48 protein-coding genes are annotated in these 44,965 nt (G+C 37.7%); 29 read left to right on the top strand and 19 right to left on the bottom strand.

What is annotated here, in order from left to right:
* Positions 1 to 23: 23 nt before the first annotated feature.
* The 4 genes from hxlB to BFL01S_RS04445 form a co-directional block, all read right to left on the bottom strand.
* Positions 24 to 575: a 6-phospho-3-hexuloisomerase gene (gene hxlB, locus BFL01S_RS04460; protein ID WP_373688707.1), complete on the bottom strand. Its 552-nt coding sequence runs from the start codon at positions 573 to 575 to the stop codon at positions 24 to 26.
* A 16-nt stretch (positions 576 to 591) separates the two neighbouring features.
* Positions 592 to 1,221 (bottom strand): 3-hexulose-6-phosphate synthase, encoded by a 630-nt coding sequence (gene hxlA / locus BFL01S_RS04455; RefSeq protein WP_025909191.1) that lies wholly within the window; start codon positions 1,219 to 1,221, stop codon positions 592 to 594.
* 243 nt (positions 1,222 to 1,464) lie between these two features.
* Positions 1,465 to 1,827, bottom strand: coding sequence for a transcriptional activator HxlR (hxlR, locus tag BFL01S_RS04450; protein ID WP_061784986.1), 363 nt, complete (start codon positions 1,825 to 1,827; stop codon positions 1,465 to 1,467).
* A gap of 94 nt (positions 1,828 to 1,921) precedes the next feature.
* Entirely contained in the window at positions 1,922 to 2,797 is an 876-nt protein-coding gene (locus BFL01S_RS04445; RefSeq protein ID WP_025909193.1) for a LysR substrate-binding domain-containing protein, read from the bottom strand.
* A gap of 206 nt (positions 2,798 to 3,003) precedes the next feature.
* Here BFL01S_RS04445 and BFL01S_RS04440 point away from each other — a divergent pair, with 206 nt between their 5' ends.
* Together BFL01S_RS04440 and BFL01S_RS04435 are read left to right on the top strand one after the other, a co-directional pair.
* Complete coding sequence (locus BFL01S_RS04440; RefSeq protein WP_025909194.1) at positions 3,004 to 3,777, top strand: hypothetical protein; 774 nt, start codon at positions 3,004 to 3,006, stop codon at positions 3,775 to 3,777.
* Between the two features lie 105 nt (positions 3,778 to 3,882).
* Complete coding sequence (locus BFL01S_RS04435) at positions 3,883 to 4,668, top strand: SDR family oxidoreductase (protein ID WP_035320403.1); 786 nt, start codon at positions 3,883 to 3,885, stop codon at positions 4,666 to 4,668.
* 40 nt (positions 4,669 to 4,708) lie between these two features.
* On the opposite strand, the gene BFL01S_RS04430 is transcribed toward BFL01S_RS04435, so the two are convergent.
* A complete protein-coding gene (locus tag BFL01S_RS04430) occupies positions 4,709 to 5,320 on the bottom strand; it encodes a nitroreductase family protein (protein ID WP_025909196.1) in 612 nt (203 codons plus the stop codon).
* Between the two features lie 150 nt (positions 5,321 to 5,470).
* Here BFL01S_RS04430 and BFL01S_RS04425 point away from each other — a divergent pair, with 150 nt between their 5' ends.
* Positions 5,471 to 6,334: an NAD(P)-dependent oxidoreductase gene (locus BFL01S_RS04425; RefSeq protein WP_061784985.1), complete on the top strand. Its 864-nt coding sequence runs from the start codon at positions 5,471 to 5,473 to the stop codon at positions 6,332 to 6,334.
* A 150-nt stretch (positions 6,335 to 6,484) separates the two neighbouring features.
* Here the strand turns inward: BFL01S_RS04425 and BFL01S_RS04420 are convergent, their stop codons facing one another.
* The 3 genes from BFL01S_RS04420 to BFL01S_RS04410 form a co-directional block, all read right to left on the bottom strand.
* A complete protein-coding gene (locus tag BFL01S_RS04420) occupies positions 6,485 to 7,645 on the bottom strand; it encodes an aminotransferase A (RefSeq protein ID WP_061784984.1) in 1,161 nt (386 codons plus the stop codon).
* A 114-nt stretch (positions 7,646 to 7,759) separates the two neighbouring features.
* Positions 7,760 to 7,972, bottom strand: a complete 213-nt coding sequence (locus BFL01S_RS04415; RefSeq protein ID WP_025909199.1) for an IDEAL domain-containing protein — start codon at positions 7,970 to 7,972, stop codon at positions 7,760 to 7,762.
* Between the two features lie 342 nt (positions 7,973 to 8,314).
* Positions 8,315 to 8,509, bottom strand: a complete 195-nt coding sequence (locus BFL01S_RS04410) for a protein YkzT (RefSeq protein ID WP_061784983.1) — start codon at positions 8,507 to 8,509, stop codon at positions 8,315 to 8,317.
* Positions 8,510 to 8,817: 308 nt separating this feature from the next.
* On the opposite strand from BFL01S_RS04410, the gene BFL01S_RS04405 reads away from it, so the two are divergent.
* Positions 8,818 to 9,723, top strand: a complete 906-nt coding sequence (locus tag BFL01S_RS04405; RefSeq protein WP_025909201.1) for a chemotaxis protein — start codon at positions 8,818 to 8,820, stop codon at positions 9,721 to 9,723.
* 71 nt (positions 9,724 to 9,794) lie between these two features.
* Here the strand turns inward: BFL01S_RS04405 and BFL01S_RS04400 are convergent, their stop codons facing one another.
* A complete protein-coding gene (locus tag BFL01S_RS04400; RefSeq protein WP_025909202.1) occupies positions 9,795 to 10,265 on the bottom strand; it encodes a YkyB family protein in 471 nt (156 codons plus the stop codon).
* Positions 10,266 to 10,481: 216 nt separating this feature from the next.
* Here BFL01S_RS04400 and BFL01S_RS04395 point away from each other — a divergent pair, with 216 nt between their 5' ends.
* Both BFL01S_RS04395 and BFL01S_RS04390 read left to right on the top strand, forming a co-directional pair.
* Positions 10,482 to 11,339 (top strand): GRP family sugar transporter, encoded by an 858-nt coding sequence (locus tag BFL01S_RS04395; protein ID WP_061784982.1) that lies wholly within the window; start codon positions 10,482 to 10,484, stop codon positions 11,337 to 11,339.
* Between the two features lie 47 nt (positions 11,340 to 11,386).
* Positions 11,387 to 12,172 carry a glucose-1-dehydrogenase gene (locus tag BFL01S_RS04390; RefSeq protein ID WP_025909204.1) on the top strand — a complete coding sequence of 262 codons (786 nt, stop codon included), beginning with the start codon at positions 11,387 to 11,389 and terminating at the stop codon, positions 12,170 to 12,172.
* Here the strand turns inward: BFL01S_RS04390 and BFL01S_RS04385 are convergent.
* Entirely contained in the window at positions 12,169 to 12,678 is a 510-nt protein-coding gene (locus tag BFL01S_RS04385) for a L,D-transpeptidase family protein (RefSeq protein WP_025909205.1), read from the bottom strand. The two genes, BFL01S_RS04390 and BFL01S_RS04385, sit on opposite strands and share 4 nt — an antisense overlap.
* Positions 12,679 to 12,838: 160 nt before the next feature.
* On the opposite strand from BFL01S_RS04385, the gene BFL01S_RS04380 reads away from it, so the two are divergent.
* Together BFL01S_RS04380 and BFL01S_RS04375 are read left to right on the top strand one after the other, a co-directional pair.
* Positions 12,839 to 14,371 carry a Ppx/GppA family phosphatase gene (locus BFL01S_RS04380; protein WP_061784981.1) on the top strand — a complete coding sequence of 511 codons (1,533 nt, stop codon included), beginning with the start codon at positions 12,839 to 12,841 and terminating at the stop codon, positions 14,369 to 14,371.
* Between the two features lie 123 nt (positions 14,372 to 14,494).
* A complete protein-coding gene (locus BFL01S_RS04375; protein ID WP_061784980.1) occupies positions 14,495 to 16,627 on the top strand; it encodes an RNA degradosome polyphosphate kinase in 2,133 nt (710 codons plus the stop codon).
* Positions 16,628 to 16,662: 35 nt separating this feature from the next.
* Here BFL01S_RS04375 and BFL01S_RS04370 read toward each other — a convergent pair whose 3' ends face one another.
* Complete coding sequence (locus BFL01S_RS04370) at positions 16,663 to 16,920, bottom strand: hypothetical protein (protein ID WP_061784979.1); 258 nt, start codon at positions 16,918 to 16,920, stop codon at positions 16,663 to 16,665.
* A 99-nt stretch (positions 16,921 to 17,019) separates the two neighbouring features.
* Positions 17,020 to 17,892 (bottom strand): metallophosphoesterase, encoded by an 873-nt coding sequence (locus BFL01S_RS04365; RefSeq protein WP_061784978.1) that lies wholly within the window; start codon positions 17,890 to 17,892, stop codon positions 17,020 to 17,022.
* Between the two features lie 222 nt (positions 17,893 to 18,114).
* On the opposite strand from BFL01S_RS04365, the gene fadH reads away from it, so the two are divergent.
* The 3 genes from fadH (at position 18,115) to BFL01S_RS04350 (ending at position 20,943) form a co-directional block, all read left to right on the top strand.
* Complete coding sequence (fadH, locus tag BFL01S_RS04360; protein ID WP_061784977.1) at positions 18,115 to 18,879, top strand: 2,4-dienoyl-CoA reductase; 765 nt, start codon at positions 18,115 to 18,117, stop codon at positions 18,877 to 18,879.
* A gap of 247 nt (positions 18,880 to 19,126) precedes the next feature.
* Positions 19,127 to 20,338, top strand: coding sequence for an EAL domain-containing protein (locus BFL01S_RS04355; RefSeq protein ID WP_025909149.1), 1,212 nt, complete (start codon positions 19,127 to 19,129; stop codon positions 20,336 to 20,338).
* A gap of 116 nt (positions 20,339 to 20,454) precedes the next feature.
* The gene (locus BFL01S_RS04350) at positions 20,455 to 20,943 is read left to right on the top strand and encodes a DUF3993 domain-containing protein (RefSeq protein ID WP_025909148.1); all 489 of its coding nucleotides are present in this window, start codon (positions 20,455 to 20,457) and stop codon (positions 20,941 to 20,943) included.
* A gap of 23 nt (positions 20,944 to 20,966) precedes the next feature.
* Here BFL01S_RS04350 and BFL01S_RS04345 read toward each other — a convergent pair whose 3' ends face one another.
* Entirely contained in the window at positions 20,967 to 21,203 is a 237-nt protein-coding gene (locus tag BFL01S_RS04345) for a glutaredoxin domain-containing protein (protein WP_025909147.1), read from the bottom strand.
* A gap of 230 nt (positions 21,204 to 21,433) precedes the next feature.
* On the opposite strand from BFL01S_RS04345, the gene BFL01S_RS04340 reads away from it, so the two are divergent.
* The 4 genes from BFL01S_RS04340 (at position 21,434) to BFL01S_RS04325 (ending at position 24,836) form a co-directional block, all read left to right on the top strand.
* A complete protein-coding gene (locus BFL01S_RS04340; protein WP_025909146.1) occupies positions 21,434 to 21,670 on the top strand; it encodes a YkuJ family protein in 237 nt (78 codons plus the stop codon).
* 246 nt (positions 21,671 to 21,916) lie between these two features.
* Positions 21,917 to 22,807, top strand: coding sequence for a transcriptional regulator CcpC (ccpC, locus tag BFL01S_RS04335; RefSeq protein ID WP_025909145.1), 891 nt, complete (start codon positions 21,917 to 21,919; stop codon positions 22,805 to 22,807).
* A gap of 119 nt (positions 22,808 to 22,926) precedes the next feature.
* Positions 22,927 to 23,643 (top strand): 2,3,4,5-tetrahydropyridine-2,6-dicarboxylate N-acetyltransferase, encoded by a 717-nt coding sequence (gene dapD / locus BFL01S_RS04330; RefSeq protein WP_025909144.1) that lies wholly within the window; start codon positions 22,927 to 22,929, stop codon positions 23,641 to 23,643.
* Between the two features lie 65 nt (positions 23,644 to 23,708).
* Positions 23,709 to 24,836 carry an N-acetyldiaminopimelate deacetylase gene (locus BFL01S_RS04325; RefSeq protein WP_061784976.1) on the top strand — a complete coding sequence of 376 codons (1,128 nt, stop codon included), beginning with the start codon at positions 23,709 to 23,711 and terminating at the stop codon, positions 24,834 to 24,836.
* Between the two features lie 36 nt (positions 24,837 to 24,872).
* Here the strand turns inward: BFL01S_RS04325 and BFL01S_RS04320 are convergent, their stop codons facing one another.
* The gene (locus BFL01S_RS04320) at positions 24,873 to 25,739 is read right to left on the bottom strand and encodes a mechanosensitive ion channel family protein (protein ID WP_025909142.1); all 867 of its coding nucleotides are present in this window, start codon (positions 25,737 to 25,739) and stop codon (positions 24,873 to 24,875) included.
* A gap of 341 nt (positions 25,740 to 26,080) precedes the next feature.
* Between BFL01S_RS04320 and BFL01S_RS04315 the strand changes: the two genes are divergently transcribed.
* The 6 genes from BFL01S_RS04315 to BFL01S_RS04290 all read left to right on the top strand — a co-directional run bounded on the left by BFL01S_RS04315 (position 26,081) and on the right by BFL01S_RS04290 (position 31,229).
* A complete protein-coding gene (locus tag BFL01S_RS04315) occupies positions 26,081 to 26,623 on the top strand; it encodes a peroxiredoxin (RefSeq protein WP_061784975.1) in 543 nt (180 codons plus the stop codon).
* A gap of 208 nt (positions 26,624 to 26,831) precedes the next feature.
* Entirely contained in the window at positions 26,832 to 27,728 is an 897-nt protein-coding gene (gene gnd, locus BFL01S_RS04310; RefSeq protein ID WP_025909140.1) for a phosphogluconate dehydrogenase (NAD(+)-dependent, decarboxylating), read from the top strand.
* A 133-nt stretch (positions 27,729 to 27,861) separates the two neighbouring features.
* A complete protein-coding gene (locus BFL01S_RS04305; RefSeq protein ID WP_025909139.1) occupies positions 27,862 to 28,524 on the top strand; it encodes a potassium channel family protein in 663 nt (220 codons plus the stop codon).
* A 270-nt stretch (positions 28,525 to 28,794) separates the two neighbouring features.
* The gene (locus BFL01S_RS04300; protein ID WP_169799839.1) at positions 28,795 to 29,724 is read left to right on the top strand and encodes a sensor histidine kinase; all 930 of its coding nucleotides are present in this window, start codon (positions 28,795 to 28,797) and stop codon (positions 29,722 to 29,724) included.
* 24 nt (positions 29,725 to 29,748) lie between these two features.
* Positions 29,749 to 30,381 carry a response regulator gene (locus BFL01S_RS04295; RefSeq protein ID WP_025909137.1) on the top strand — a complete coding sequence of 211 codons (633 nt, stop codon included), beginning with the start codon at positions 29,749 to 29,751 and terminating at the stop codon, positions 30,379 to 30,381.
* A 146-nt stretch (positions 30,382 to 30,527) separates the two neighbouring features.
* Entirely contained in the window at positions 30,528 to 31,229 is a 702-nt protein-coding gene (locus BFL01S_RS04290) for an ABC transporter ATP-binding protein/permease (protein ID WP_061784973.1), read from the top strand.
* A gap of 29 nt (positions 31,230 to 31,258) precedes the next feature.
* Here the strand turns inward: BFL01S_RS04290 and rnjA are convergent, their stop codons facing one another.
* The gene (rnjA, locus tag BFL01S_RS04285; protein ID WP_025909133.1) at positions 31,259 to 32,926 is read right to left on the bottom strand and encodes a ribonuclease J1; all 1,668 of its coding nucleotides are present in this window, start codon (positions 32,924 to 32,926) and stop codon (positions 31,259 to 31,261) included.
* A 5-nt stretch (positions 32,927 to 32,931) separates the two neighbouring features.
* A complete protein-coding gene (locus tag BFL01S_RS04280) occupies positions 32,932 to 33,141 on the bottom strand; it encodes a DNA-dependent RNA polymerase subunit epsilon (protein ID WP_025909132.1) in 210 nt (69 codons plus the stop codon).
* A 579-nt stretch (positions 33,142 to 33,720) separates the two neighbouring features.
* On the opposite strand from BFL01S_RS04280, the gene BFL01S_RS04275 reads away from it, so the two are divergent.
* Entirely contained in the window at positions 33,721 to 34,503 is a 783-nt protein-coding gene (locus BFL01S_RS04275; protein WP_025909131.1) for a Cof-type HAD-IIB family hydrolase, read from the top strand.
* A 36-nt stretch (positions 34,504 to 34,539) separates the two neighbouring features.
* Here the strand turns inward: BFL01S_RS04275 and def are convergent, their stop codons facing one another.
* Positions 34,540 to 35,094, bottom strand: coding sequence for a peptide deformylase (def, locus tag BFL01S_RS04270; RefSeq protein WP_025909130.1), 555 nt, complete (start codon positions 35,092 to 35,094; stop codon positions 34,540 to 34,542).
* 152 nt (positions 35,095 to 35,246) lie between these two features.
* Complete coding sequence (locus BFL01S_RS19860; RefSeq protein ID WP_076513034.1) at positions 35,247 to 35,360, bottom strand: YjcZ family sporulation protein; 114 nt, start codon at positions 35,358 to 35,360, stop codon at positions 35,247 to 35,249.
* Between the two features lie 171 nt (positions 35,361 to 35,531).
* On the opposite strand from BFL01S_RS19860, the gene BFL01S_RS04265 reads away from it, so the two are divergent.
* The 6 genes from BFL01S_RS04265 (at position 35,532) to BFL01S_RS04240 (ending at position 42,038) form a co-directional block, all read left to right on the top strand.
* Entirely contained in the window at positions 35,532 to 36,182 is a 651-nt protein-coding gene (locus tag BFL01S_RS04265; protein WP_061784972.1) for a YkyA family protein, read from the top strand.
* A 570-nt stretch (positions 36,183 to 36,752) separates the two neighbouring features.
* Positions 36,753 to 37,868, top strand: a complete 1,116-nt coding sequence (gene pdhA, locus BFL01S_RS04260) for a pyruvate dehydrogenase (acetyl-transferring) E1 component subunit alpha (RefSeq protein ID WP_025909128.1) — start codon at positions 36,753 to 36,755, stop codon at positions 37,866 to 37,868.
* Between the two features lie 3 nt (positions 37,869 to 37,871).
* Positions 37,872 to 38,849: an alpha-ketoacid dehydrogenase subunit beta gene (locus tag BFL01S_RS04255; RefSeq protein WP_025909127.1), complete on the top strand. Its 978-nt coding sequence runs from the start codon at positions 37,872 to 37,874 to the stop codon at positions 38,847 to 38,849.
* 103 nt (positions 38,850 to 38,952) lie between these two features.
* Positions 38,953 to 40,275: a dihydrolipoamide acetyltransferase family protein gene (locus BFL01S_RS04250; protein WP_025909126.1), complete on the top strand. Its 1,323-nt coding sequence runs from the start codon at positions 38,953 to 38,955 to the stop codon at positions 40,273 to 40,275.
* Positions 40,276 to 40,278: 3 nt separating this feature from the next.
* Positions 40,279 to 41,691: a dihydrolipoyl dehydrogenase gene (gene lpdA, locus BFL01S_RS04245; protein ID WP_025909125.1), complete on the top strand. Its 1,413-nt coding sequence runs from the start codon at positions 40,279 to 40,281 to the stop codon at positions 41,689 to 41,691.
* Between the two features lie 104 nt (positions 41,692 to 41,795).
* Complete coding sequence (locus tag BFL01S_RS04240; RefSeq protein WP_025909124.1) at positions 41,796 to 42,038, top strand: hypothetical protein; 243 nt, start codon at positions 41,796 to 41,798, stop codon at positions 42,036 to 42,038.
* Positions 42,039 to 42,117: 79 nt separating this feature from the next.
* Here BFL01S_RS04240 and BFL01S_RS04235 read toward each other — a convergent pair whose 3' ends face one another.
* Positions 42,118 to 43,641 carry a glycine betaine uptake BCCT transporter gene (locus tag BFL01S_RS04235; RefSeq protein ID WP_061784971.1) on the bottom strand — a complete coding sequence of 508 codons (1,524 nt, stop codon included), beginning with the start codon at positions 43,639 to 43,641 and terminating at the stop codon, positions 42,118 to 42,120.
* Between the two features lie 170 nt (positions 43,642 to 43,811).
* Between BFL01S_RS04235 and BFL01S_RS04230 the strand changes: the two genes are divergently transcribed.
* Entirely contained in the window at positions 43,812 to 44,828 is a 1,017-nt protein-coding gene (locus BFL01S_RS04230) for a M23 family metallopeptidase (protein ID WP_061784970.1), read from the top strand.
* Positions 44,829 to 44,965: the final 137 nt, after the last annotated feature.

Here is a 44,965-nt window from a genome sequence, read left to right as displayed (position 1 = left end):
CTTATGTCCCAGCCTCTTTTTTGCTATTCTAAATTAGCATGTTTACCGTACATTTTGTGCGTGTCTAAACCTTTCTTTTCCATAAAGCGCAGAATAAGCGCATCGTAAAAAAGCAAGAGCGTTTGTTCAAATAGAGACCCCATTGGCTGTACAGTTTGATAGTCACTATTTGTTTGGTCTTTTTTTGCACCTGGAAGTTTGACAGTAAAATCAGCTAACGTTCCAAGCGTCGATTTAGGAGAGATGGTAACAACGCTAACTTTACCACCAATTTCTTTTGCTTTTTCCACAACTGGAATAAGCATTTTTGTTTCACCAGATCCAGATCCTAAAATAAGCAGGTCATCTTTGGTAAATGTTGAGGTAACGGTTTCGCCGATAACATAAGCATCAATACCCATATGCATCATTCTCATGGCAAATGATTTTCCCATGAAGCCTGAACGACCAGAGCCTGTTACGAAAACGCGCTTTGCTTCAATGATGGCATTAACAAGCTGCTCAGCTTCACTAGATGAAACACGCTCTGTAGTCTGTGTCAGTTCGTCTACAATTTGACGTAAATGGCTGTTAATATTCACGATTCGTTCCTCAGTTTGAAATAAGTTCTTTCATTTTAGCAGCTGTCGCTTTTTTATCGTCTTGACCTGTAATACCGCCACCAACAATAACAAGGTCTGGCTGAGCTTTTACTACTTCTGGTAACGTTTCTAACTTAATGCCACCAGCAACAGCGGTTTTTGCATTTTTAACAACGCTTTTGATCGTTACTAAGTCTTCAAATGAGTTTTGGCCAACAGCTTGTAAATCGTAACCAGTATGAACACAAATATAATCAACGCCAAGCTCATCTAATTCTTGAGCACGACCTTTAATATCTTTAACACCAATCATATCAACAAGGATTTTTTTGTTTTGTTTTTTTGCTTCTTCCACAGCACCTTTAATTGACATATCTTCAGCAACACCTAAAATCGTCACAATGTCAGCGCCAGCTTTTGATGCTTGCTGTACTTCGTAACCGGCAGCATCCATAATTTTAAGGTCAGCTAATACTTTTAAGTTTGGAAATGCTTCTTTAACCTCTTTTACAGCACGCAAGCCTTCGTTAATGACAACGGGCGTCCCGATTTCTACGATATCAATATGATCTTCGACTTCTTTAATAACCTCTTTTGCTTCAGCGATGTTTACTAAATCTAATGCTAATTGTAGTTCCATGCTTTCTTCACTCCTTAGAAATTCTATCTATTCACTGTTGTGTAACAAAGCAACAGGTGTAAAAGTAGTATACCCAGTTTTATTTGCTGCTAAAAGTACGCACTTTGTAAACAACTACTATAGAATTTGATAGTATACTAAGGTATACTTTTGGTGATAACAGCTATGTAATCGCTTTATTTACTTGGGAAAATAGAGATGATGCATAATGCATCATCTCTAAAAAAATTTATTTCACAATTCTTATTTGGTGATTGCTTCACTTTTTTCTTGATTTACTAGTACAGTTTCACGGTAACTTTGTCCCCAGCTATACATAGCAGTTAAGACTGGTATCAGGCTTTGACCATGTTCAGTTAGCGAATACTCAACCTTTGGAGGAACGACAGGGTATACCTCTCGGTGGACGATTACATCATCTTCTAGCTCTCGTAGCTGATTTGCCAGCATGCGAGGCGTGATGTCAGGGATTAAGGCTTTTAATTCACCAAAGCGCTTTGTCCCTTCATGACCTAAATGCCATAGAATGAGCATTTTCCACTTTCCGCCGATGATAGCGAGCGTCAATTCTTTCTCACAATTAAATTCTTTATTTAGCTGACTCAATTGGTTCACCTCATTTTTGTTCCATTACTCAGTACCTTTTATTATACTTCTTACATTTCTATTTTTTCAAAAGTTTAGCTTGCAGCGCGTGCGATTATACAGTTTGTTTAATATGATCAATAAATGCTTGAGTGGCGTATGAAATATAGCGATCTTGTTTTGTAATAAGAGCTAGTTCCCAAGGAATCCCGTTTTCTAACTCAACAACTGTGAGCTGTTCTAAATCAATTTTTTCACACAAAGAATAAGGAAACAGCGCAATTCCTAAGTTAGCGGCGACCATTTCGCTAATAAAATCCCACTGTGAGCTTTTATAGCCAATAGTAGGCTCAAAGCCGCTTTTTAAACACTCATTGTAAACCATCTCATACATCGTAAAGTCTTCGTGAAACGAAATAAAGGTCTCATTTTTTAATTCTTGCAACGAAATGCTTTTATGACGAGCAAGAGGGTGGTTTTTATGAACAATGAGCTGCAAGGTTTCTTTTGCTAATGGGGTAAAGGAAAACATGTCCTCGTTTACTGGCAGTAGCACAACTCCTACGTCTACGTCTCCTTGTTCTACGATTTTCTCCATCTTTTTTGCTCCGTACTCAATCATTTGAATTTGAACGTCAGGATATTGCTCTCGAAATGATTTAATAATACGTGGGAAAAACAATGTACCGATAATGGGAGGAATGCCAATCTTAATGATTCCTCGTTTTAAATGCATTAAGTCATATAAAGAATTAGATAGGTCGCGTAAAGAAGCGATGATGCTTTCAGCTTGTTCATACACAATGGCTCCCGCATCAGTTAGTTCTACTTTTTTAAAGGAACGATCTAATAGTGGAGTTCCAAGCTCTTCCTCTAAAGACTTCACCATCTTACTTAGTGAAGGTTGTGAGATATGTAAAGCTTCTGAAGCACGCGTGAAATTTTTATGCTTAGCAACCTCAGTAAAATAATGTAGATGACGTACATCCATGAAAGCATTCACTCCAATTAAAATTTGTTTTTAGACTATGGAATATTGTAGCATCATATTCGGGAATTTTTAATGATTAAAATGGAAAATTCTCAGAAAAATTACTGCATATATATATTTACACCTTCTTTATTTTAGAGATATAATAAATGAATTGAAGGAACGTATTTACTCTTTGAAATGAATTGGTAAGGTGGTTAGGAAGGTTGAGTAAAGCAGAAGGAATGAAAGATGTCGTTTATATAAATGGAAATGTAAATGAGAAGTGCTTTGTCACGCATGGCATTACGTTTAAAGAGTTCTATCAGTCATTGCGTAATCCTCTCACGAACCTTTTGTTATTAAAACATCAATTTGAAGATAGCGATTACCATTACTCTACTCATATGGACTATCTTGAAGAGGAACAGGTTTCTTTATTAGTAGACGAAGAGGTATCAGATTACGGTGATTTTTGTTGGATAGATGTAGATGATGTGTCTTCACTTGATTTATTGGAGCCACAAGATGTTGCTTCTCTCTTGTATTTAGGGCACATGAAAAAGCCCTTACATTCACCTTTTGTGAATAAATTAAGCAATCAGTTTGTTTATTTAGCTGGTGAAGATGGCTATTATAATAAAACGTATTATCGAGATGTATACGATATTAAGCATATGATAAGCCGTGTGATTCCGTTGAAAGCATCTTCTTTGAAGCAAAAAGGTTTTGGGTTTCGACGAAAAAAATCTGAATATCCTGCTTTACCACTTGTAGTAGCTAATACGCTTTTAATGTTGACGCAGGACGGCTTGCTCTTTGATTTTGAACAACAGGCTCAGTCACGTAAAGATCTGCATATTCCAGTCTATACGATCGGTCGATTTACGGATATGGAGGATATGTATAACGAGCGTTTTAATAATCAAGAAGAGAGTAAATTAAGAGCTTATTTGATTTTTAACAAAAAAGAAGCAGAGTGGACCCTAGAAGAAGTTTAGGAAAAGAGCATTGAAGAGATGCTCTTTTTTTATTTGAGTCATATCTAGATTTTGTGATACTATTAAAAAGATTCAGATAGTTAATAGACGATAGGCGGTGTCAAAGTGGAGTTGAATTTAAAGGAGAAAACAGCCTTAGTTTTTGCAGCGAGTCAAGGGCTTGGCAAAGCAATTGCAACACAGTTTGCTAAAGAAGGAGCGAATGTTGTAATAGCTAGTCGTTCTGAAGACAAGCTTCAAAGAGTAGTAAGCGAATTGAACAAAATAGAATTACATAATGTACGTTATATCAAAGCTGATGTAGCAAGCCTACAAGATATTGAACAAGCCGTTCGGTTTACGGAAGAAGAGTTTGGCACAATCGACATTTTAGTAAACAACGCGGGGGGACCAAAGGCAGGTAACTTTCTAGAGATGACTGATGAAGACTGGTATACGGCGTTTGAAAATAACTTAATGAGCTGTATTCGAATGACTCGGACTGTCGTTCCGATTATGAAGAAAAGCGGTGGCAAAATAATTAATATTGCCTCGTCTTCTATTAAAGAGCCAATACCTGGTCTTGTTCTGTCAAATACGTTTCGAACAGGAATTGTTGGCTTAACTAAAACGCTTGCTGAAGAGTTAGCAGCTTATGGTATTTTAATTAATACCGTTGCTCCAGGAAGAATTGCAACGGATCGAGTAGGAGAATTAGATTCAATTCGGGCTAATAAGTTAGGGATAACGAAAGAAGAAGTACAAACAGAAATGGCAAGTCAGATTGCTCTCGGACGCTATGGGAATCCTGAGGAGTTTGCTAAAGTCGTCACGTTTGTTGCTTCAGGAGCAAATTCGTATATGACGGGGCAGTCCTTTTTAGTAGATGGAGGCTTAGTGAAGTCCATTTAATAGAAAACACGCAAACGATGTGTTTGCGTGTTTTCTATTATTAGATCCATGTTGTTACTTGGTCTAATGGTAAACGATCACTAGCATGAGCAGGCTTTGCAGCTTTTCCAACAGAGATTAACATTACTGGGATGTAGCGATCTTCAATTTTAAATTCTTCAACAAATTTTTGAGCGTTAAAGCCACCCATTGAGCATGTATCATATCCTTTTGCTTTCGCAGCTAGCATGAACGTCATGGCAGCTAAAGAAGCGTTTGTAAATGCTGCATCACGTGCAAACGTTGCATTTTTATAAGCACCGTTAATTTGACCAGCTAAAATGTCTTTTACTTCCGCAGTCATGTGACCAGTGTCAACTAATGGGTTATATACAGCATCTGTGTTTTTGTTTGCTTCTAAGTCACCTAAGATTGCGATAACTGCACCTGCTTCAACAATCTGTTTTTGATTGTATGCAATTGGAAGCAAGCGTTCTTTTGCAGCTTCGTCTGTAATGACAACGAAGTGCCAGTGCTGTAAGTTCCATGCAGAAGGTGATTTCACTGTTGCGTCTAGTAGCTCAGTTAATTCTTCTTTACTTAATTTTACAGATGTGTCATAGTGGCGAATTGATGTACGCTCGCTTACAACATCAAAAAAATTTTTAGACATACTAAAAAACCTCCAATAAATAAATGTGAAAATGATGGAATTGATGCACATTCTATCCTGTTTATAGGATGAACGTCAAGATATATGCTTTAGTATGCCTAAGGGGTTGTCATCACAAACATTGAGCTTGAAAAGAAAAGAGGAGACTTTATGAAAATTGGATTTATCGGTAGCGGTGTTATGGGAAGCAGCATGATTATGCATTTACTAAAGGCAGGTTATTCTGTGAATGTATATACGCGTACAAAAGAAAAAGCAAAAGAGGTTATTGCTAAAGGAGCTATGTGGAACGATAGTCCAGCGACCGTAGCAAGCGAATCTGACATCATTATTACCATGGTAGGTTATCCAGCTGATGTGAGAGAAATTTATTTTGGGAAAGAGGGAATTTTACATAATGCGAAGGCTGGTTCATATGTTATTGACATGACCACTTCGGAGCCAAGCTTAGCTGTTGAAATATACCAACAAGCGAAAGAGTTAAGGATTCATGCGTTAGATGCTCCCGTATCAGGTGGAGATGTAGGGGCTAAAAATGGAACATTAACAATTATGGTCGGAGGAGACAAGAAAGCATTTGAAGCGTGTAAAGATGTCTTTTCGCTCTTAGGAACAAACGTTATTTTACAAGGTGATGCAGGAGCTGGTCAACACACAAAAATGTGTAACCAAATTACGATTGCTTCCAATATGATGGGCGTTGCTGAAGCGCTTGTTTATGCTGAGAAAGCAGGCCTTGATCCGGAGAAGGTATTAAGCTCAATTTCTGCAGGAGCGGCGGGAAGTTGGTCGCTGAGCAATTTAGCTCCGCGTATGATAAAAGAAGATTTCGAACCTGGCTTTTATATTAAGCATTTTATAAAAGACATGCAGATTGCTTTAAAGGAAGCAAAAGAGCTAGGAATAGAAACACCAGGGTTAGCTCTTGCGAATCATCTATATGAACAGTTAGCTGCAGAAGGAGAACAAGATAGCGGAACTCAGGCTTTATATAAGCTATATAAAAAAGAATAAAGTTCTAGTTAAGGTTGTAAAAAAGTACATTAATAAAAAAGCGTGAGTTTCCATGAGAACTCACGCTTTTTTATTAATATATATCATTAGTAGGAGGTTAGATAGGATACGTATAGAGGTCATAGCTAAACAAAGCTCGTTAAGTCATTTTTAGCCTTTTTTTGTTTGCAAATAGGATTCCATACGGTCCATTGCTTCAACCAACGTCTCCATTGCATAAGCATAAGAAAGTCTAACATAGCCTTCACCTAGGTCTGAAAATGCACTACCGGGAACAAGAGCTACGCCTGCTTCTTTTACTAACTCAAGTGCAAAGTCAAACGACGACATGTTAAGTGATTGAATCGATGGGAAAATATAAAAAGCACCGTTAGGCTTTTCCACATCAAAGCCCATCTTAACAAGACGCTCGTAAACATAATTCAATCGTCTTTCGTATTCTTTTTTCATGTCTACAGCATCATTTTTACCTGCTGTTAAAGCGTTAAGAGCCGCAGCTTGCGAAATGGATGATGCGCAGCTGACGTTATATTGATGCACTTTTAAAATATGCTTTGTTAAGTATGCTGGCGCAAATAATAATCCGATGCGCCAACCTGTCATCGAATGAGACTTAGATACGCCGTTTACCACAATGGTTTTATCACGCATTGAAGGAATGGCTGCAATCGAATGATGGTTACCTTCAAATACAAGTTCACTATAAATTTCGTCAGATAAGACAAAAACCTCTTTATCCTGTAACAAGTCAGCAATCTCTTGAAGCTCTTCTTTGGACAGTGTTACGCCGGTTGGATTTGAAGGGTAAGGTAAGATAACACATCTTGTTTTATCCGTTAGGTGCTGCTCAATTAAATCAGCAGTTAAACGAAATCCAGTTTGTGTTGTATCAATATGTACAGGAATAGCACCGTTTAATTTAATGAGCGGTTCGTATCCAGGATAGACTGGACCTGGTAAAAGTACCTCTGAGCCTTCTTCTAAAATTGTTCGCATCGCAATATCAATGGCTTGACTCGCTCCAATCGTAACAATGATCTCAGATGATGGATCGTAGGATAATTGATACTTTGTATGTACAAACTCAGCGGCTGCTTTTCTTAGCTCAATTGTTCCTGCATTATGTGTGTAAGACGTAGCGTTTTCATCAATAGCCGTTTTAGCAGCTTCTTTCACATGAGGCGGCGTTAGAAAATCAGGTTGTCCAATTGTTAATGACAATACGTTATCATACTGAGCTACCATATTATAAAATTTGCGAATACCCGACAGTTCAATGCCTTTTACTCGTTTGTTAATTAAATGTTCCATACTAGTCGTTCCATCCTTCCACAGTGTTTCACTCATTTTATCATAATGTATACATGTAAAAAACCACTATCTTCTCAATGCAGATTGAGAAGATAGTGGTTTTAATCATTCACTTTATAAAAGGTGAGAATAGCGAGCTATTAATTTGTAAAAAAGTTCTTCATCTCTGTTATCAAGCGCTTCGTCAATTAATTCTCTTACATGCTTTTTGTTAAAATCCGTTGATAACTTTTTCAACAATAGACTTGCTTCTTTTGAATAGTATGGTTGGACAGGTCTAAATGAAGTAGATGTGGCGAAATTTTTATTTTTTCGATAATCGTTCATCACTCAACAACCCCTTTAATTATACTTACTAATCTATACCCTCTTATGGCGCATGTAACCCTCCGTTTTCTAAAAATCATAAATAGACACTGTGTTTTTATGATTTTATTGCTAAACGAGAGGGGGAGTTTTATTTAAATGTATGTATTTAGTTGAAATACAGTGAGAGGTAGTCTACTTAAAATTATTATGTATGTAACAGCTTCGTAAGGGTAGTGGAAATCACGCCAATCGAAGAACAGAAGCTAGTGTTAGCCCCCTCATAGTTACACACAAAAAAGGCTTAACAACAAAAGTTGCTAAGCCTTTCAAAGCAATTATGCATTATGTTTATAGTTAGAATCAGTCAGTGTGTATGTTTCCTTCGCGCCAGTACACAGGAGATACATGACCGAAGTCCACCGTTTGGTCGTCTAATGTCACGATACAGTGATCTGTGCCAGCTTGCTCTTTAATATTCTCGTAAATCTCTTCTTCTACATCTTCAATAATAGTCATTTCATTTTCATCATTAAAAAGAATGACGGAACCTTTCATTAAACATACACCTTCTTTAAGTAATTGTGGTTTATCATGTGTAGTATAAAGGGTTTCAATTCAATCGTCCACAGGTATTACAAAGATTTTCGTTAACATTTTGTGAACGAGTTATATCCTAGAAGATAAGAATTTGTTATTAAACCTCTCGCACTTTCAGCCGATAATTACTAATACAGAGATGAAAACGTTTTATGTTAAAAACATTTATTTTTTAGGTGGTTTTACTTTACGACTATAAAGTTTCATTACTATAATAAAGGACGACCACTACATAAGTACACTTTACTATGGAAGGGCGAAAATTTATGCAGCACGATAAAGGAATCCTATTAGAAAGCGGAACAAATGAGCTAGAAATTGTTGAATTCTCAGTCGATACTATTCGTTTTGGAATCAATGTTATTAAAGTTCGAGAAATTATTAACCCAGTAACCATTACACCGGTTCCTAATTCCCATTCTTACATAGAAGGAATCATTGAGCTGAGAGGAGAAGTTCTGCCTGTTGTTGACGTTGCGAAGGCACTAAAGCGCCCAGCATCGAATCAACCTGCTAAGGATAAATTTATTGTCACAGAATTTAATCAACAAAAAATTGTTTTTCACGTTCATCAAGTCACGCAAATTCATCGCATATCGTGGATGGAAATTGAAAAGCCTTCAGATTTATACCAAGGGCTAGAAACTCAAATCACGGGTGTAGTAAAAGATGAAAGCGATATGATTTTATTACTGGACTTTGAAAAACTTGTCACCGACGTTAATCCTGAAGCTGGAATTGATCAGTCTAAAATTAAGCGATTAGGTCAGCGCCAGCGATCAAGCAAGCGATTAGTAGTTGCTGAAGACTCACCGTTATTACGCAAAATGATTTCAGATACATTGGAAACAGCAGGCTATGCCAATACAGAGTTTTTTGAAAACGGGTATGATGCGTTACTTTATCTACAATCACTCGTAGAGTCAGGTCATGCCATTGAAGATGAGGTACAACTAGTTATTACAGATATTGAAATGCCACAAATGGATGGACATCATCTTACCAAGAAAATAAAAGAAGATGATCGTTTATCTGCACTCCCTGTTATTATTTTTTCATCTCTAATCACAGAAGATTTACGTCATAAAGGAAAAATGGTTGGTGCACAAGCACAAGTAAGTAAACCGCAAATTGGTGAACTAGTGCAAATGATTGATGAATTTATTTTATAAAGTAGTTGTGAGCAATATCAAGTTAATGAAAAAAGTGCCTCAATTGTTTCTTTGAGGCACTTTTTATTTACTTACCAATAGCTTTTACCTAGTGGCTTAAAAACAGGCGCCTGCCGTTTGCGAACATTAGAAGGCTGAACAGGGTTAGGTGCTGATAATAAAAAGCCAGTATATTTGGATAATAATCGTTTTGCATAAGATAGTGACATTGTCGTTTTGGGATTTCGATATTGATGGTTTAAGTGACCGAGGTGTGTTAGTTCTTTGAAGTCCTCTTTCTTAGGAGGCATATGGAAAAAGTAATCTCCAACGGATACCAGCACATCTGATTTTTGCTGACTTTTACCTGGGTTAGGTGAAAAATGAAGTCCTTCTTTTTTTGCTTTTCCTTCTGAAATCAGTTGCTCAAGCGCAAGCTTTTTTAACGTATAAAGCTGCTTCGGATCAGGGGCTGCTTTAGCGTGCCTGTTTACCGTGAAAATAGCTTGTGCAATCTCAGCAGTAGATGGATTGAACGTTTCTTGGTTGGTTGAATGAGGCATAAATAAATTCACTCCCTTTCATTAGTCGCTTCATGAAGCAAATGCTGTTTCATAAGGCTTAGTTCTTTTATTATAGCGTGTCTTGTCCAATTTGAAAATAATTACACAGAGATTGGATAAATTCAAAAATATTTTTCTTTTAGGTTTCGTTTAAAAATGAGAGGTTATACAAATAATACAACAAAAGTTTGAAAGCATAAGAAGGTGTTGAATGAAGTGGATATTTTAATTGCATTAATTCCCGCTGTCATGTGGGGGAGTATTTTACTTGTAAGTTCGAAGCTCGGAGGCAAAGCTTATAGCCAAACAATTGGTTTAACTGGAGGAGCGCTTTTATTCTCGATTGTAGCATTTTTTATTGTCTCACCTGAACTTACATGGAAAATCTTTATTGTAGGTTTTGTTTCAGGTTTATTCTGGTCAGTTGGTCAAATGAACCAATTCTCAGCCGTTGAATATTTAGGTGTATCAAAAACACAGCCTATTTCCACAGGTATGCAGCTAGTCGGGACATCGTTATTTGGTGTCTTACTGTTTGGTGAATGGTCAACTCAAACAAAGCTACTAATTGGAATTGCTGCTCTTGCGTTTATTATTGTAGGTGTAGTGTTTACGTCATTAAATGATAAAAATAACAAAGAAGCTGATGGGAAAAGTCAATTTGGTAAAGGGATGTTTACACTTTTCATTTCAACATTAGGTTACATAGGTTATTTTATCGTCGTTCAATGGTTTGGAGTAGAAGGCTGGTCTGCGATTTTACCACAGTCTTTGGGTATGCTAGCAGGTGCATTGCTTCTTACTTTCCGTCATAAGCCATTTAACAAATATGCTACACGCAACATCTTAACAGGATTTGTTTGGGCAACAGGTAATATTGGTCTATTAGTAGCAGCTCCTCGTGTCGGAGTAGCAACAAGTTTTTCATTCTCACAAATGGGAATTATTATCTCAACGTTAGGTGGTATTTTCCTACTTGGTGAAAAGAAATCGAAAAAACAAATTACGTTTGTCATCATCGGCTGTATTCTAATCATCGTAGGTGGGGTACTGCTTGGATTTACGAAAAAATAAATAAAACTCTCATAAAAAACGAAACCAGAAAAAAAGGAGCGATTACTGTGTATAAAGATTTAGAAGGAAAAGTAGCAATCGTGACAGGAGCGGCAACTGGACTTGGAAAATCAATTGCAATAAGATTTGGACAAGAAAAAATGAAAGTGGTTGTGAACTATCGTTCAAAAAGTGAAGATGCTCAAAAAGTAGTGGAAGAAATTAAGCAAAATGGTGGAGAGGCAATCGCTGTACAAGCTGATGTATCAAAAGAAGAAGATGTGAAGCGATTGATTGAATCAGCTCATACGACATTTGGATCGCTAGATGTCATGATGAATAATGCTGGAGTTCAAAAAGAAATTCCCTCTCATGAAATGTCGCTTGAAGAATGGAACAAAGTCATTTCTGTTAACTTATCAGGGACGTTTATGGGGTGTAGAGAAGCAATTAATTACATGCTTGAACATAATATCAAAGGTACGGTCATCAACATGTCAAGCGTACACGATATTATCCCGTGGCCACATTTTGTTCATTATGCATCAAGTAAAGGCGGCATTAAAATGATGACAGAAACGTTAGCATTAGAATATGCGCCAAGAGGAATTCGCGTAAATTCAATTGGTCCAGGTGCGATTAATACGCCAATCAATGCTGAAAAATTCTCAGATCCATCAACCAAAGCCGATGTGGAAAAGCTGATTCCAATGGCTAAGATTGGAGAACCAGAAGAAATTGCAAGCGTCGCGGCATGGTTAGCATCGAACGAAGCTAGATATGTTACGGGCATCACGCTGTATGCTGATGGTGGAATGACCCTATATCCAAGTTTTCAAGCAGGAAAAGGTTAATTCATTCTTCTAGAAGGACGAATATACACACCGGTACCATTTGGCACAATGGAAGCAAGTTCGTTTACTTGTTCGTTTTTCATTCGAATACAGCCTTTTGAAACGGCTTTTCCAATCGAACTAGGGTCATTTGTTCCATGAATGCCATAGGATTGTTTTGAAAGGCTTAGCCACATTGTACCAAATGGTCCACCGGGATTTGGCTCTCTATTCACAATGACAAAGTCTCCAACAGGTGTTGTGCTAAGCATCTGCCCAACAGCAATTGGGTAAGTTGCTTTCACAACATTATTTTCTCTTAGCTCCAACTCTCTCTCCGCGATAAAGACATGAATGGAATATGGAATGGTTGTTTTATCTGGTAGGTCAGGAATAAGAATTACTTGCCCTGGTACGATGATGTTTGGGTTTAACCCTGGATTGGCTGCAAGAATCATACTGAAAGGCCTTCGATAATCAAGTGAAATTTGATACAATGTTTCACCTTGTTTCACAACATGGAGCATGACTTTCCCTCCTTAATCATAAATTTTTTTAAAATTAACAGAATTTTTCGTTATTATATAAATCTATAGGATTATTTGTTACTATATGAACAGCGTGAGGAGAAAGTGAGCAATAGAGTAAAGGTTTCATATATACGAAATTAGAAGGTGTTGAACAAAAATGAAAATGAAGCACGGAATGATTGACATTGGGTCGAATACAATGCGACTAGTGATTTATGAAAATAGAGAACGGAAAGGCTTTAAGCAAATTGAAAACCTCAAAGTAGTAGCCAGATTACGTAATTATTTAGATAATGACAGTTTGTTAAATGAAGAAGGCATTCATGTTTTGCTTCAAACGCTACAAACGTTTCAAATTATTACGCGTCATCACGAATTAACACAAGTTAGCTGCGTAGCGACTGCTACGGTTAGACAAGCTAAAAATAAAGAGTACATTGTCCAACTGGTTAAAGAAAACACTGACTTCTCAATGAAGATCTTATCGGAATATGAAGAGGCCTTTTATGGTTTTTTTGCCGTGACGAATTCAACTTCAATAGAAGAAGCTGTAACAATTGACATAGGAGGAGGGAGCACAGAACTTACTTACTTTCGAAATAGAGAACTTGTTGAATATCATAGCTTTCCTTTTGGTGCGCTCTCCTTACGTTTGCAGTATGTGAAAGACCATGTACCGACCAATGAAGAAAGAGGCAAAATCCGTGATTTTGTACGAAGTGAATTTCAAACGCTATCTTGGCTTAAAAAACGCTATGTACCAATTGTAGCAATCGGTGGAAGTGCGAGAAATCTTGTACAGCTCCATCAAAGTTTTATTCAGTATCCGCTTGCTGGGGTGCATCAATATAAAATGGCACCTAGGGACATTGCACAAGTGAAAACAATTATTACCCCCTACTCCTACGCTGAACTTCAAAAATTAGAAGGGCTATCCAAAGATCGAGCAGACACCATTATGCCTGCTATTGAAGTGTTTCAAGCCCTGTGTGAGGTCGTAAACGCGCCTTCATTTATTCTCAGTCGTAAAGGGCTTAGAGAAGGAGTGCTATATAAAGAAGCACATGAGCAAAGCCAGGGAACAATGTATCCCGACGTAGTGGAACGTAGTTTTCAAGAACTTGTCGATGACTTTGAAATTAATCCAATTTACGTTCAACAAGTAACGCGTACCGCTACAATGCTGTTTCAGCACCTGCGAGTGAATGCTTTACCAACCTTAACAGATGATGACCTCGAATTGTTAAGAAAAGGGGCTCAAGTGTTTCATTTGGGAGAATATATTGATTCAGAATCCAGCAGTCAGCATACGTTTTATTTATTAGCAAATCGTACAATTGACGGGTTAACGCATTTAGAACGCCTAAAGTTAGCATTAGTTGCTTCTTATAAAGGGAAATCTACGTTTAGACAATATATTGAGCCGTTTCGTGAATGGATTTCAAAAGAAGAACAGAGAAAACTCTTATTAGTAGGAGCTCTATTAAAATTGGCAACAAGCTTAAATGCAACTAAGCGAAATGTGGTAACACATATAGAAGTCAAGATTACGGATGCAATGTTAACTTTTACGCTCGTGTGTAATGGTAATTATAAAGCGGAAGAATACCAAGCTGAAAAACAAAAAAAGCATTTAGAAAAAGTGTTAAAAAAACCTATTGCGTTGAATTTTAAATACATTACGAATTAAAAGGTGATACTATTCCTGTACAAAATAAGAAATAAAAAATATACATGTCGTTCATCTTATCTTTATAATTAGTTCATAATTAGATATTAATTAAAAAAGGAGAGCATTTAGGGGGAAATGTAGATGGTGGATGTGGATAAAATATATAGGCTGGATAAAGAAAGTGAACTGACAAACCCTTCTTATTATAATAACCGGGAACTAAGCTGGTTGGCATTTAATCAGCGCGTACTAGAAGAGGCGATTGATAAACGGAATGCTCTTTTAGAACGATTAAAATTTCTAGCGATTTTCAGCTCTAATTTAGACGAATTTTTTATGGTAAGAGTAGCAGGAATAAAAGATCAAGTGAAAGCAGGCTTTAATAAGCCTGAGAACAAAGCGGGACTGACCCCCAAACAGCAGCTTTCAGCAATTGCAATTAAAAATCATGAGCTCATTAAAGTTCAATCTGAAACCTATATGCATACTTTATTGCCATTGTTAAAACAAGAACAAATCAACTTTGTTTCAATCAAGGAATTAACGACGCATCAGAAAGAGTTTTTAAAATCTTATTTTATAGATCAAGTGTTTCCTGTTTTAACTCCAATGGCAGTTGATGCATACCGACCGTTTCCGATACTTCTCAATAAAAGTTTAAATTTAGCTGTGGTATTAAAAGAAGATAACGAAGAGCAGCAAGTTACGGGGATAAAAGGAAGACTTGCCATTGTGCAGGTGCCTGGGGTTTTAGAACGGTATATTGAACTCCCAACGGATTCATTGGAACGCTCATTCGTTTTATTAGAAGAAGTGATTGCCCACTTTATTCAGCAATTGTTTAGCGGTTATGAAGTAACATCTGTGACGCAGTTTCGCATTACGCGAAATGCGGATATGACCATTCATGAAGAAGGAGCTCGAGATCTTTTAAAAGAAATTGAGAAAGAGCTGAAAAAACGAAAATGGGGCGCTGCTGTGCGTTTAGAAGTAAAAGCATCTTATTATGATGAACAGGTTCTAGCCTATTTAAAAAGAGTGTTGGATATCCAAACGAAAGATGTGTACGTAGTTGACTCACCTCTTGATTTAACCATGCTGTTTTCGTTTTGTGACAAGATTAAAGTGACGCATGAGCATTTAGGTGTTGAAATGTTTATCCCGCAGCCTCCGCAAGATTTAGCATCGGATGAAGATATCTTTGAAAAATTGTTAGAGCAGGATTTATTGTTTCATCATCCCTACGAGTCGTTTGAGCCGGTTGTTGACTTTGTAGCCGATGCGGCAGAAGATCCTGATGTATTAGCCATTAAACAAACTTTATATCGTGTAAGCGGAGATTCACCCGTCATAAAAGCGCTGCAAAGAGCTGCTGAAAATGGAAAACAGGTTACCGTATTGGTTGAATTAAAAGCACGGTTTGATGAAGAGAAGAACGTTCAATGGGCAAAAAAATTAGAAAAAGCGGGTTGTCACGTTATCTATGGGATGACACACTTAAAAACGCATAGCAAAATTACGCTTGTTGTCAGGAAGCGCCACAATCGAATTGAGCGATTTGTTCATCTTGGCACAGGCAATTATAATGACGCAACGGCTAAAATCTATACGGATATTAGTTACTTAACATCAAAGCGCCAGTTTGGTATTGATGCAACTAATTTCTTTAATTACTTAAGTGGCTATACGCAAAAGCCAGCTTATCACCACTTATCAGTTGCGCCGTTTGATATTCGAGATGATTTCCTTGCGTTAATTGATAAAGAAATAGCATGTCATAAAAAACACGGCAATGGCCGAATTATTGCTAAGATGAATTCCCTGACAGATAAGGTATTAATTATGAAGTTATATGAAGCTTCGCAGGCTGGTGTGTCCATTGATTTAATTGTCCGCGGTACGTGCTGTCTGCGTCCCAAAGTGGAAGGGATTAGCGAACATATTCGAGTGAGGAGTATTATAGGGAGGTTTTTAGAGCATAGTCGCATCTATACATTTCATCACAATGGAGAAAAAAAGGTGTATTTCTCATCTGCTGATATGATGACAAGAAATATGGTAAAGCGCGTTGAAATTCTATTTCCAATTCTCGAAAAATCGTTAAAAAACAGAACGCTAAAATGGTTAAACCTTATGCTTGAAGATAACATAAAAGCTAGAGAGCAGGATGCGAGCGGAAATTACTATTACCTGCCGCAGGGGCAACAAGAAGCTGTTGATAGCCAAAAAGTTTTTAGGCAACTAGCATATCAAGTCATGGAGGATGAAGAGTAAACAAAAAAGCCGATAGAAATCGGCTTTTGCACTTGTTATCGAGGAATGGGGCCAAATCCTGGTGTGCCTGGAGCTCCATAGAAAGTGTTGTAAACATGTGGACCTCCATAGTATGGAGTAGGTGGATATGGGTAGAACGGAGGGCAACAACCCGGGCGTCCACCGAATCCGCCCACTGCTAGTCCTCCAAGTAAGCCACCAGCTAGGCCAGCTACGAATGGAAAAGCAAAAAAGCGCTGTTCACCGTTAGGAGCGGTACGATATACGCCATACGGATAATATTGATGATACATAATTCAACCTCCTTCAATGTTGTCTATGTAGTGTATGGTGGTAGGTTTCATTATGAGTCTGTCTTACTATATGTTTCTAGTGTAATCACAAAAAAACGTCTAACTAGACGTTTTCTTCAGTGTGAATAATGTAATTTCAGGTGTAGCTAAAAATCTAAAAGGAATGCGCGTTGTGCCGATGCCGCGGTTCACATATAGCTGCATTTTGCTTTCTCCAACCTCGTAAAATCCTTCTGGATAAACTGTACCAAAAGGAGGAGTGATTAACGGCCCGAAAAATGGAAGCTGAATTTGTCCTCCGTGACTATGCCCTGATAGCTGTAAATCAACGGGAAATGCCGCAGCTTTAACTGCTACGTCAGGTTCATGAATCATAGCGATTGAAAAAGTAGAAGGCTCTAATCGACTAAGTGTTTGTTCATATTGAGGATCTCCTAACATCACATCATCTAACCCACAAATCTGGATATATTCGCCGCTATCAAGTGTAATGGTGCGTACGTCATTGACTAGAAGTTGGAAGTTTGATTCCTGAATTATATCTTGATAAAGCGTCGTACCATATCCTCCATGATCATGATTTCCGTAAATTGCGTACTTTCCAAGAGGCGACTTTAATCGGTGTAAAATAGGAGGAATTCGATGCGGATAAGCATATTCATTCGGTGCATCCATTAAATCTCCTGTAAACAAAATGACATCAGGTTTGAGGCTGTTAATCTTACTAACAAGCTCTTCTAGCTGCTGAAGATTATAAGAAAGCCCAAGGTGAGTATCACTAAATTGTAAAATTGTCCGATTGTGAAAGCCGGTTGGAATATTGTTTGAAAAGATGTTTTTACGCGTTATCTGGAGTCGCCTTGGCTCAATATACTTCGCATATGTATAACCAAAGGAAGTCGTTAATACAGTTCCTAACGATAAAGAAAGTAAACCTTTTAAAAAAGAGCGTCGTGTATACGTCTTTTTCATTTTAAAATCAACCTATTCTCTTTCATATTGCCATTCTACTTATAATGGCTAAAGTTTAATTATAGCACCTCTGAAAAAAGGATAAAACTTAAAACCCTTATTTACCTAAATAACTAGTAAAAAAACTTATTTTCGAGAAAAGTGAATAACTATTCATTTCTCTTTTAGATAAAAAAAGGTAGAATAAAAGAGTAAGAGTTTTAATAAAAGGGGGATAACAGAATGAAGGAGAAAGTAGTGATTGTAACAGGTGGTTCAAGTGGGATGGGCAAACATATGGCGAAGCGTTTTGCTAGCGACGGAGCGTATGTCGTAATTACTGGAAGGTCTCTAGAGAGGTTAGAAGAAACAAAAGTGGAGATTGAAACATTTGAAAATCAAGTATTACCTGTGCAGATGGATGTACGAAACCCTGAAGATGTAAAGCGGATGGTAAGTGAAACTGATAAGCAGTTTGGGCGAATCGACTACCTTATTAACAATGCCGCAGGGAATTTTATATGCCCTGCAGAAGAGCTTTCAGTAAACGGTTGGAAAAGTGTTATTGATATTGTGTTAAACGGTACATTTTACTGTAGCTCCGAAGTAGGAAAGTATTGGATTGACCACAAGATTAAAGGAGCCATTACGAATATTGTAGCTACATATGCCTGGAATGCAGGTGCTGGAGTTATTCATTCAGCTTCAGCTAAAGCTGGCGTGTTAACAATGACAAGAACATTAGCTGTTGAATGGGCAAGTAAATATGGTATTCGAGTGAATGCAATCGCTCCTGGACCAATTGAGCGTACTGGTGGAGCAGATAAATTATTTCAATCCGAAAAGATGAAAGCGCGTACACTTAATTCGGTACCACTTAGACGATTTGGTACACCAGAAGAAATTGCAGGACTAGCTGCATTCTTATTTTCGGATGAAGCCTCTTATATTAATGGTGAATGCATAACAATGGATGGAGGCCAATGGTTAAACCAATATCCTTTTTAAATGAAGGAAAAAGCAGACAGCCGAATGTCTGCTTTTTTGAACTTTACGAAAGCGTTACTTCATTGCAAAGACTAGCAAAAACAGGATTTTCATATTATACTTACTAAAAATGTATATATAGTAATTGAGCACATTGAATGCTACAAAAAAGCTTGAATATTCATTGCGCTTACGTAAACCAATGAAAGTAGATCAAAAGGTCTGGAAAGAGGATTGAATTGAATCTATATGATAAGGGGGGAACGTCATGGATCCTTTAGATGTGTTAACAAACATAGAGAACACCCTTCCATATTATCAAGCAATTTTTAGTGCGGATGAACACAAGATTGTTGGGTATGAAGTGTTAGCAAGGATTAAACAAGATGACGAGATTGAAAGTTTAGGAGCTTTTTTTCACGATGATGCGATTCCGGATGAATATCGAATTGAAGTGGATTATGCCGTTTTAACAAAAGCATTGAATCACATTTTAGAGCAGAAAGAAGAGTTTTTAATCTTTATTAATCAAAATCCCAATTTATTGATGAATGACCATGGAGAATCACTGTTAGAACTATTGCAGTATTTTGAAACAAAGGGGTTATCACTTAATCGAGTTGTTTTAGAAATTACTGAGCACAATTTTAATGGTGATATTGAATCTCTTCAGCATTTGTTGAAATATTATCAAACGTATGGCATTAAGGTGGCAATTGATAATATCGGTAAAGAAAGCAGTAACTTAGATCGCATTGGTTTGCTTTCACCAGATATCTTAAAAGTAGATTTGCATATTTTACGACAAACCGCTATGACGCAGTCTTATCAAGACGTTTTGTACTCGTTATCATTGCTAGCGCGTAAAATGGGAGCTACCCTGCTGTATGAAGACATTGAGGCTTCTTACCAGCTGCAATATGCATGGCGTAACGGCGGGAGGTACTTTCAAGGTTTCTATTTACATAAACCATCAGCTGAGTTGGTTGACCCGTTTCTGTTAAAAGATAAATTGAAAAATCAATTTGAAATGTTTATTGCTCATGAAAAGAAAAAATTACAGGCTATTTATGAATTAACGGAGAGTTTCGAAGTGAAAATGCAGCAGTTAATGAGTCAATGTCGCAAGATGGAAGGCTATGACGAGATGCTTCAGTATATTGCGAGTGAGCTTTCAATCGCATGCTTTCGAGTATATATATGCGACGAGAATGGGTTTCAGCGCTCATCAAACTTCTTAAAGAAAGAACATGAATGGATTGCTGAGCCAGATTACCTTCACAAAAACTGGAGCTGGCGTCCGTATTTTCTCGAAAATATCATCCGAATGAATCATGAGCAACGTGGGATTTTATCGGACTTATATAACGATATTGAAACAGGAGAGAACATCCGAACCTTTTCGTACCCAATTGAAAACGGTCATTATCTATTTATTGATATTTCATACGCCTTTTTATATGAGAAAGACGCATTATAAAAAAACATGCCCACTCTTAGTTGGGGGCATGCTTTTTTTTATTTCTAAAAATGAAAGAATATGGGGTTAAAAAGAAGGAAAGCTATTACTAATTAAAACGAAAGGGATGATCGTTTATGAAAAAAGTAGTAGCATCCATAATCATATTTTTATGTGTAGTGTGTTTGTATACGCCCGCCCAGGCTGAAGTTGACGGAGATACGCGCAATGAAATCTTTACTGCGCTACATGAAGCATTTCAAGCACAGCTTCGTTTAACGAACGAGCATTATTCAAAGGAAAAAGCAATGAATACACTGCTTCCATATTTTGAAAAAAGTTATGCAGAGAAATTTCTAGATGACAATATGGTTCAAGAAGCTCAGGGGTATACCGTATACGGTTCTGATTTTGCTCTTCATTATATCCCGTATTTTTCATATGATGAACAGACAAAGGTAGCGGTTCATCCATCTATGCAAAAAGCTTACGTCTTCGAATATTTTCCGGCTGTAAAAGATGGCCCCGTATCTTATGTTGGGCATTATGAGATGCTGACGTTGACTCGCCATGAAGGAAAATGGAAAGTGTCAGGATTTACATATAGTAATCAAAAGCCGAGCTAACCTTTTCCCATAAAGTGTTTAACTTAAGAAAGATCTAAAAGTTTTTCTAGTGTTTGTAAATCAAAACCTTTTACCACATCATTGTTGACTTTAACAGTTGGTGTTGAATACGATTGAAATACGTCAATCATACGATTTCTAGCTGCTATATCTTTGGAAACGTCATATTCTTTATATGAAATATTATTGTGTTTTAAAAACAGTTTAACAATTTCACACGGTGGACAAGCTGGTTGTGTATATAACTCTACGTTTTTCATCTTAAAACTCCTTATTGTATAATATGATATTATAATCAAAAACGACAAACTGCGCCATAATAAGCCAATTTCTTACGAAAATTCATGTAAAGTACTTGTGTTTTTTCTATATGTGGCATATAGTGAAATGGTGTCTTTTATGCATGAGGATTCATGCTGAAGAAATGAGAATGAATAAACAAGCCTTAAATAGGGTAAGTAATGATGTAATCGTTGAAAGGAGAGATTATATGTCACAATTACAAGGTATTTTAACTCGTCTTGTGAATCTCCGTGAGCAAGCAAGTGGAAGTGAAGCACCACAACGCTTCTTCGAAGTAGATGGAAAACGAATTTGTAGCGTGAAATATCATGCGAAAACTGAAACGTTTGAACTTGAAGTATATCAAGATGGCGAGAAGCCAAGCGTTTATCAATTTGATAATATTGACATGATTGCAATTGAGATTTTTGAATTAATTCATTAATGAAGCCATTAATCAGCTTAGATCTGTAAATTGTCGATGATTCGAATTAAAGCCTTGGATGCACATTTACGTGTATCCAAGGCTTTTTATATGTCAAAAATAACTGATATACTAAACGTCCTTCATTTTATATAAAAAGTTAAAAAGAATCTTGACAATAAATAACTTTTGTCTATCTTTCTGAAGCATTTTTTTATATGATTAGAAGGTGAAAAAGTAAAACAATGTGTTGAGAGGAATAGCAAAATGCAATTAGTAGAATGTCGCATGCTTGTCGTATTGGCCCAAGAATTAAATATGAGAAAAGCAGCTGAGCGCTTATTTGTATCGCAGCCAGCTTTATCACAGCGCCTGCAAACAATTGAGCGGGCATGGGATACTCAAATCTTTATCCGTTCCCAAAAAGGTCTTTCTTTAACACCAGCTGGTGAAAAAATTGTGCAGTTTGCAAAGGAAGTTGTTGAAAAAGAAGACCAAGTAAAAGAAGATCTTCATCATTTAGACACCGAAGTATACGGTACGTTAAAGCTCGCTGTAGCCTCCATTATCGGCCAGCATTGGCTGCCAGCGGTTTTAAAAAAGTATATGGATAAATACCCCCATGCAAAGATTTCCCTTGTAACGGGATGGAGCAGCGAAATGCTTCGCTATATTTACGAAGATGAAGTTCATATCGGAATTATTCGAGGAAATCCCGAATGGAAAGGTGTAAAGGAACATCTCTTTACCGACCCTTTATATTTAGTAGATACTGAAATTGAAGATGCCTCTGAGGTACCAAATAATGATCGACCGTTTATTCAATTTAAAAGTGATTCCACCTATTATCAAGAAATACTCGATTGGTGGCACAGGGAGTTTCATACAACTCCAAAGCGAACGATTGTTGTAGACCAAATTGAGACGTGTAAACAAATGGCTTTAAACGGTCTGGGTTTTGCCATTTTACCGTCAATTGCTGTGAAAGATGCGCAGCACTTACATCGCATTCCACTATTAAAAGAAAATAAAGAGCCGATTACTAGAGATACTTGGTTAGTAGGATATGAGTCAGCGTTTAAGCTGAAACAAGTGCGTGCATTTATGGAAATTGTCAAAGAGTATATCAAAGAACAGCAAGAAAAAGAGCTATCATAATACATCTACGCATTATGTGAAAAAATGAGAAAATTACGTGACTTCTAACTTGTCATGTGGAACTCATTTTGTTACATTAGTAAAATGAAGCAAATGCTAACTTAGGAGGAATACATAATATGAAAATGATGGATGCAAACGAAATTATTTCATTTATTCAAAACAGCACAAAATCAACACCTGTAAAAGTATATGTAAAAGGTGATTTAGAAGGAATCGACTTCGGCGCTTCTTCTAAAACATTCGTAACTGGCAACACAGGTGTTGTATTCGGTGAATGGAAAGAAATTCAAGCTGTAATTGAAGCAAACGAAGGAAAAGTAGAAGATTACGTTATCGAAAACGATCGTCGTAACTCTGCAATTCCGCTTTTAGATATGAAAAATATCAAAGCGCGCATTGAGCCAGGTGCAATCATTCGTGATCAAGTTGAAATTGGAGACAATGCTGTTATTATGATGGGTGCTTCAATCAACATCGGTTCTGTAATCGGTGAAGGTACAATGATCGATATGAACGTTGTAATGGGTGGACGTGCAACAGTAGGTAAAAACTGTCACATCGGTGCAGGTTCAGTATTAGCTGGCGTAATTGAGCCACCTTCTGCAAAACCAGTTGTTGTTGAAGACGATGTTGTAATTGGTGCAAACGCAGTTGTTCTAGAAGGTGTAACAGTAGGTAAAGGTGCAGTTGTTGCCGCTGGTGCAATCGTAGTTGAAGATGTACCACCATATACGGTAGTAGCAGGTACACCAGCTCGTGTTATTAAAGAAATTGACGAAAAAACAAAATCAAAAACTGAAATCAAACAAGAGCTTCGTCAACTAAACGACTAATAAGCGAAAGACACAGAAAGCGTGGGCAACCACGCTTTCTTAACTATAAGGAGGATTTTTGGTACGTGGACATTTCTCAATTTGCTGCTTTGCGCAGAGAATTACATAAAATACCTGAGCTAGGCTTTCAAGAAGTAAAAACGCAAGCGTTTTTACTACGCTATATTGAAAGTCTTCCTCAAGAACACCTTGAAATTAAAACGTGGAAAACCGGCATCTTTGTGAAAGTGAAAGGGAAAAAACCAACGAAAACAATCGGCTATCGAGCTGATATTGATGGTCTCCCAATTACGGAAGAAACTGAGTATGAGTTTTCGTCCACTCATGAAGGTTTAATGCATGCTTGTGGTCATGATTTTCACATGAGTATTGGTTTAGGCATTCTAACACACTTTGCAAACCATCCAATTGATGATAACTTGCTGTTTATCTTTCAACCCGCTGAAGAGGGGCCGGGGGGAGCTCAGCCAATGCTTGAAAGCGAGATTATGAAAGAGTGGAAGCCTGATCAAATTGTTGCGCTACACATTGCTCCTGAATATCCAGTAGGATCAATTGCGGTGAAAGAAGGCATTTTATTTGCGAACACATCTGAACTGTTTATTGATTTAAAAGGAAAAGGAGGACATGCAGCATACCCACATAACACAAATGATATGGTGGTAGCCGCTTGTCAATTGGTTTCACAGCTACAAACAATCGTTGCTAGAAACGTTGATCCATTAGATAGTGCTGTTATTACCGTTGGCAAAATTACTGCTGGAACGGTTCAAAATATTATTGCTGAGCGCGCTCGCATTGAAGGAACCATTCGTACGCTATCTCCTGAGTCAATGGCACGTGTTAAAGAGCGGATTGAGGCTATTGTAAAAGGTGTGGAAGTAGGTTATCAGTGTGAGACAGTCATTGATTATGGTTGTATGTATCATCAAGTTTACAACAATCATGATATGACAAAGGAATTTATGACATTTGCTAGAGCTCAAGAAGAAGTTGAGGTTATTGAGTGTCAAAAAGCGATGACGGGAGAGGATTTTGGTTACATGTTAAAAGAGATTCCTGGCTTTATGTTTTGGCTTGGAGTAAATTCTCCTTATGGTCTTCATCATTCAAAGCTTCAGCCTGATGAGAAGGCAATTGAGGTAGCCATTTCTCTTATTACTCGCTATTTCGAAATGAAAGGCATTGCATAAGAAAACCCCGGAAGCTAAACTTCCAGGGTTTTTTCGTTATCCGTTATCTTTAGCGGGCTGTGGTGATTCACCAGTCGGCTTTTCAACGTATACTTGGTGTGGGAAAGGAATTTCAATTCCATGCGCGTCAAATGCTTCTTTAAACGCTTTACGAAGCTTACGTTCTACTCCCCATTGCTCGCCATTTTTCGTTTTTCCAACTACTCGTAGTACAACGTCTGATGCACCTAGCCCCTGAACACCAAGAACGTTTGGTCCATCTACAATGTTTTCATCTTCTTGTGCAATACGATCACATACTTCTTGTAAAATAGAAACTGCGCGATCAATATCGTCATCATATGAGATGCCAATGTCTACAAGCGCACGCATATTTCCACGAGAGTGGTTGCTTAGGCTTGTAATCTCACGATTTGGCACATAGTGTAATGTTCCGTCAAATCCGCGAATTTGAGTTGTACGAAGTCCTACAGATTCAACAATGCCTGAAAAGCTCCCTGTTGTTACATAATCGTCCACATCAATTTGTTTCTCAAGTAGTAAGAAAAATCCTGTAACAATATCGCTCACAAGTCCTTGCGCGCCAAAACCAATTGCTAATCCCACGACTCCAGCACCGGCAAGAAGCGCTGTTGCCTGCACGCCAACAGTTTCAAGTAACATTACAATAACAATAAAGATAAGAACGTATGAAAATACATTTACCATTAAGCTTTTAAGCGTAAGTGCTCTACCTTTTGACACGCTATCACGTTCCATCATACGGTTAAAAGAACGATCAATAATACGAGTTCCAATGGAACGTACGATTAAGAAACCAATTAAGATGAGGATAAGTTTTAACGCAACTACCCCTGCAACTGTCAGAAGTTGTTCCCAATTGACTTCTGAAAAATTCAACATAAAAAATTCATCCTTTCTAAACATAAATCCTTAACTGGAAATAAATGAAGAAGATAACCATATGTAATGTAAAAACTTGCTTAGTTTCTGGCTCTTTCAGTACATTAATTTATTCCCGCTATTAGACATGCTAAACTTAATTTGTCCCTTTTTGCAAGTCATTAACGTTATTTTTTCTAGAAATGAGCAAAAAAAGTTCGTTTATCTTAGATAAAAATAGGGCATAACATGTATGTCGTCCTATTTCATGTAGTTTATAACGAATTAATAGGTATAATTTACTGTATTTAAATGAAGAGCAGAATAAACCTGAGTTTATTATTATGTTGGAGGGATGATTCATGCCAGAACGCATGGTAGCCAAGCAGGCCCCACGCTTTGAAATGGAAGCAGTATTGCCGAATAAAGAGTTTGGAAAAGTAAGCTTAGAAGAAAATATGAAACAAGATAAATGGACGGTTCTGTTCTTTTATCCTATGGATTTTACAACAGTGTGTCCAACTGAGATTACGGCTTTATCAGATCGATACGATGAGTTTAAAAAGTTAGAGGCAGAAGTAATTGGCGTCTCAACAGATACTATTCATACGCATTTAGCTTGGATTAAATCAGATCGACGAGACAACGGATTAGGACCAGTTAACTATCCTTTAGCTGCAGATACAAATCATATTGTTTCACGTGAATATGGCGTTTTAATTGAAGAAAAAGGCGTAGCTTTACGTGGCTTATTTATTATTAATCCTCAAGGAGAACTGATGTACGCTGTTGTCAACCATAATAACATTGGCCGAGATGTAGATGAAACGCTGCGCGTATTACACGCTTTACAAACTGGGGAGCTTTGTCCTGCAAACTGGAAACCAGGACAAGCTACGTTATAAAAAAGCTTAGGGCAAAGATAAAAGCTTTCTTACAGCTAAAGTTCGGCTGAAGAATTAGTTAAAGCTAAGTGAAAATATATAAATGCTGGTGTTTCTAAAAAGTAGACATCAGTGTTTTTTATGTTTTGTTTAGAAAGTAGAAAATACGTTTGAAGATGACGAATTTATATCATACTAACAATAATTTAGTATTGAAGGAGGAATTTATATGCAAATTGGAATGATTGGTCTGGGAAAAATGGGAGCGAACCTTTCGCTAAACTTGATGGAACACAACCATGCAGTTGTAGCATTTGACGTGAATAAAGAAGCGGTTAAAACGTTGGAAGAACAAGGAGCTGTGGGGGCTCACTCAATAGAAGAATTAGTTAAAAAATTAGAAAAGCCAAAAGTAGCTTGGGTGATGGTACCGGCGGGAGATCTTACAGAAAAGGTAATAAATGAGCTTCAAGGCCTGCTTGATGAAGGAGATATTATTATAGATGGTGGAAACTCAAAGTACCAAGATTCTGTTCGTCGTGCTGAAAAAGCTCATCAAAAGGGGATTCACTTCTTTGATGTCGGAACCAGCGGTGGAATGGAAGGAGCACGAAATGGAGCCTGCATGATGATTGGTGGAGATAAGGAAGCTTTCGCCCACATTGAACCTATTTTTAAAGATATAAATGTGGAAAAAGGCTATCTGTATGCAGGAGATGCAGGAAGCGGCCATTTCTTGAAAATGGTACATAATGGAATTGAATATGGTATGATGCAAGCAATTGCAGAAGGGTTTGATGTGTTGGAAAAAAGTCAGTTTGATTATGACTATGAAGCTGTTGCGAGAGTATGGAACAATGGTTCTGTTATCCGCTCGTGGTTAATTGAGCTGATGGAACGTGCCTTTTCAAAAGATCCTCGTTTGGATGATATCCGTGGCGTGATGCATTCTTCTGGAGAGGGAAAATGGACGGTTGAATCAGCTTTAGACTTACAAGTTCCAACACCGGTTATTGCGCTTTCACTAATGATGCGCTATCGTTCATTAGAAGATGATACCTTTACCGGGAAAGTTGTAGCTGCTCTTCGAAATGAATTCGGTGGTCATGCTGTAGAGAAAAAGTAAAGGGAAATCTAAAAGCTGTGGAAATCCGCAGCTTTTTTTCTGTAAGCTGACATGTATAGAGAAAAGAAGTCTTACATTATGGTAAAATAAAGTAGTATATGGACTTCACTTGTTACTACATGGAGGATTTTTCATGAAAAAGGAATTTGCAGTAGTTGGATTAGGGAGATTTGGCGGTAGCATTTGTAAAACATTAAGTGATCAAGGTATGGAAGTACTGGCTATTGATACGGATGAAGAGAAAGTAAATGAGTATGCGAGCGTTGCCTCACATGCCGTAGTGGGAGACTCTACGGATGAAGGTGTACTAAAAAGTTTAGGCATTCGTAACTTTGATCATGTCATAGTAGCTATTGGTGATAATATTCAAGCAAGCATTTTAACCACGCTGATTTTAAAGGAGCTAGGCGTAAAGAAAATTACGGTAAAAGCGCAAAATGATTATCATGCTAAGGTATTATCGAAAATTGGAGCTAACTTTATTGTGCATCCAGAACGTGATATGGGAAGAAGAATTGCCAATAGTATGATTTCCAATAGCGTACTTGACTATCTAGAGCTATCTGATGAGCACAGTATTGTTGAGCTAGTTGCGAGTAAAAAAATGGCGGGAAATACGCTTATCGACTTAGATATTCGTGCTAAATATGGTATTAATATTGTTGCAATTAAGAGAAGCCAAGATATTATTGTCTCTCCACAAGCATCAGAGTCAATCAAACAGGGTGACATTTTAATTGTTATTGGTGCAGATGTAAATATTAATCGATTTGAGAATAAATTCGCAGATATGTAATGAAAACCTGCTTTCAGCATTGGAAGCAGGTTTTTGCTATGTATTTATAGAAAATATGGATTTTATTGGTGGTTTGTTAGTACAATAGTAAGCGGAGGAATGCAAGATGAAAACTTTTTTAGTGCAAACTACTATGTTTTTAGCGATATGGACTGCCCTTTTTTTTCAATATATCAAAGCGTAAATATTCTTGGATTACTTTTTTTAAGTTTTCTGTCCATGCTTATTTATTTTACAAAACCACTGTGGAGGCAGAAGCTAGGAAATCAAATGTGTCAAGTGTTGGTTCTGACAAGCTTAGGGTTCTTCTTATCGTTCTCCCCACTTTTAATGGCTCTTTTTCTGTATGTTAGTGTTGAAGCAGCCAGTGAAGTGAAGGGACTTTCTTTTCGAATTTATGCTGGATGTACACTGATTGCTTTTTTACTTTTAACCTGGATTAAGTTAGAGGCCTTATTACTACCAACCATTATCATAACTGTGCTAATTGGGGTTGTTTTGTATCAATTAGGTGTAAGTAGGGAAGAAAAGCAACAAAAACAGCTTTTATATGATGAGCTTAGAGGTGAATATCGCTCTCTTAAACGAATGAGTTTGGAGGCAGATAAAGCGGCTCGAAATGAAGAAAGAACAAGAATTGCTCGAGATATTCACGATTCTGTTGGCCATAAATTAACGGCTTTATTACTAAATATTCAAGTGTTAAAGATGAGTCAAGAGTTAGAAAATGTACAGCTAGACCAATTAAAACGGTTAGCAGAAGAAAGCTTAGCCGAAACACGTCATGCTGTAAAGGAGTTGGATAAATCAACCTTACAGGGAGTAGCATCCATTGTTCATTTAATTAAAAAGTTAGAATCAGAGAGTCATATGAATGTTTCGTTTACAGTGAAGCAGCGAGTATTATCACTGACGCTGTCCAATACTCAAAGCGTCGCGTTATATCGCGCTATTCAAGAGGGATTTACAAACGCAATGCGTCACGGTAGTTCAAGAGAATTAGCAATTACTCTAATGCTATCACCAGTAGGAGATTTATCTTTCAAAATAAAAAACAGCATTGCACCTGATGCACCTCCTTTTCAAGAAGGGTTTGGGTTAAAGGCATTAAAGCAGCGGATTGAAAGTATCCGAGGACAAGTAAGCTACTTGCAAACACCTGAACATTTTTCTATAGAAGGCATCATTAAACTAAATTAAGGGATACAAAGAAGGTGAGTTTACTTGATTCATATTTTACTTGTGGAAGATCAAAGCATTGTTCGTTCAGGAATTAAAATGATGATTGAACAAGATGCTGCTCTGTGCGTGCGAGCAGAAGCGAGTAATGGAAAAGAAGCGTTAGAGCAGCTGGAGCGTCATATGATTGATCTTGTGATTATGGACGTATCAATGCCAATTATGAACGGAATTGAATCCACCCAGAAGATAAAAGCGCAGTGGCCAACAATACGGGTATTAATGCTAACGACCTTTAATGATGAAGAGTATGCTATGCAGGCTCTTCAATATGGAGCAAATGGGTTTATGCTAAAAACGGCTGACCCCGAGCATCTCATTCAATCCATTCATAGTTGTATGAACGGTGGTTTAAGTATTCATGATCACGTAACGGCTAAAATTATGCCAAGGTTATTAAGAAAAGAAGCAGCAGACCCTATACAGATTGAACTTACAAAAAGAGAAAGAGAGTTAGTCAAACTTGTAGGAGAAGGGAAAACGAACAAGGAAATTGCAGCAGAGCTTTATTTATCAATTGGAACGGTTAAAAATCATCTTACGCAAATTTTACATAAGCTAGAGCTGCGTGACCGCACGCAGCTGGCTATTTATGCTGTGAAAAATCACTTAGCGTGAAGAAATCTTCTGACAAGAGGTCAGAAGATTTTTTGTCATGTGACGGAGGTCATAGTTTGGAATAGAAGAAGTGACGGAAGTAAGTGGTGAAGGAAGTGTTGAATTTATAAGATGAAGTAAGAAAGAAAATAAAGGAGTGAAGCCTTATGTTAGAAGTCATCGAACTAAGTAAAGCATACAAAAAAGCGAAAGTAGTAAATAACATCAGCTTGTTTTTAGAACGTGGCGAAACAATTGGATTATTAGGGCCAAACGGTGCAGGAAAGTCAACGACCATTTCTTTGATTTCTTCTCTTATTAAACCGTCAAGCGGTGGCATACGTATCAACGGGAAAAGCAGCGTAGAAGATCCAATTCATATGAGACAAATACTGGGCGTTGTTCCTCAAGAGCTAGCTTTATATGATGAATTAACGGCAAGAGAAAATCTCGACTTTTTTGGAAGAACCCAAAGAATGAAAGGAAAACAGCTAGCTGAAAAAGTGGATGAGATTTTAAACATGATTAGCTTAACCGACCGCCAGCATGATCGTGTGAAAATCTTTTCTGGAGGAATGAAAAGACGACTTAACATCGGTATTGCTCAGTATCACGTGCTTATTCCTCTATTAGCAGTGAGTATGGCAATGATAGGAGGGGCATATTGGCCTCTTGAAATTGTCACATCTCCAGTTATGCTGACACTTTCAAAGTTCGTACCGTTGACATATGGAATGGACCTTTTAAAGCAAGTTGTGCTCTATGATTATGCATGGCAAAAAATTGCGTACTCAAGCCTATTATTATGCATTATTACAGTGGTATTAATGGCTCTTGGAATTAATATTTTAGAGAAGAAACATACGTAAAAAGGATTCGCGTAAGCGAATCCTTTTTCTTATACTTCCATAATGATTGGTAAAATCATTGGACGACGTTTTGTTTTTTCATAGAGGAATGGAGCTAGTGTGTCTGTAATTTCATTTTTAATTTCAGACCACTGAGATGTACGGCGCTCCATTACTTTATTTAAGTGCTTTGTAATTAATGATTGTGCATCGTTAATTAAATCGCCAGATTCGCGCATGTAAACAAATCCACGTGAGATAATATCTGGACCCGCTGCAATTTTAAAGTCTTTCATGTTAATGCTAACAACGACGATTACAAGACCTTCTTCAGATAGAATACGACGATCTCGCAGTACGATATTACCAATATCACCAATGCCGCTTCCGTCAATATAAACAGAACCAGATGGGATTTTACCCGCTACGGATGCTTCGTTCTCGCTTAGTGCTAATACTTCACCGTTATCCATAATGAAGCAGTTTTCTTCTTGAACACCGCAGTCAGTTGCTAGCTTGATATGCATCTTTTGCATGCGGTACTCACCATGAATTGGCATAAAGTACTTTGGTTTCATTAAGCGAAGCATTAATTTTTGTTCTTCTTGTCCACCATGACCTGACGTATGGATGTCATTCAGTTTACCATGAATAACTTCAGCACCAGCACGGAATAACATATCGATCGTTTTGCTTACACTTACTGTGTTACCTGGAATTGGTGATGAAGAGAAAACAACTGTATCCCCAGGGATAATCTGAATTTGACGGTGTGTACCGTTTGCAATACGTGATAAAGCAGCCATCGGTTCACCTTGACTACCTGTACATAAAATTGTTACGCGGTTAGCAGGAATACGATTGATTTGAGATGGTTCAATAAACGTATCTTTTGGACAAGAGATATAGCCAAGCTCCTGACCAATATCAATTGCTGCTTCCATACTGCGACCAAACACAGCAATTTTACGATTGTTTAATACAGCAGCTTCAACAACTTGCTGTAAACGATGAATGTTAGATGCAAACGTTGCGAAAATAATACGGCCTTCAACTTTTCGGAAAATGTCATGAATGCTGTCACCAACGCGACGCTCAGACATTGTAAAGTTAGGGATTTCACTGTTTGTACTATCTGATAGTAGGCATAGTACGCCGTCTTTACCGATTTCAGCCATCTTTGTTAAGTTCGCTGGTTCTCCAACTGGTGTAAAGTCAAACTTAAAGTCACCTGTATGTACAATTTGTCCATTTGGTGTTTTTACAACAATACCGTATGAATCAGGAATGCTGTGTGTTGTACGGAAAAACGTTACCGACGTCTTGCGAAACTTAATAACGTCGTCTTCTGTAATTTCATGAAGCTGTGCAGTTCTAAGTAATCCGTGCTCATCCAGCTTATTGCGTAGTAAACCTAACGCTAGCTTTCCAGCATAAATTGGAATGTTTAATTCGCGTAAAAGATACGGAATTCCACCGATGTGATCCTCATGACCATGTGTTACGAAAAGTCCACGGATTTTGTCTGCGTTTTTAACTAAATAGCTGTAATCAGGAATTACATAATCAATACCTAATAGTTCATCTTCTGGAAACTTAATTCCGGCATCGATAAGAATAATTTCATCTTGAAACTGTACGGCATAGGTATTCTTACCGATTTCACCTAGTCCACCTAGAGCGAATACCGCCGTCTGATTATTTTTTACAAATTTCATTTTTATCATATCTCCAATACTTTAAAATCTTCGCTGTGTTGCTCATATTCTAAGTAGTCTCCGTCCACTAGTTGAACAAATTCAATGTTAATTGAACGCGCTTTTAACTTTTTACGAACGTCGCGTTCAGACTCTCCTTCTACATAAACAGTTTGTGTGTTTTCACGAACTGGTACTTCTGTTAATTTTTCTTGAAAATATACTTTAAAAATCATAACTTCATTCTCTCCTTAAATCCGAAATTCAAATAACTTATTTTATTATAATATAAAATGTGTATGTATTTCATGTATTTTCTAAAGAAACTTGCTTTCACTACATTTTAGACATCAAAATAACACAAGTCAATTCGTTAAATGCAAAATAGGGACGATTTCTATCGATAAACTTAAATTTTATTGAAAAATTATACGAATAGCTAATATGAAATTATGACTATGTGAAAAAATTGACTGACTGGACTGCTTATTTAAATAGAAAATAAGGGCTATTCTATTTTACGATGCAGACACACGCTCTGCAAATGTATTGATAGAAAGCCCTTAAATCGTTAATTAAGCAATTGATTTTTTTCGTAATAATTCATTCCAACGTCTTAAAAGGCGCTTTCGAAAATCTTTTAACATGAATCTCATCTCCTTTATATCTGATGAATGCCTGTCTATGTTTATAGTTGTAGTATATGAAAAAAGCGCATAGACTTGCGTGGTTATATATGGAAAGATGGAGAAAGTAGAAGTGGTTTGTTATAATGGCGTGAGAAACGAAAAAAAATAGAAAAGTTAGGTGAAACAATGGACAAAAAAATAGTGTTCTTTGATATTGATGGTACATTGTTAGATCATGATAAAAAATTACCTGAGTCAACAAAGCAAGCGGTAAATCAGCTCAAGGAAAAAGGTTATGAAGTAGCCATTGCTACAGGCCGAGCACCGTTTATGTTTAAAGAGCTTCGAGATGAGCTTGGTATCGATACATATATTAGCTTTAATGGTCAGTACATCGTATTAAATGGTGAAGTTCTGTATCAAAATCCATTAGACGTACAAGAGCTTCAAGCGCTCACCGCGTTTGCTGCTCAAAAAAATCATCCAGTCGTTTATTTAGATCATGATGATATGAGGTCTAATATTGAATTTCATGAACATATTGAAGCAAGCATTAGCACGCTAAAGCTTGGCATCACACATCCAATTCATGACCCTTTGTACTATGAAAACCGCGAAATCTATCAAGCGCTTCTTTTCTGTACGGATGGTGAAGAGAAGCCTTACGAAGAAAAATTTAAAAAATTTGATTATATTCGTTGGCATGAATTCTCAACGGATGTGCTTCCTGCTGGTGGATCAAAAGCAAAGGGAATTGAGGTTATGATCAATAAGTTAGGCTATAAGAAAGAAAATGTGTATGCATTTGGCGATGGCTTAAATGATATTGAAATGCTCTCGTACGTAGGAAATGGCGTAGCAATGGGAAATGCCCATGATGAAGTAAAAGAAGTGGCAAATTATATTACAAAAGACGTAGCTGATAACGGAATTGCACACGGTCTTCAACTTGTAGGATTACTGTCTTAACAGAAAAGTAGGAACCTGGACGGGTTCCTACTTTTTTTAGCGCATATAAGGGCTTGCATTTTCAGGTTCTTTAAACGGCTCTGCTTTGTTAATATGGTCATAAAACATAACGCCATCAAGATGGTCAATTTCATGCTGAAAGACCACAGCTAATAGGCCTTTCAAACGGATTTTAACCTCTTCTCCTTCTAGCGTTGTACCTTTTACAGTAATACGAGCGTACCTTGGGACATATCCAGGTATTTCTTCATCTACGGATAAGCATCCCTCACCGCTTGTTAAATACGTTTTTTCAACGGAGTGGCTCACAATTTTCGGGTTGAAAAGGGCGTAGCTTTGCACGTTTCCACGCTCATCAGGTGCTTGAATAGCAATCATTCGCTTTGATACGTTGATTTGAGGAGCAGCTAATCCAATTCCAGGACGTAAATTATACTTGGCTGCAATTTCAGGGTCTTGGCTGTTTTGAACATACTCAAGTAGTTGTCTAAGCGTTTCTTTATCTTCAGCTGTTGCTGGAAGCTTTACTTCTTGTGCTACTTTGCGCAGAGTAGGGTGGCCATCCCTAATAATTTTATCCATTGTAATCACTGTTCACATCTCCCTAACGATATATGGTACTAATAGTTATGACATATACTTGTCAGTTTAGTACTATAAAGTGTATCAAAAGACATATGAAAAGTCATCCGAGTTGCTATATGTAGAAGAGAAAGCCACTTGACTTTCTCTTTGTTAACTAATTAACAGCCGCCCCAACTGCAGCCAATAATAACAAGTAAAATAAATAGCACAATTAAAAGAACGAATTCTTTATTTGAACCGCCACATCCGTATCCATATCCTCCGTAATACATAACTAACACACTCCTGAACAGACAGAATCCCAAAAAAACACAAACGATTTAACCGTTTTTTCTTGATGGGTTAGTATAATATATTAAAAGATAATAAAATGGTGTAGATGAATTGCTTAATTCGGGCAATAAAGATAAAATAGTGCTGGTATAAGGGAGGATTTACCAGGTATGAAGACTAAAAAAATAGTAAGTGCAATAGGTATAAGTATGATGCTTTTAGCAGGATGTTCAGCAGAAAGCGGAGACGAACTAGAAGTTTATAAAGCGCTTGAGAAAGTCGCTGATCAAGAGAAGCAGTTTATAAAAGAGCAGCAACCGATGACGGCACTCGAAGAAAAAGAAAATGTTCTATATGAAGAAATCTTATCAATTGGAATGAAAGAAAAAGAAAAAGTTGACGAAAAAGCAAGCGAAGCGCTCCAATTATTAGATGAACGAGAAGAACATTTAGTAAAAGAACAGGAAAGTATGCAGCGTTCAAAAGAAGAGTTTGAAAAAGCCAAAGAGAAAATCGAACTGGTAAAAGATGAAGACATAAAGAAGCAAGCCAACAAACTCGCTTCTTTAATGGAAAGTCGCTATAAGGCATACGACTTGATGTATGCTTCGTATGAAGAATCGGTGGAGTTAGACAGAGAGCTATACACAATGTTTCAAAAAACAAACGTGAAGCTAAACGATTTAGAAAACCAAATTTCTTCTATTAATGAGATGTACCAAAAGGTGCAGGAGAATAGTGAAAAGTTTAATCAAGCAACGGATGCTTATAATGAAGAAAAAAAGAACTTCTACAAAAAGGTGAAATCAGATCAAGAATAAAAGCAGGAAACACTCAAAGCAATAAGCATTGGCTGTTTTTTGATTTGATATACAACAGTATTCGACATGAATTAAATAGTCTGTAAAACGCTTTCATTCAAAGGGTTTGTAAGAAATTAAACGGTGATATTAAGCAGGTTTTTAAACGGTTATTATAAGACAAGTAGTACAGGATATGTTTGTGTAATAGCACAGATGGATTTAACATTTTTTAAAAGTGTAATAAGGCAAAAAGCTTAAATTTATAAGCGTAAATAGATTGACGAACCGTTTTAATGTGGTGTACACTATTTAGCGTAGTAAGTGTTGTATTAATCATTTTGTTGAAATAATTAATACAGTTTAACGGAATGAAAGTTTCGCTTAAACTTTCCTTTTACTTAAATGTTTGAATCGAGTGCGCCCGGGAATACATAAAACATGTTGAAATACGTAGCGGACTCAAATGGAATTCTAGTCGACAAAAAATGACTTTTAGGTGCTTGTTTTGGGTATCCTAGCAATGTGTATTTTTTTGTTTGATTAGCACATTGAAAAGTAAGGCTTAAATGAAAGGAAGAGGTGACTTAGATGGCTGCTAAAACTAAAAAAGCTATTATTGATGTATCAAAGCAACTTGATAAAATTGCTGAGCAGTACCAAACGTTCCAAATTCTTAATGAAGAGGGCGAAGTAGTAAATAAATCAGCAATGCCAGATTTATCTGATGAACAATTAAAAGAACTAATGACTCGTATGGTGTACACACGTATTCTTGATCAACGTTCAATTTCATTGAACCGTCAAGGTCGTTTAGGTTTCTATGCACCAACAGCTGGTCAAGAAGCTTCTCAAATTGCATCTCATTTTGCATTAGAGAAAGAAGACTTCATTTTACCTGGATACCGTGATGTACCACAATTAATCTGGCACGGTCTTCCATTATACCAAGCGTTCTTATTCTCTCGTGGTCACTTCCACGGTAACCAAATGCCAGAGGATTTAGGCGCACTTTCACCACAAATTATCATCGGTGCACAAATCGTTCAAGCAGCGGGTGTTGCATTAGGTCTTAAAAAACGTGGTAAAAAAGCAGTAGCAATCACTTACACTGGTGACGGTGGAGCTTCACAAGGTGACTTCTACGAAGGTATGAACTTTGCAGGTGCGTTCAAAGCTCCAGCAATTTTTGTTGTTCAAAACAACCGCTTTGCGATTTCAACACCAGTTGAAAAGCAATCTGCTGCTAAAACAATTGCTCAAAAAGCAGCTGCAGTAGGTATCCCAGGGGTACAAGTGGATGGAATGGATCCATTAGCAGTTTATGTTGCTGTAAGCGAAGCTCGTGAGCGCGCAGTAAACGGCGAAGGTCCAACATTAGTTGAAACATTAACTTACCGTTATGGTCCACATACAATGGCTGGAGATGACCCAACACGTTATCGTACAGCAGAGCTTGATACTGAGTGGGAAAAGAAAGATCCACTAGTACGTTTCCGTAAATTCTTAGAAGCTAAAGGCATCTGGAATGAAGAAGAAGAAAACAAAGTAATCGAGCAAGCTAAAGAAGATATTAAAAATGCGATCAAAAAAGCAGATGACTATCCAAAACAAAAAGTTACAGACTTAATGGATATCATGTATGAAGAAATGCCTTTCAACTTGAAAGAGCAGTATGAAATCTACAAAGAGAAGGAGTCGAAGTAAGCCATGGCGCAAATGACATTGATTCAAGCAATCACTGATGCGTTACGCACAGAAATGAAAAACGACGAAAACGTATTAGTTTTTGGTGAAGACGTTGGCGTAAACGGTGGAGTATTCCGTGCAACTGAAGGTCTTCAACAAGAATTCGGTGAAGATCGCGTTTTCGATACACCACTTGCTGAATCTGGTATCGGCGGTCTTGCTGTTGGTCTATCGACTCAAGGTTTCCGTCCAGTACCTGAAATTCAATTCTTCGGTTTCGTATTTGAAGTTCTTGATTCAATTTCTGGTCAAGCAGCTCGTATGCGTTATCGTTCTGGCGGTCGTTGGAACGCACCAATCACGTTCCGTTCACCATTCGGTGGCGGCGTACACACACCAGAACTTCACGCTGATAGCTTAGAAGGTTTAGTAGCATCTCAACCTGGTTTGAAAGTTGTAATTCCTTCAACTCCATACGATGCAAAAGGTCTTTTAATTTCAGCAATTCGTGACAACGATCCTGTTGTTTACTTAGAGCACATGAAATTATACCGCTCATTCCGTCAAGAAGTACCTGAAGAAGCTTATACAATTGAAATTGGTAAAGCTGATGTAAAACGTGAAGGTACTGACGTTTCAATCTTCGCTTATGGTGCAATGGTTCATTCATCATTAAAAGCAGCTGAAGAATTAGAAAAAGAAGGCGTATCTGTAGAAGTTGTTGACTTACGTACAGTTCAGCCTTTAGATATCGAAACAATCATCGCATCAGTTGAAAAAACTGGTCGTGCAATTGTTGTTCAAGAAGCTCAAAAGCAAGCTGGTATCGCTTCAAACGTTGTAGCTGAAATCAACGACCGCGCAATCTTAAGCTTAGAAGCTCCAGTATTACGCGTAGCTGCTCCAGATACAGTATTCCCATTCTCTCAAGCAGAGGGCGTTTGGTTACCAGACCACAAGGATATTGTAGCAACTGCTAAAAAAGTTCTTGAATTTTAATTGATTGTTACTCTATAGAAATCAGCATTTTGCTGATTTCTATTGTAAATAAGGTATAAAAACCAACTAAACATATTGCAACTAACTAGGAGGTTGAAGACACGTGGCATTTGAATTTAAACTGCCGGATATCGGTGAAGGTATCCACGAAGGTGAAATCGTAAAATGGTTCGTAAAAGCTGGAGATGAAATCGATGAGGATGATGTACTTGCCGAAGTACAAAACGACAAAGCTGTTGTTGAAATCCCATCTCCTGTAAAAGGTAAAGTATTAGAAGTTAAGGTTGACGAAGGTACAGTAGCAACTGTAGGTCAAGTTATCGTAACTTTTGATGCTCCTGGTTACGAAGATCTAAAATTCAAAGGCGACGATCATGACGACGCGCCAAAACAAGAAGCTCCAAAAGAAGAAGAGCAAGTTCAAGCAACAGCTGAAGCTGGACAAGACGTAGAAAAAGCAGCAGCTAGTGCGCAACCACAAGCTGAAGTAGATCCAAACCGCAAAGTTATTGCTATGCCTTCAGTTCGTAAATATGCTCGTGAAAAAGGCGTAGACATTAAAGCAGTTCCAGGATCAGCTAAAAACGGCCGTATCGTAAAAGAAGACATCGATAGCTTCTTATCTGGTAGTTCAACTGCAGCAGCTTCAACAGCAACTGAAGAGGCTCCAGCGGCAACTGAGGCAGCACCAAAAGCTACAGCTACAGCAATTCCAGAAGGTGACTTACCAGAAACTCGTGAGAAAATGAGCGGTATTCGTCGTGCAATTGCAAAAGCAATGGTTAACTCTAAGCAAACGGCTCCTCACGTAACATTAATGGACGAAATTGATGTTACAGCACTTGTTGCACACCGTAAGAAGTTCAAATCAGTAGCAGCTGACCAAGGTATTAAATTAACATTCTTACCTTATGTTGTTAAAGCATTAACTTCTGCACTTAAGAAGTTCCCAGCTCTTAACACATCTATTGATGATTCTACTGATGAAGTAATCCAAAAACACTACTACAACATCGGTATCGCGGCTGATACTGAAAAAGGTCTTTTAGTACCTGTAGTGAAAAATGCTGACCGCAAGTCTGTATTTGAGATTTCTGACCAAATTAATGACCTTGCTGGAAAAGCACGTGAAGGTAAATTAGCTCCTGCTGAAATGAAAGGCGCTTCTTGTACAATCACAAACATCGGTTCTGCTGGTGGACAATGGTTCACTCCAGTAATTAACCACCCAGAAGTTGCAATTCTAGGTATCGGACGCATTGCTGAAAAACCAGTTGTACGTGACGGTGAAATTGTAATTGCTCCAGTATTAGCATTATCTCTAAGCTTTGACCACCGTATCATTGATGGTGCAACAGCTCAAAACGCTCTTAACCAAATCAAGCGTTTATTAAATGATCCAGAATTATTATTAATGGAGGCGTAATAAATGGTAGTAGGAGATTTCCCAATCGAAACTGATACTCTTGTCATTGGTGCTGGCCCTGGTGGTTACGTTGCAGCAATTCGTGCAGCTCAACTAGGACAAAAAGTAACAATCGTTGAAAAAGGTAACCTTGGTGGTGTGTGCTTAAACGTTGGTTGTATTCCTTCAAAAGCATTAATCGCAGCAGGTCACCGTTTTGAAGAAGCAAAACACTCAGAAGATATGGGTATTTTTGCTGAAAATGTAACTGTTGACTTCACAAAAGTTCAAGAGTTCAAAAACGGCGTAGTAAACAAACTTACTGGCGGTGTTGAAGGTTTACTTAAAGGTAACAAAGTAGATATCGTAAAAGGTGAAGCTTACTTCGTGGATAGCGAAACTGTACGTGTAATGGATGAAAATTCTGCACAAACGTACAAGTTCAAAAACGCAATTCTTGCAACTGGTTCTCGTCCAATCGAGATTCCAGGATTCAAATTCTCTGAGCGCGTAATCAACTCTACAGGTGCATTAGCGCTTAAAGAAGTTCCTAAAAAATTAGTTGTAATCGGTGGAGGTTACATCGGTACTGAGCTTGGTACTGCTTATGCTAACTTCGGAACTGAAGTAACATTTGTTGAAGCAGCTGATGAAATCTTAGCTGGTTTCGAAAAACAAATGAGCTCTCTTGTAAAACGTAACCTTAAGAAAAAAGGAAACGTTGAAATCTTCACTAAAGCTATGGCTAAAGGTGTAGAAGAAACTGCTGATGGCGTTAAAGTAACGTTTGAAGTTGGTGGAGAAGCAAAAACAGTTGAAGCTGATTACGTATTAGTAACAGTTGGTCGTCGTCCAAACACTGACGAGCTTGGTCTTGAGCAAGTTGGCGTAAAAATGACTGACCGCGGTGTAATCGAAACTGACAAACAATGCCGTACATCTGTAAGCAACATCTATGCAATCGGTGATATCGTTTCTGGACCACCACTTGCACACAAAGCTTCATACGAAGGTAAAATTGCTGCTGAAGCAATCGCTGGTGAACCAGCTGAAATTGATTACTTAGGAATTCCAGCTGTTGTATTCTCTGAGCCTGAGCTTGCGAGCGTGGGTTACACAGAAGCACAAGCGAAAGAAGAAGGTTTAGCAATTCAAGCTTCTAAATTCCCATTCGCAGCTAACGGACGTGCACTTGCACTTAACGCTGCAGAAGGATTCTTAAAGCTAATCACTCGTAAAGAAGATGGCGTTGTAATCGGTGCTCAAATTGCTGGTCCAAGTGCATCTGACATGATCGCTGAACTTGGTCTTGCAATCGAGAGCGGTATGACTGCTGAAGATATTGCATTAACAATTCACGCTCACCCAACATTAGGTGAGATTACAATGGAAGCAGCTGAAGTAGCAATCGGAAGCCCAATTCACATTGTAAAATAATAGATGAAAAAGCTCGTGCCTCCGGCATGAGCTTTTTTGTTGTAAAACGTGGTCAAGCTGCATATAAGTGATGTAAGTGCCGTTATAAAAGTGAGGAATGAGCGATGGTTAAACCTTTTTTGTACAGCTTGCAGCTTATGATTTGGAGCGGCTATGCGACAGTTGAGCTTTTATCAAAACGTGATGAATTAACAGCAAAAATTATTCTTTTCTTTGTATTTGCCTATTTAGCATATGGAATTGCTAAAATGAATGTACACTCGAAGAAAAAAGCGTTCTTTGTGACGTGTAGCTCGCTCTTTGTTTTTTTTCTAGGCTACACCGTCATTTTTTTATTTATTAGATGATAATAAAAGGATTATTTCGTTTAATGTGAAATTATAACATAGTAAAAGAAGCATTCCGAAAACGGGAATGCTTCTTTTCTTAAATTTTTTTAGGATGTACATCTGCTTTTTTTAATTCTTCTCTAAACGATTTGATGAGTGAGAAGACCGTGAGTACCAGTACGATTGAAAATGGCAATGCTGCAATAATGGCGGCTGTCTGAAGCGCATCTAATCCACCAGTCCAAAGCAGGATAACCGCAGTTAAAGTTTGAATCATACCCCAAATAAACTTCACAGAATTTGACGGGTTTAAGTCACCATTCGTCGTTTGCATGCCGAGAACAAATGTTGCAGAGTCGGCTGATGTAATAAAGAAGGTAGCAATCAAGCAAATAGCGATAATTGACATAACCGTTCCTAATGGAAATTGTTCTAATACATAAAACAGAGCTACTTCTGAGCCTCGCTCGTTAATGACATCCATAACTGGTATGTTTTTAAAGAAGTCTAAATGAATGGCTGATCCACCGAATACAGAAAACCATAGGCCACCAAATATTGTTGGGACGGCTAACACACCAATTAAAAACTCTCGAATCGTACGTCCGCGAGAAATGCGAGCTATAAAAGTTCCAACAAATGGAGCCCAAGCAATCCACCAAGCCCAGTAGAAAATCGTCCAGTCCTGAACCCACGTGTTGTTATCAAACGGACTTAATCGGAAGCTCATAGATGGTAAATACTGAATGTAAGACCCGATTGTTGTGACGAATAAGTCCATTATAAAGTTTGTAGGACCCGCAAATAGTAAGAAAAGCATTAAAAGAATAGCTAATAGGATATTAATGTTACTTAAATATTTAATTCCTTTATTAAGACCCGTTTGGGCGGATAACATAAATAGTACCGTAACAATAATAATGACGATTAGCTGTGTAGTAAAGTTGTTATCAATGGCTGGAGATAAGTAAGCCATTCCACCTGTAATCTGAATGGCTCCTAACCCAAGTGATGTGGCTACGCCAAACACAGTTGCAAACACGGAGATAACGTTAATAAGAGTACCTAACCCTCCGTCTACGCGCTTACCTAAAAGAGGACGTAAAATATTGCTAATTACAAAAGGATATCCCTTACGAAATTGAAAGTACGCAAGTGCCAAAGCAAGCACTGAATAAATAGCCCAAGGATGTAATCCCCAATGAAAAAAAGAATATCGCATTGCTGCTCGAGCGGCTTCTGCTGTATTTCCATCTCCAGAAGGTGGGGTATGAAAATGGTTAATAGGTTCAGAAGCGCCCCAGAATACTAAACCGATCCCCATCCCTGCACTAAACAGCATGGCAAACCAGGATATATAACTATATTGAGGTTCATCCTCTGTCTTACCTAATTTGATATTTCCATACCGTGAAAAAATTAAAAATAGTGTAAAGCCTAAAAATAGGGTAGCAGCTAATAGGTAATACCAACCGAATTTTTCAATAATAAATTGATGAATAGCACTGGTAACAGGCGTTAAAGCGGCATTTCCTAGCGTGCTTTCTGGAATGACTCCCCAAATAATAAACAAAGCCGCAATAATCACAGAAAACAGAAACACTGGCGTCAGCTTTTTCAATTAGCTCGCACTCCTTTCGTGAAAAAACCTCTTATGTACAGTTTCTCTTTTAACCTTTTTTACTATACATGAAACCATTTTTACACTTTCCTCGTGCAGTACGATTCATCTTTCGTTTAAGACAATGTCAAAGAGGACAAAATGACGTAATAATAGAAAGGGGAGTCCGTATGAAAAAAAGAGTGTGGCTTACGGTAGTTGTTTTAATGGCATGTACCGCTTTTTTATTTATGAAGTTAAGCACGGAAGAAAAAGCAGGATATGTATACAGGGAAGGAAAGGCCTATTTAGATATGACGATTCAATCGGCGGCTTATGATTCTACATACAGCCCGGTCGACCGTCAGCTTCAGCTTGTTGTCGCGGATAACGTTTATATGTTTATTGAAAATGTTCCCGTCGTCCAAATTAATAATGAACTTTTTCCACTCGCTGAACAAGATTTTTTCATTCAAAACAATCGAGCGTTTATATCAGCATCGTTCTTAGAAAAACAAGAACCTAGCTACGTTAAACTTAAAGCAGCGTATGCTATTTTAAAGTCATCTCAATCAAGCGAAGAAGCAGCTCAAGCAGTTAGTACTAAGCAGTTTACAAGAGAAGAAGTGATGCAGTATATGAGTGGGTTAACACCACCACTAGAAAACGCTAAAGCTGATACGTTTCCATCTCATTTGCCAGGAGCTGATCGTACATATCGCCATGGTTTCCATGAAGGGTTAGACTGGTATACATACTCAGCGGGCGTAGTTGTCAATAAAGAAACTGAAGTGTATGGAATGGGAAAAGGCAAAGTGGTACGAGTGGATCATAATTATAAGCCGTATGAATCCGTGGAGCAACGAAACAAAGATTTAGCATATTGTAAAGAGGTTCAAAAGACTCCTGCTTATATCCTGGATAAGCTACGTGGTAGACAAGTATGGATTCAGTATGACAATGGCATGCAGGCGCGATTTGCTCATCTAGATCAAGTCGATGAAGAGTTAAACGTGGGTGATACTATTACAAAAGATACGCTAATCGGCTACGTTGGAAATTCTGGTACAAGCGGAGAGGTGCAAAAAGATAATACAGAATTACATTTGCATGTAGACTTGTTGATTAACGGTACCCTGTTTTGGAAAGGGTTATCACAAGAAGACGTTAAAGATGTATTAATTAGCCAACTGAATAATAACGAATAGCTCATCCTATAAGAGATTGAGACATAAGTAGTTCAGCCCCTACTATACCTGAACAATTGAGAGTTCACAACTTTTAATCGTTCAGGCTTTTTTTGATTGGGAAAAACCAGTTTGGAAACAGGGTGGAATGGAGCGTA

Origin of the sequence: Priestia flexa NBRC 15715 (assembly GCF_001591565.1) — a bacterium.
Lineage (GTDB): Bacteria > Bacillota > Bacilli > Bacillales > Bacillaceae_H > Priestia > Priestia flexa.
Note: the sequence above shows the minus strand (reverse complement) of the source record. Positions and strands in the feature narration are given on the sequence as shown.

Excerpts from the sequence above, each read along its gene's own strand:
- hxlA (WP_025909191.1), bottom strand. The coding sequence starts at position 1,221 with ATGGAACTACAATTAGCATTAGATTTAGTAAACATCGCTGAAGCAAAA.
- BFL01S_RS04445 (WP_025909193.1), bottom strand. The coding sequence starts at position 2,797 with ATGGATGTACGTCATCTACATTATTTTACTGAGGTTGCTAAGCATAAA.
- BFL01S_RS04430 (WP_025909196.1), bottom strand. The coding sequence starts at position 5,320 with ATGTCTAAAAATTTTTTTGATGTTGTAAGCGAGCGTACATCAATTCGC.
- BFL01S_RS04425 (WP_061784985.1), top strand. The coding sequence starts at position 5,471 with ATGAAAATTGGATTTATCGGTAGCGGTGTTATGGGAAGCAGCATGATT.
- BFL01S_RS04420 (WP_061784984.1), bottom strand. The coding sequence starts at position 7,645 with ATGGAACATTTAATTAACAAACGAGTAAAAGGCATTGAACTGTCGGGT.
- BFL01S_RS04415 (WP_025909199.1), bottom strand. The coding sequence starts at position 7,972 with ATGAACGATTATCGAAAAAATAAAAATTTCGCCACATCTACTTCATTT.
- BFL01S_RS04410 (WP_061784983.1), bottom strand. The coding sequence starts at position 8,509 with ATGAAAGGTTCCGTCATTCTTTTTAATGATGAAAATGAAATGACTATT.
- BFL01S_RS04405 (WP_025909201.1), top strand. The coding sequence starts at position 8,818 with ATGCAGCACGATAAAGGAATCCTATTAGAAAGCGGAACAAATGAGCTA.
- BFL01S_RS04400 (WP_025909202.1), bottom strand. The coding sequence starts at position 10,265 with ATGCCTCATTCAACCAACCAAGAAACGTTCAATCCATCTACTGCTGAG.
- BFL01S_RS04385 (WP_025909205.1), bottom strand. The coding sequence starts at position 12,678 with ATGCTCCATGTTGTGAAACAAGGTGAAACATTGTATCAAATTTCACTT.
- BFL01S_RS04380 (WP_061784981.1), top strand. The coding sequence starts at position 12,839 with ATGAAAATGAAGCACGGAATGATTGACATTGGGTCGAATACAATGCGA.
- BFL01S_RS04375 (WP_061784980.1), top strand. The coding sequence starts at position 14,495 with ATGGTGGATGTGGATAAAATATATAGGCTGGATAAAGAAAGTGAACTG.
- BFL01S_RS04370 (WP_061784979.1), bottom strand. The coding sequence starts at position 16,920 with ATGTATCATCAATATTATCCGTATGGCGTATATCGTACCGCTCCTAAC.
- BFL01S_RS04365 (WP_061784978.1), bottom strand. The coding sequence starts at position 17,892 with ATGAAAAAGACGTATACACGACGCTCTTTTTTAAAAGGTTTACTTTCT.
- fadH (WP_061784977.1), top strand. The coding sequence starts at position 18,115 with ATGAAGGAGAAAGTAGTGATTGTAACAGGTGGTTCAAGTGGGATGGGC.
- BFL01S_RS04355 (WP_025909149.1), top strand. The coding sequence starts at position 19,127 with ATGGATCCTTTAGATGTGTTAACAAACATAGAGAACACCCTTCCATAT.
- BFL01S_RS04350 (WP_025909148.1), top strand. The coding sequence starts at position 20,455 with ATGAAAAAAGTAGTAGCATCCATAATCATATTTTTATGTGTAGTGTGT.
- BFL01S_RS04345 (WP_025909147.1), bottom strand. The coding sequence starts at position 21,203 with ATGAAAAACGTAGAGTTATATACACAACCAGCTTGTCCACCGTGTGAA.
- BFL01S_RS04340 (WP_025909146.1), top strand. The coding sequence starts at position 21,434 with ATGTCACAATTACAAGGTATTTTAACTCGTCTTGTGAATCTCCGTGAG.
- ccpC (WP_025909145.1), top strand. The coding sequence starts at position 21,917 with ATGCAATTAGTAGAATGTCGCATGCTTGTCGTATTGGCCCAAGAATTA.
- dapD (WP_025909144.1), top strand. The coding sequence starts at position 22,927 with ATGAAAATGATGGATGCAAACGAAATTATTTCATTTATTCAAAACAGC.
- BFL01S_RS04320 (WP_025909142.1), bottom strand. The coding sequence starts at position 25,739 with ATGTTGAATTTTTCAGAAGTCAATTGGGAACAACTTCTGACAGTTGCA.
- BFL01S_RS04315 (WP_061784975.1), top strand. The coding sequence starts at position 26,081 with ATGCCAGAACGCATGGTAGCCAAGCAGGCCCCACGCTTTGAAATGGAA.
- gnd (WP_025909140.1), top strand. The coding sequence starts at position 26,832 with ATGCAAATTGGAATGATTGGTCTGGGAAAAATGGGAGCGAACCTTTCG.
- BFL01S_RS04305 (WP_025909139.1), top strand. The coding sequence starts at position 27,862 with ATGAAAAAGGAATTTGCAGTAGTTGGATTAGGGAGATTTGGCGGTAGC.
- BFL01S_RS04300 (WP_169799839.1), top strand. The coding sequence starts at position 28,795 with ATGTGTCAAGTGTTGGTTCTGACAAGCTTAGGGTTCTTCTTATCGTTC.
- BFL01S_RS04290 (WP_061784973.1), top strand. The coding sequence starts at position 30,528 with ATGTTAGAAGTCATCGAACTAAGTAAAGCATACAAAAAAGCGAAAGTA.
- rnjA (WP_025909133.1), bottom strand. The coding sequence starts at position 32,926 with ATGAAATTTGTAAAAAATAATCAGACGGCGGTATTCGCTCTAGGTGGA.
- BFL01S_RS04280 (WP_025909132.1), bottom strand. The coding sequence starts at position 33,141 with ATGATTTTTAAAGTATATTTTCAAGAAAAATTAACAGAAGTACCAGTT.
- BFL01S_RS04275 (WP_025909131.1), top strand. The coding sequence starts at position 33,721 with ATGGACAAAAAAATAGTGTTCTTTGATATTGATGGTACATTGTTAGAT.
- BFL01S_RS19860 (WP_076513034.1), bottom strand. The coding sequence starts at position 35,360 with ATGTATTACGGAGGATATGGATACGGATGTGGCGGTTCAAATAAAGAA.
- BFL01S_RS04265 (WP_061784972.1), top strand. The coding sequence starts at position 35,532 with ATGAAGACTAAAAAAATAGTAAGTGCAATAGGTATAAGTATGATGCTT.
- pdhA (WP_025909128.1), top strand. The coding sequence starts at position 36,753 with ATGGCTGCTAAAACTAAAAAAGCTATTATTGATGTATCAAAGCAACTT.
- BFL01S_RS04255 (WP_025909127.1), top strand. The coding sequence starts at position 37,872 with ATGGCGCAAATGACATTGATTCAAGCAATCACTGATGCGTTACGCACA.
- lpdA (WP_025909125.1), top strand. The coding sequence starts at position 40,279 with ATGGTAGTAGGAGATTTCCCAATCGAAACTGATACTCTTGTCATTGGT.
- BFL01S_RS04240 (WP_025909124.1), top strand. The coding sequence starts at position 41,796 with ATGGTTAAACCTTTTTTGTACAGCTTGCAGCTTATGATTTGGAGCGGC.
- BFL01S_RS04230 (WP_061784970.1), top strand. The coding sequence starts at position 43,812 with ATGAAAAAAAGAGTGTGGCTTACGGTAGTTGTTTTAATGGCATGTACC.